57 protein-coding genes and 3 tRNA genes (2 of these 60 cut by a window edge) are annotated in these 55,427 nt (G+C 55.5%); 30 read left to right on the top strand and 30 right to left on the bottom strand.

Annotation, left to right across the window (positions count from 1 at the left end; translation table 11 throughout):
• The 7 genes from AC2TCY_RS04275 to AC2TCY_RS04245 all read right to left on the bottom strand — a co-directional run.
• Nucleotides 1–279, bottom strand: the beginning of a protein-coding gene (locus AC2TCY_RS04275; protein WP_480845709.1) for an aromatic ring-hydroxylating oxygenase subunit alpha. Its footprint begins 831 nt before the window's first position; only the first 279 of its 1,110 coding nucleotides appear in the window; its start codon is at nt 277–279; the stop codon falls past the left edge of the window.
• A gap of 237 nt (nt 280–516) precedes the next feature.
• Nucleotides 517–978 carry a translation initiation factor IF-3 gene (infC, locus tag AC2TCY_RS04270; RefSeq protein WP_480846361.1) on the bottom strand — a complete coding sequence of 154 codons (462 nt, stop codon included), beginning with the start codon at nt 976–978 and terminating at the stop codon, nt 517–519.
• A 244-nt stretch (nt 979–1,222) separates the two neighbouring features.
• Nucleotides 1,223–2,056 carry a ferredoxin--NADP reductase gene (locus tag AC2TCY_RS04265; protein ID WP_480846360.1) on the bottom strand — a complete coding sequence of 278 codons (834 nt, stop codon included), beginning with the start codon at nt 2,054–2,056 and terminating at the stop codon, nt 1,223–1,225.
• Nucleotides 2,057–2,165: 109 nt separating this feature from the next.
• Nucleotides 2,166–2,573, bottom strand: a complete 408-nt coding sequence (locus tag AC2TCY_RS04260; protein ID WP_480845708.1) for a DUF934 domain-containing protein — start codon at nt 2,571–2,573, stop codon at nt 2,166–2,168.
• The gene (locus AC2TCY_RS04255; RefSeq protein WP_480845707.1) at nt 2,570–3,331 is read right to left on the bottom strand and encodes a phosphoadenylyl-sulfate reductase; all 762 of its coding nucleotides are present in this window, start codon (nt 3,329–3,331) and stop codon (nt 2,570–2,572) included. Before AC2TCY_RS04255 ends, AC2TCY_RS04260 begins: the two co-directional genes overlap by 4 nt.
• On the bottom strand, nt 3,321–4,985 hold the full coding sequence (locus AC2TCY_RS04250; protein WP_480845705.1) for a nitrite/sulfite reductase: 1,665 nt from the start codon (nt 4,983–4,985) through the stop codon (nt 3,321–3,323). The genes AC2TCY_RS04255 and AC2TCY_RS04250 overlap by 11 nt, the downstream gene beginning before the upstream one ends.
• Before the next feature lie 65 nt (nt 4,986–5,050).
• Nucleotides 5,051–5,365, bottom strand: coding sequence for a DUF2849 domain-containing protein (locus AC2TCY_RS04245; RefSeq protein ID WP_480845704.1), 315 nt, complete (start codon nt 5,363–5,365; stop codon nt 5,051–5,053).
• Between the two features lie 275 nt (nt 5,366–5,640).
• On the opposite strand from AC2TCY_RS04245, the gene AC2TCY_RS04240 reads away from it, so the two are divergent.
• Entirely contained in the window at nt 5,641–6,120 is a 480-nt protein-coding gene (locus AC2TCY_RS04240) for an Lrp/AsnC family transcriptional regulator (RefSeq protein ID WP_480845702.1), read from the top strand.
• 88 nt (nt 6,121–6,208) lie between these two features.
• Here the strand turns inward: AC2TCY_RS04240 and AC2TCY_RS04235 are convergent, their stop codons facing one another.
• The gene (locus tag AC2TCY_RS04235; protein ID WP_480845701.1) at nt 6,209–7,390 is read right to left on the bottom strand and encodes a cytochrome P450; all 1,182 of its coding nucleotides are present in this window, start codon (nt 7,388–7,390) and stop codon (nt 6,209–6,211) included.
• A gap of 47 nt (nt 7,391–7,437) precedes the next feature.
• On the opposite strand from AC2TCY_RS04235, the gene AC2TCY_RS04230 reads away from it, so the two are divergent.
• The 7 genes from AC2TCY_RS04230 to AC2TCY_RS04200 all read left to right on the top strand — a co-directional run bounded on the left by AC2TCY_RS04230 (nt 7,438) and on the right by AC2TCY_RS04200 (nt 14,914).
• Complete coding sequence (locus AC2TCY_RS04230; RefSeq protein WP_480845700.1) at nt 7,438–9,168, top strand: sensor histidine kinase; 1,731 nt, start codon at nt 7,438–7,440, stop codon at nt 9,166–9,168.
• Nucleotides 9,165–10,394, top strand: a complete 1,230-nt coding sequence (locus tag AC2TCY_RS04225; protein ID WP_480845699.1) for a sigma-54-dependent transcriptional regulator — start codon at nt 9,165–9,167, stop codon at nt 10,392–10,394. Before AC2TCY_RS04230 ends, AC2TCY_RS04225 begins: the two co-directional genes overlap by 4 nt.
• A gap of 340 nt (nt 10,395–10,734) precedes the next feature.
• Nucleotides 10,735–11,736, top strand: a complete 1,002-nt coding sequence (locus AC2TCY_RS04220) for a DctP family TRAP transporter solute-binding subunit (RefSeq protein WP_480845697.1) — start codon at nt 10,735–10,737, stop codon at nt 11,734–11,736.
• Nucleotides 11,737–11,849: 113 nt separating this feature from the next.
• A complete protein-coding gene (locus AC2TCY_RS04215; protein WP_480845696.1) occupies nt 11,850–12,527 on the top strand; it encodes a TRAP transporter small permease in 678 nt (225 codons plus the stop codon).
• Entirely contained in the window at nt 12,527–13,903 is a 1,377-nt protein-coding gene (locus AC2TCY_RS04210) for a TRAP transporter large permease (RefSeq protein ID WP_480845695.1), read from the top strand. The genes AC2TCY_RS04215 and AC2TCY_RS04210 overlap by 1 nt, the downstream gene beginning before the upstream one ends.
• Before the next feature lie 161 nt (nt 13,904–14,064).
• Nucleotides 14,065–14,376 (top strand): DMT family transporter, encoded by a 312-nt coding sequence (locus AC2TCY_RS04205; RefSeq protein WP_480845693.1) that lies wholly within the window; start codon nt 14,065–14,067, stop codon nt 14,374–14,376.
• A 91-nt stretch (nt 14,377–14,467) separates the two neighbouring features.
• The gene (locus AC2TCY_RS04200; RefSeq protein ID WP_480845692.1) at nt 14,468–14,914 is read left to right on the top strand and encodes a nucleoside deaminase; all 447 of its coding nucleotides are present in this window, start codon (nt 14,468–14,470) and stop codon (nt 14,912–14,914) included.
• A gap of 20 nt (nt 14,915–14,934) precedes the next feature.
• On the opposite strand, the gene tpiA is transcribed toward AC2TCY_RS04200, so the two are convergent.
• Together tpiA and AC2TCY_RS04190 are read right to left on the bottom strand one after the other, a co-directional pair.
• A complete protein-coding gene (gene tpiA / locus AC2TCY_RS04195) occupies nt 14,935–15,684 on the bottom strand; it encodes a triose-phosphate isomerase (protein ID WP_480845691.1) in 750 nt (249 codons plus the stop codon).
• Nucleotides 15,685–15,840: 156 nt separating this feature from the next.
• A complete protein-coding gene (locus tag AC2TCY_RS04190) occupies nt 15,841–16,206 on the bottom strand; it encodes a HesB/IscA family protein (protein ID WP_480845690.1) in 366 nt (121 codons plus the stop codon).
• A gap of 206 nt (nt 16,207–16,412) precedes the next feature.
• On the opposite strand from AC2TCY_RS04190, the gene AC2TCY_RS04185 reads away from it, so the two are divergent.
• A complete protein-coding gene (locus tag AC2TCY_RS04185; RefSeq protein ID WP_480845689.1) occupies nt 16,413–16,748 on the top strand; it encodes a hypothetical protein in 336 nt (111 codons plus the stop codon).
• A gap of 243 nt (nt 16,749–16,991) precedes the next feature.
• Here the strand turns inward: AC2TCY_RS04185 and AC2TCY_RS04180 are convergent, their stop codons facing one another.
• The 3 genes from AC2TCY_RS04180 to AC2TCY_RS04170 form a co-directional block, all read right to left on the bottom strand.
• A complete protein-coding gene (locus AC2TCY_RS04180) occupies nt 16,992–17,354 on the bottom strand; it encodes an SUF system Fe-S cluster assembly protein (protein WP_480845688.1) in 363 nt (120 codons plus the stop codon).
• A 94-nt stretch (nt 17,355–17,448) separates the two neighbouring features.
• The gene (locus tag AC2TCY_RS04175) at nt 17,449–17,727 is read right to left on the bottom strand and encodes an NfeD family protein (protein ID WP_480845687.1); all 279 of its coding nucleotides are present in this window, start codon (nt 17,725–17,727) and stop codon (nt 17,449–17,451) included.
• 2 nt (nt 17,728–17,729) lie between these two features.
• The gene (locus AC2TCY_RS04170) at nt 17,730–18,617 is read right to left on the bottom strand and encodes an SPFH domain-containing protein (RefSeq protein ID WP_480845686.1); all 888 of its coding nucleotides are present in this window, start codon (nt 18,615–18,617) and stop codon (nt 17,730–17,732) included.
• Between the two features lie 175 nt (nt 18,618–18,792).
• Between AC2TCY_RS04170 and AC2TCY_RS04165 the strand changes: the two genes are divergently transcribed.
• The 4 genes from AC2TCY_RS04165 (at nt 18,793) to lon (ending at nt 24,048) form a co-directional block, all read left to right on the top strand.
• Entirely contained in the window at nt 18,793–19,704 is a 912-nt protein-coding gene (locus tag AC2TCY_RS04165; RefSeq protein WP_480845685.1) for a nucleoside hydrolase, read from the top strand.
• 65 nt (nt 19,705–19,769) lie between these two features.
• Complete coding sequence (gene tgt, locus AC2TCY_RS04160) at nt 19,770–20,900, top strand: tRNA guanosine(34) transglycosylase Tgt (protein WP_480845683.1); 1,131 nt, start codon at nt 19,770–19,772, stop codon at nt 20,898–20,900.
• Nucleotides 20,901–20,992: 92 nt separating this feature from the next.
• Complete coding sequence (locus AC2TCY_RS04155) at nt 20,993–21,406, top strand: DUF6636 domain-containing protein (RefSeq protein WP_480845682.1); 414 nt, start codon at nt 20,993–20,995, stop codon at nt 21,404–21,406.
• Between the two features lie 233 nt (nt 21,407–21,639).
• Nucleotides 21,640–24,048: an endopeptidase La gene (gene lon, locus AC2TCY_RS04150; protein WP_480845680.1), complete on the top strand. Its 2,409-nt coding sequence runs from the start codon at nt 21,640–21,642 to the stop codon at nt 24,046–24,048.
• Nucleotides 24,049–24,104: 56 nt separating this feature from the next.
• On the opposite strand, the gene AC2TCY_RS04145 is transcribed toward lon, so the two are convergent.
• Nucleotides 24,105–25,691 carry an APC family permease gene (locus tag AC2TCY_RS04145; protein ID WP_480845679.1) on the bottom strand — a complete coding sequence of 529 codons (1,587 nt, stop codon included), beginning with the start codon at nt 25,689–25,691 and terminating at the stop codon, nt 24,105–24,107.
• Between the two features lie 631 nt (nt 25,692–26,322).
• Between AC2TCY_RS04145 and AC2TCY_RS04140 the strand changes: the two genes are divergently transcribed.
• Genes AC2TCY_RS04140 through AC2TCY_RS04130 form a run of 3 tightly spaced genes read left to right on the top strand, consistent with a single transcriptional unit; the run spans nt 26,323 to nt 28,734 of the window.
• Nucleotides 26,323–26,727, top strand: coding sequence for an SxtJ family membrane protein (locus AC2TCY_RS04140; RefSeq protein ID WP_480845678.1), 405 nt, complete (start codon nt 26,323–26,325; stop codon nt 26,725–26,727).
• Between the two features lie 17 nt (nt 26,728–26,744).
• The gene (locus AC2TCY_RS04135; protein ID WP_480845677.1) at nt 26,745–26,894 is read left to right on the top strand and encodes a DUF5989 family protein; all 150 of its coding nucleotides are present in this window, start codon (nt 26,745–26,747) and stop codon (nt 26,892–26,894) included.
• 4 nt (nt 26,895–26,898) lie between these two features.
• On the top strand, nt 26,899–28,734 hold the full coding sequence (locus tag AC2TCY_RS04130) for a carbamoyltransferase family protein (RefSeq protein ID WP_480845676.1): 1,836 nt from the start codon (nt 26,899–26,901) through the stop codon (nt 28,732–28,734).
• A gap of 15 nt (nt 28,735–28,749) precedes the next feature.
• Here the strand turns inward: AC2TCY_RS04130 and AC2TCY_RS04125 are convergent, their stop codons facing one another.
• Complete coding sequence (locus AC2TCY_RS04125) at nt 28,750–29,739, bottom strand: SGNH/GDSL hydrolase family protein (protein ID WP_480845675.1); 990 nt, start codon at nt 29,737–29,739, stop codon at nt 28,750–28,752.
• Between the two features lie 545 nt (nt 29,740–30,284).
• Between AC2TCY_RS04125 and AC2TCY_RS04120 the strand changes: the two genes are divergently transcribed.
• Entirely contained in the window at nt 30,285–31,850 is a 1,566-nt protein-coding gene (locus tag AC2TCY_RS04120) for a carbamoyltransferase C-terminal domain-containing protein (RefSeq protein ID WP_480845673.1), read from the top strand.
• Nucleotides 31,851–32,030: 180 nt separating this feature from the next.
• Here AC2TCY_RS04120 and AC2TCY_RS04115 read toward each other — a convergent pair.
• Nucleotides 32,031–32,105, bottom strand: a tRNA-Val gene (locus tag AC2TCY_RS04115).
• Nucleotides 32,106–32,696: 591 nt separating this feature from the next.
• On the opposite strand from AC2TCY_RS04115, the gene AC2TCY_RS04110 reads away from it, so the two are divergent.
• From AC2TCY_RS04110 to uvrA, 3 genes are all read left to right on the top strand, one after another.
• Nucleotides 32,697–32,773: transfer RNA gene (locus AC2TCY_RS04110), tRNA-Asp, on the top strand.
• A 51-nt stretch (nt 32,774–32,824) separates the two neighbouring features.
• Nucleotides 32,825–32,901, top strand: a tRNA-Asp gene (locus AC2TCY_RS04105).
• A gap of 174 nt (nt 32,902–33,075) precedes the next feature.
• Nucleotides 33,076–35,934, top strand: a complete 2,859-nt coding sequence (gene uvrA / locus AC2TCY_RS04100) for an excinuclease ABC subunit UvrA (RefSeq protein WP_480845672.1) — start codon at nt 33,076–33,078, stop codon at nt 35,932–35,934.
• A gap of 6 nt (nt 35,935–35,940) precedes the next feature.
• Here the strand turns inward: uvrA and AC2TCY_RS04095 are convergent, their stop codons facing one another.
• The 5 genes from AC2TCY_RS04095 to AC2TCY_RS04075 all read right to left on the bottom strand — a co-directional run bounded on the left by AC2TCY_RS04095 (nt 35,941) and on the right by AC2TCY_RS04075 (nt 40,821).
• Nucleotides 35,941–36,324, bottom strand: coding sequence for a hypothetical protein (locus tag AC2TCY_RS04095; protein WP_480845671.1), 384 nt, complete (start codon nt 36,322–36,324; stop codon nt 35,941–35,943).
• A gap of 118 nt (nt 36,325–36,442) precedes the next feature.
• A complete protein-coding gene (gene mmsB, locus AC2TCY_RS04090; protein ID WP_480845669.1) occupies nt 36,443–37,315 on the bottom strand; it encodes a 3-hydroxyisobutyrate dehydrogenase in 873 nt (290 codons plus the stop codon).
• Nucleotides 37,316–37,318: 3 nt separating this feature from the next.
• A complete protein-coding gene (locus tag AC2TCY_RS04085; protein WP_480845668.1) occupies nt 37,319–38,359 on the bottom strand; it encodes an enoyl-CoA hydratase/isomerase family protein in 1,041 nt (346 codons plus the stop codon).
• 7 nt (nt 38,360–38,366) lie between these two features.
• Nucleotides 38,367–39,509, bottom strand: coding sequence for an acyl-CoA dehydrogenase family protein (locus AC2TCY_RS04080; protein WP_480845667.1), 1,143 nt, complete (start codon nt 39,507–39,509; stop codon nt 38,367–38,369).
• 196 nt (nt 39,510–39,705) lie between these two features.
• Nucleotides 39,706–40,821 carry a carboxylate-amine ligase gene (locus AC2TCY_RS04075; protein ID WP_480845666.1) on the bottom strand — a complete coding sequence of 372 codons (1,116 nt, stop codon included), beginning with the start codon at nt 40,819–40,821 and terminating at the stop codon, nt 39,706–39,708.
• A gap of 135 nt (nt 40,822–40,956) precedes the next feature.
• Between AC2TCY_RS04075 and AC2TCY_RS04070 the strand changes: the two genes are divergently transcribed.
• A complete protein-coding gene (locus AC2TCY_RS04070; RefSeq protein ID WP_480845664.1) occupies nt 40,957–41,808 on the top strand; it encodes a class I SAM-dependent methyltransferase in 852 nt (283 codons plus the stop codon).
• Nucleotides 41,809–41,879: 71 nt separating this feature from the next.
• Complete coding sequence (locus AC2TCY_RS04065; RefSeq protein WP_480845663.1) at nt 41,880–42,356, top strand: fasciclin domain-containing protein; 477 nt, start codon at nt 41,880–41,882, stop codon at nt 42,354–42,356.
• Between the two features lie 67 nt (nt 42,357–42,423).
• On the opposite strand, the gene AC2TCY_RS04060 is transcribed toward AC2TCY_RS04065, so the two are convergent.
• Both AC2TCY_RS04060 and AC2TCY_RS04055 read right to left on the bottom strand, forming a co-directional pair.
• Entirely contained in the window at nt 42,424–43,008 is a 585-nt protein-coding gene (locus AC2TCY_RS04060) for a L,D-transpeptidase (RefSeq protein WP_480846359.1), read from the bottom strand.
• 189 nt (nt 43,009–43,197) lie between these two features.
• Nucleotides 43,198–44,697 carry a CoA-acylating methylmalonate-semialdehyde dehydrogenase gene (locus AC2TCY_RS04055; protein WP_480845662.1) on the bottom strand — a complete coding sequence of 500 codons (1,500 nt, stop codon included), beginning with the start codon at nt 44,695–44,697 and terminating at the stop codon, nt 43,198–43,200.
• Between the two features lie 103 nt (nt 44,698–44,800).
• Here AC2TCY_RS04055 and AC2TCY_RS04050 point away from each other — a divergent pair, with 103 nt between their 5' ends.
• The 3 genes from AC2TCY_RS04050 to coaD all read left to right on the top strand — a co-directional run bounded on the left by AC2TCY_RS04050 (nt 44,801) and on the right by coaD (nt 46,778).
• Nucleotides 44,801–45,703, top strand: a complete 903-nt coding sequence (locus tag AC2TCY_RS04050; protein ID WP_480845661.1) for a LysR family transcriptional regulator — start codon at nt 44,801–44,803, stop codon at nt 45,701–45,703.
• A gap of 60 nt (nt 45,704–45,763) precedes the next feature.
• Nucleotides 45,764–46,201, top strand: coding sequence for a CBS domain-containing protein (locus tag AC2TCY_RS04045; protein ID WP_480845659.1), 438 nt, complete (start codon nt 45,764–45,766; stop codon nt 46,199–46,201).
• An 85-nt stretch (nt 46,202–46,286) separates the two neighbouring features.
• On the top strand, nt 46,287–46,778 hold the full coding sequence (coaD, locus tag AC2TCY_RS04040) for a pantetheine-phosphate adenylyltransferase (protein ID WP_480845658.1): 492 nt from the start codon (nt 46,287–46,289) through the stop codon (nt 46,776–46,778).
• Here the strand turns inward: coaD and gap (AC2TCY_RS04035) are convergent.
• The 3 genes from gap (AC2TCY_RS04035) to gap (AC2TCY_RS04025) form a co-directional block, all read right to left on the bottom strand.
• Nucleotides 46,770–47,774 carry a type I glyceraldehyde-3-phosphate dehydrogenase gene (gene gap / locus AC2TCY_RS04035; protein ID WP_480845656.1) on the bottom strand — a complete coding sequence of 335 codons (1,005 nt, stop codon included), beginning with the start codon at nt 47,772–47,774 and terminating at the stop codon, nt 46,770–46,772. The two genes, coaD and gap (AC2TCY_RS04035), sit on opposite strands and share 9 nt — an antisense overlap.
• An 81-nt stretch (nt 47,775–47,855) precedes the next feature.
• On the bottom strand, nt 47,856–47,999 hold the full coding sequence (locus AC2TCY_RS04030) for a hypothetical protein (protein WP_480845655.1): 144 nt from the start codon (nt 47,997–47,999) through the stop codon (nt 47,856–47,858).
• Nucleotides 48,000–48,071: 72 nt separating this feature from the next.
• Nucleotides 48,072–49,073 (bottom strand): type I glyceraldehyde-3-phosphate dehydrogenase, encoded by a 1,002-nt coding sequence (gene gap / locus AC2TCY_RS04025; RefSeq protein WP_480845653.1) that lies wholly within the window; start codon nt 49,071–49,073, stop codon nt 48,072–48,074.
• A gap of 179 nt (nt 49,074–49,252) precedes the next feature.
• Between gap (AC2TCY_RS04025) and AC2TCY_RS04020 the strand changes: the two genes are divergently transcribed.
• Nucleotides 49,253–50,224 carry a DUF808 domain-containing protein gene (locus AC2TCY_RS04020; RefSeq protein ID WP_480845651.1) on the top strand — a complete coding sequence of 324 codons (972 nt, stop codon included), beginning with the start codon at nt 49,253–49,255 and terminating at the stop codon, nt 50,222–50,224.
• Nucleotides 50,225–50,386: 162 nt separating this feature from the next.
• Nucleotides 50,387–50,668 carry a hypothetical protein gene (locus AC2TCY_RS04015; protein ID WP_480845650.1) on the top strand — a complete coding sequence of 94 codons (282 nt, stop codon included), beginning with the start codon at nt 50,387–50,389 and terminating at the stop codon, nt 50,666–50,668.
• Nucleotides 50,669–50,722: 54 nt separating this feature from the next.
• Here the strand turns inward: AC2TCY_RS04015 and tkt are convergent, their stop codons facing one another.
• On the bottom strand, nt 50,723–52,747 hold the full coding sequence (gene tkt, locus AC2TCY_RS04010) for a transketolase (RefSeq protein WP_480845649.1): 2,025 nt from the start codon (nt 52,745–52,747) through the stop codon (nt 50,723–50,725).
• Nucleotides 52,748–52,982: 235 nt separating this feature from the next.
• Between tkt and AC2TCY_RS04005 the strand changes: the two genes are divergently transcribed.
• From AC2TCY_RS04005 to AC2TCY_RS03995, 3 genes are read left to right on the top strand one after another with little or no spacing between them, the layout of a single operon-like run.
• The gene (locus tag AC2TCY_RS04005) at nt 52,983–53,729 is read left to right on the top strand and encodes a hypothetical protein (RefSeq protein ID WP_480845648.1); all 747 of its coding nucleotides are present in this window, start codon (nt 52,983–52,985) and stop codon (nt 53,727–53,729) included.
• Entirely contained in the window at nt 53,729–54,124 is a 396-nt protein-coding gene (locus AC2TCY_RS04000; protein ID WP_480845647.1) for a cell division protein ZapA, read from the top strand. The genes AC2TCY_RS04005 and AC2TCY_RS04000 overlap by 1 nt, the downstream gene beginning before the upstream one ends.
• Complete coding sequence (locus AC2TCY_RS03995; protein WP_480845646.1) at nt 54,121–54,471, top strand: MliC family protein; 351 nt, start codon at nt 54,121–54,123, stop codon at nt 54,469–54,471. The genes AC2TCY_RS04000 and AC2TCY_RS03995 overlap by 4 nt, the downstream gene beginning before the upstream one ends.
• 8 nt (nt 54,472–54,479) lie before the next feature.
• Here AC2TCY_RS03995 and grxD read toward each other — a convergent pair whose 3' ends face one another.
• The 3 genes from grxD to AC2TCY_RS03980 form a co-directional block, all read right to left on the bottom strand.
• Entirely contained in the window at nt 54,480–54,842 is a 363-nt protein-coding gene (gene grxD, locus AC2TCY_RS03990; protein ID WP_480845645.1) for a Grx4 family monothiol glutaredoxin, read from the bottom strand.
• Nucleotides 54,829–55,119 carry a hypothetical protein gene (locus AC2TCY_RS03985; RefSeq protein WP_480845644.1) on the bottom strand — a complete coding sequence of 97 codons (291 nt, stop codon included), beginning with the start codon at nt 55,117–55,119 and terminating at the stop codon, nt 54,829–54,831. Before AC2TCY_RS03985 ends, grxD begins: the two co-directional genes overlap by 14 nt.
• Before the next feature lie 183 nt (nt 55,120–55,302).
• Nucleotides 55,303–55,427, bottom strand: partial view of a BolA/IbaG family iron-sulfur metabolism protein gene (locus tag AC2TCY_RS03980; RefSeq protein ID WP_480845643.1) — the 3' portion only. Its footprint extends 112 nt past the window's final position; the window shows 125 of its 237 coding nt (coding positions 113–237); its start codon lies off the right edge, out of view; its stop codon occupies nt 55,303–55,305.

Below are 55,427 nucleotides of genomic sequence, written 5' to 3'. Positions count from 1 at the left end.
GGTGCACCCTTTGCCTTTCAGCAATTCGTGACCGCGATGAACGCAGACATTGTAAAATGCGCGAATGACACCATCCTGCCCACGGATCACGATGATCGAAACTCCGTTGATATTCTCGACAACGAAGTCACCGAAATTCGGTAGATCGGTTTCATGGCCGACCAACTGCCATGAACGCCCAAAGATGCTGGTGCGCTCGTGGGCGAAAATGGTCTTGTCGCAATATGCACGCGCCGGAAGCGATTGATACACGCCGCCAGAAAATGACATCTCACCCATTGTGGCCTCCTGTACCCGGTTGCACGAGCTTGGAGCAGAAGCAGATCCAGTGCTTTCCACTTTGCGCCAGCGTTGTCGAAATCAGAGCGCCTGAAATCGACATGCTGCCGGAATCAGACACTCTGGATCTGGTGGCCGGGACAGGCGGAATCAAATCGCGTGTTTTGAAGTTCCTGTGAACAAAAAAACCCTGCCAGATTACCTCTGACAGGGTTCGAATTCGCGTGATTGGCGATTTTACTTTTGGGGAAGTGGGCCAATCATCATGATCATTTGACGGCCTTCCATTTTCGGCATGTTTTCGACTTTGCCGACTTCCTTGATGTCTTCGGCCACCCGTTCCAGCAGTTCACGGCCCAGATTCTGGTGGGCCATCTCGCGGCCACGGAAACGCAGGGTGATTTTGACCTTGTCGCCGTTCTCCAAAAACTTGAACACGTTACGCATCTTGACGTCATAGTCATGCGTATCGGTGTTGGGCCGGAATTTGACCTCTTTCACCTCAATGATCTTTTGCTTTTTACGCGCTTCGGCTTCGCGTTTCTGCGTCTCGTATTTGAATTTACCGAAGTCCATGATCTTGCAGACCGGAGGGTTCGCATTGGGCGAGATTTCGACCAGATCGAGGCCGGCATCAGCGGCAAGTTGCATGGCTTTGGCGGGATGAACCACCCCGACATTTTCACCTTCGGCGCCGATCAGGCGAATTTCGGGGGCACGGATTTTGTCATTGACGCGCGGTCCGGTGTCTCTCTGCGGCGGCGCGTTGTGAGGTCTGCGAGCTATGGGTTCATTCCTTTGATGATTGCAGAATTTCGAGCCCGGAATTTAGACTGGTGCGTAAAGTGTTTCAAGCGGCATAAATCGAAGGCCGCATGAAAATTCCATGAAATCCCGGTGTTTTTGCCGGTCCCAGGCCAAAAGGCCGGACCGGCAATCAGGATCAGCCGACAAAAGCCTTTTCGATCACGAACTCTTTGGGCTCGGAATTTGCGCCCTCGCGCAGGCCAAACTCTTCTAGGATCGCCTTGATGTCGTGGTTAAAGGCAAGGCTGCCGCAGACCATGGCGCGGTCTGTTTCCGGTTTGATGCCGCCTTCGATGCCCAGATCGGCAAAGACGGTCCCGTCCTTCAGCAGACTGGTGATCCGGCCCATCTTGGGGCTCTCTTCACGTGTTGTCGTCGGGTAGTAACGAATCTTGTCCGCGAATCCTTCGCCCATCAGTTCGGCCAGCATTTCGTCCTGCTTGATGCTGTCGATCAGCTCGCGACCATAATCCAGCTCGGCCACATCGCGGCAGGTGTGGGTAATGATGACCTCGTCATAGTCTTCATAGGTCTGAGGCTCGCGCAGCAGCGAGGCAAAGGGCGCAAAGCCGGTGCCGGTGGCGAAGAACCAGATGCGCTTGCCGGGCAGCAGAGCGTCATGCACCAACGTACCGACGGGCTTGGGGCGCAGGATGATCTGGTCGCCCGGTTGGATATGCTGCAACTTCGAGGTCAGCGGGCCGTCTTGCACCTTGATCGAGTAGAACTCCAACTCTTCGTCCCAGGACGGTGAGGCGATGGAATAGGCACGCAGCAGCGGCTTGCCGTTGTCGCCCAGAAGGCCGATCATCACGAACTCGCCCGAACGAAACCGAAGGGATGCCGGGCGCGACACCTTGAACGAGAACAGGCGGTCGGTCCAGTGTTTGACCTCGGTCACAGTCTGGGCGTCGGGCAGAACGGGGGCCTTAACGGCGGTTGCTTCGGTCACGGATTTCATCTCTGTCATCGTTTCACTATCGGTCTGCTTAACCGACATCTCCGTTTAATCTTTGATCCAAGTCAGGAAAAGGGGACAGATTGCCCCCCATGGTGTCACAAGCTGGCGATTGGCGGCCCTAGCCGCGCAGGCGGGACTGATAGTTGTTGTCCTGCCAATTTGCGCGGGCAAGCCATTGATCTTCTGGTTGGCGGTCGGCAAGGCTGTGATCGATTTCGACCTCATCAAAGCCGCTGCGGCGCGCCATGGCATATTGATCGGCCAGAACGTGACCTTTGGCGCGCAGACGTCCGGTATAACCCTTCAGCCGCAACGTCCGCGCAATGGTAAAGCCGCGACCGTCCGCGAAAGACGGGAAATCGACCCTGACCATTTGTGCGTTACCCAGACGATCATACAGTTCGTCCGGGTCGGTGTCTGAGGTTACGTCCAGAGCAACCACGTCATTCGCCGCATCTTCCAGCGTGACAAAACCGTCGGTCCAGTCATCGGGGGCGAACCCCCCATCCGTTACGATTACGTTCATGTTTTCTCTCCGGCGCGCACCATCTTGCCATCGACAAAATGGATGCCGCACTCTTCCTTGTTCTGATCGCGCCAGCGTCCGGCGCGGGGGTCTTCGCCTTCTTTGACCGGCGAGGTGCAGGGCGCACAACCGATCGAAGGGTATCCTTTGGCCACCAGCGGATGCCGGGGCAGGTTGTTTTCTTCCATATAGGCGCGCACGTCTTCGGGTGCCCAATGGGCCAGAGGGTTGACCTTGATCCGGCCCGTGCCGTCTTCGACTTCAAAGAAATCGAGCGCGGCCCGTGTTCCGGATTGGAACCGTTTGCGTCCGGTGATCCAGCCGTCAAAACCAGCCAGTGCCCTTTGCAGCGGGAAGGTTTTGCGCAGGTTGCAGCATGCATCCATGTCGCTCAGGCGCAAGGCGCCATAAGGGTCTTCGCGTTCAATGTCCTCATCCGCGGCCCGGATGATGCGAACATTGGTCAGACCCAGACGCTCGCTGACCTCCTGCTGGTATTCCAGCGTTTCGGTGAACAGCATCTGCGTGTCAACAAATAGCACCGGTGTCGCTTTGTTCACCACCGCCGCCATATGCAGCAAAACAACCGATTCCGCACCAAAGCTGGAGACCAGAGCAAGCTCGTCAATCTCCTCAATCGCGCCGTGCATCACATCATGCGCGCTGTGGTGGCGGAACCGGGCGTTCAACGCCTCGACCTGTTCGGTTAGTTCGCGTCTGTCCCGGCCCAGTTCCGTCTGGATCAGGTCAAGCGGCATTGGCACGCGCCTCGGGGTAGAGGGCAGCCTTGAATGGTGCCATGCCGACCCGGCGGTATGTTTCGAGGAAGGTCTCCTCGGCGCTTTCCCTTTGGTTCAGATAGGTTTCCACGATGCGCTCGACTGCGGGAACGATGTCGTCATATGCAAAGCCCGGACCCGTGCGGTCGCCGATCGCTGCGGTTTCGGTGCCGTCGCCGCCCAGGGTGATCTGGTAGTTCTCGACGCCAGCGCGATCCAGACCCAGGATGCCGATATGACCCACGTGGTGGTGACCACATGCGTTGATGCAGCCCGAGATCTTGATCTTCAGGTGACCGATATCATGCTCGAGCTTCAGGTCTTCGAAGCGGGTCGCAATTTCCTGCGCGACCGGGATCGAGCGTGCGGTGGCCAGCGCGCAGTAGTCCATGCCCGGGCAAGCGATGATGTCGCTGATCAGGCCGATATTGGCGGTCGCCAACTCATGCTCTTTCAGCTTGGCGTGGATCGCGGGCAGGTCCGACTTGTGGACATGCGGCAGGATCACGTTCTGCTCATGGCTGATACGCAGCTCGTCATAGGCGAACTCTTCGGCCAGATCGGCCATCACGCGCATCTGCTCGGCAGTCGCATCGCCCGGCGTCTGACCGTGCTTCTTGATCGAGATCGTGGCGATCGCATGATCCGCGTTCTTATGCGGCGCGATGTTGGTGTCGACCCACGAGCGGAAGACCGGATCGTTGGTATAGGCACTTTCAAACGACGCAACCGAACCCTCGCGGAAGGCAGGCGGCGCGAAATGCCCCTTGATCTCTTCCAGCAGGTTCATGTCGGCACCCTTGAACTGCGGGCGCACCTTGAGGAAGCGCTCGTTCACCTTGGCGCGGATGGCGTCGATGCCGTGCTCATGCACAGTGATCTTGATGCGCGCCTTGTACTTGTTGTCGCGGCGGCCGATCTGGTTCCAGACCGAAACGGTGGCTTCCAAATAGGCCAGCAGGTCGTCAAAGGCGACGAATTCGGACAGCTCTTTACCGATCATCGGGGTACGGCCCAGACCGCCACCCACGATAACGCGGGCACCCAGAACGCCGTCACGTTCGACCAGTTGTAGGCCGATATCATGCGCCTTGATCACGGCGCGGTCGTTGTCCGAGCCGGTGATGGCGATCTTGAACTTACGCGGCATGAACTGGAATTCCGGGTGGTCGGTCGACCACTGACGCAGCAGTTCGGCATAGGGGCGGGGGTCGGCGATTTCATCAGCGGCGGCACCGGCGAAATGGTCGGCGGTCACGTTGCGGATGGTGTTGCCCGAGGTCTGGATGGCGTGCATGCCGACCTCGGCCAGCGCGTCCAGCATATCCGGCACGTCGTTCAGTTTCGGCCAGTTGTACTGGATGTTCTGACGGGTGGTGAAATGGCCATAGCCCTTGTCCCACTTTTCAGCCAGCAGGGCCAGTTGACGCATCTGTGCGCTGTTCAGCGTGCCATAGGGGATGGCGACCCGCAGCATGTAGGCGTGCAGCTGCAGATACAGGCCGTTCATCAGGCGCAGGGGCTTGAATTCGTCTTCGGTCAGCGAGCCGTCAATGCGGCGCTCGACCTGCGCGCGGAACTGCGCGTTACGTTCTGCCAAAAATGCCGTGTCGAACTCGGAGTAGCGATACATGATTAGCTGTCCTTAGTTGCAGCCCCGAACCTTGGGGCCTTGAAGGGGAGAGAGAGGGCCAGAGGTCAGGCCCGGGGCTGCGGGGAAGTTTCCTGTTTGCCGTGGGCATAGTTGGACGGACCAGTGCGGCGGAAGTCTTCCCGGAAATGGGTGGGCTCGGGGCCGTTGTCGCTGGCTACGGCATCAGCAAGATAGGCACCAACAATCTTACTGACCTGGCGCTCAGCATCCAGAAGACGAAGCTGGGCATGCGCCTCATCGGTGATAAGCTCGGCGTCCGACAGATTGCGCGACCAGCGGTCATCTTCTGTCAGGTAAATCACGTCGCCTTCCAACAGGTCGTTGGCAGTAACCACTTTTGGGGTAAATGCGCGAGCCATCAGGCGTGCTCCTTATTGAATGAAATGTCAGTTGGGATCGGTGTGCTGTTGCCGTTCACGACATCGCAACCCAGACCTGTGGCGTCGGAATGGACGGCGTCGTTTTGCGTATGTCTTCGAAAGGGCAGCATCTGATCGCACCGGGTGTTGTTTGACTTGAGTGCTAATATAGGAAATATTCCCGGTTAAGCGCTATATTGCGGATCAAATAAGAACAAATGTTCCGGTATCGAGCGAAACTGGAACATATGTGTTAATTCGAAGGAAAAAATGGGATGTCAGTTCGAATAGACGAAACAGATCGGAAAATTCTGGCCGAGCTGCAACGTGACGCCAGTCAGTCCCTGGATGAAATAGCGGCACGGGTGGGTAGTTCCAAGACACCTGTTTGGAATCGTATTCGCAAACTCAAGGGCGCAGGAGTCATAGGTCAGCAGACGGTTCTTTTGGATGCCGAAGCTCTGGGGTTCGAGGCAACTTTTTTTGTGCTTATCCGGACGTCCGAGCACGAAGCCGAATGGCAGAGAAAGTTTCTGAAAGCGCTGCGGGATCAACCCGAGGTGCAGGAAGCGCATCGCCTGGCCGGAGATATCGACTATATCCTGAAAGTCCGCGTGAAAAATGCACGCGCGTACGATTCATTCTACCAGACCCTGATCTCGGAAGTGCGTGTGCATAACGTTACCGCTCTGCTGTCGATGGAGGAGATAAAGTCGACGACAATGCTGCCGCTGAACGCGCTGAAAGAAGGGTGACGGAGGTTCTTCATTGCGCATCCTTCGTTAAGCGGCTTCCTAGGGATGCTTTGCCCGTGGCGTTTCGCAACGATATTTTTTGCCGCCCTCAGGTTCTTACCATCAAGTTTGTCAGTCCGTGGAAATGATAGCTATCCGCATAGACCGGTTCGCTTGCCAGTCTCAAATTTGGGCACCGGTCGAAGAGAATTGGTAACCCAATACGCATTTCCAACCGGGCGAGGGGAGCTCCAACGCAGAAATGTACGCCTCCGCCAAAGCTTGAGTTTGTAACGATTTCACGCCTTGGATTGAACGTGTTTGCATGGGGCCAGATAGAGGGATCACGATTCGCGGCACCAAGCAGCAGCGCAACCTGATCACCCCGGGCAAACTTATGGCCGAACAGGTCCATGTCTTCGTAAGCGTAGCGGGTAAACAGGTGAAGTGGCGGATCGAAGCGTATGATCTCTTCGACAGTACGGTCGATTGAGGCTGGTTTCAGAACGTCCAGTGGCGTTCTGGTTTCCAAGAGTGTCTTCACCCCGTTTCCCAACGAATGCACCGTGGCCTCGTGTCCGGCATTCAGGAGCAGAATGCAGGTCGAAATGAGCTCATCCCGCGAGAGTTTTTCACCGTCTTCTTCCGCCGCAATCAGTCGTGTTATCAGGTCATCGCGCGGGTCAGTGCGGCGTTGTTCTATGTACTCGGAAAGAAACACAGTAAAGGCTGCTGAAGCTTGCGCGGCCTCCTCCTCGATCTGACGAGTGCGTCCAGCCTGATACATCGCGACCATTGCATGAGACCATCTTAGCAAATCCGCGGCTTTGGTTTCAGGCACGCCCAACAGACGGCAAATGGTAATGACCGGAATCTGCGTGCAATACGCATCCAGAAGATCGAAAGGCTCGTTCGGAAAAGAGTCGATTAACTCGTGGCACAAGTGTTCAATTGCGGGCGCCAGTGCCGAAATCGCTCGGGACGTGAACGCACGCAGCACCAGCGCACGCAAGCGGGTATGCCGAGGCGGCTCTGCTTCAAGCAGCGAATGGGCCTCGATCGCGAGCCAGGGCGCAAGATGGGCGGGCTCCTCGATCGCCGATTCGGGTGGGCGCTCTGTTCCAAATCGGCGGTCTCGGAAAATGTCCTGCACCGCTTTATTGGAAACCGCAGCGGGCATTCCATAGTCCTTCCAGAACACGAGATCCCCATGTTCGCGGGCAGAGTCATAGAACGGGTAGGGATTCTGCACGAATTCAGGTTCGGTGGGGGATTGGATCATCGTCTTCATACGCGGCAGACTTGCCATGAGGCGCGGTGAATGCAAGACCCTATGTCATGCAGAGATTTTGGGTCATTGCTGGTTTTCTGTGCGCGGTTGGATTGTTGTCAGCCGCGGTTTGGACGTCTGGCTATCGTCAGGCGTTGTCACAGCTGAGCGAAAAGGCGCAGGCGGACCTTGAACTGGCCTCGGATCGATTGAGCTCTCAGTTGCAGGTTTATCAGGAACTTGCAGTGTTGATGGCCGGGCATCCGACATTGACCGATTTGAACAATCCCGAACGAAAGAGAGCTGCGCGTATCCTATTGCTGGAAACTGCGGACAAAACCGCGGCCGTCGATGTGTTATTCGCTGCCCCCGGTGGAGAGGTTCTGGCCGCAGCGCATGACGTGGTGGATGGAACTGTGCGCGGGCAACCGGCATTCGAACGCGCAATGCAAGGGGCGCTGGGAAGTTCCCATGGGGTCCTGTCGGGCACCAGTGATCGAATTTATTCTTACGCGGCCCCGGTTTTTGCACCAGACGGTCGCGTGGATGGCGCGTTGATGGTTATCGCGGATGTCGAAGACATCGAACAAACATGGCGGGGAAGCACCGAAGCGGTGTTCTTCGTGGATCACGCGGGACTTGTCTTTATATCCAACCGGTCTGATCTTTTGTTCTGGCAACGCGATCCGGGGCAAGTCGGGCTTTCTCCACCCGGCGTTGACCTTGACTTCTCGTCCATGCGGGTGGGCCAGCATGAATTGTGGCGTTTGGGATGGGGCGCGTATCTGCCACGCAATGCATTACATCTGGCCCGCGATTTGCCGGTCATTGGTATGACTGGCGAAGTTCTGATGGATGTAGCTCCTGCGCGCCGTTTGGCCGCTTTGCAGGCCGCTGCCGTTGCCGCGATCTGTCTTGCGTTTGGGGCGTTTTTGTTTCTTGCGACCGAACGACGGAGGACGTTGGCAGACGCCAATGCCGTGCTGGAAAGTCGAGTTTTGCAGCGCACGCGCGCGCTGACTGCCGCAAACACCGCCCTGCGGCGTGAGGTGGCCGAACGGGAAGAGGCGGAAGCCGCGTTGAAACAGGCCCAAGCCGACCTTGTTCAAGCCGGCAAGTTGAGTGCGCTGGGTCAAATGTCTGCTGGGATCAGCCATGAACTGAACCAACCGCTTATGGCGATTCAACAATTTGCCGACAATGGCGCGGCGTTTCTGGCGCATGGCAAGGGTAAAAAGGCCGGTGAAAACCTCGGACGAATTTCGGATATGGCCGCGCGAATGGCACGGATCATCAAGAACCTTCGGGCTTTTGCCCGCAATGAAAGCGAACCCATGGGCAAGGTCGATCTGGTGCAGGTCATCAACACTGCGGTGGAGTTAACTGAGGCGCGCTTGCGTGCTGATAGGGTGACTCTGGATTGGCAACCAATCGACAAACCTATTTTCGCCTGGGGTGGAGAGGTGCGGCTGGTGCAAGTTTTCGTCAACTTGATCAACAATGCGGCTGACGCCATGAGCAATCAGGAAGACCGCCACATTGGCATCGAGATCGACGCAGGTGAGCGGCTGGCGGTTACAGTACAGGATATCGGACCGGGGATTGAAGAGCCCGAGAAGCTGTTTGAACCCTTCTATACGACGAAGGCCGTGGGCTCATCAGAGGGAATGGGGCTGGGTCTTTCGATTTCCTATGGGCTTGTTCAAAGCTTTGGTGGAAATATCAGGGGTATCAACGCGGGCAAGGGCGCAATGTTCACCGTCGAACTTGAATATTACCGGGAGGACAAGGTTGCATGATCCGCAAGGTGCTTTTGGTCGATGATGACGCGGCGGTGCGCGAGGCGTTGGCTCAAACATTGGAATTGGCCGAATATGAGCCCGTCACGGCAGGCTCATTTGTCGCCGCAAAGGATCATATCCGCAGGGATTTTTCCGGAGTCATCGTCTCGGATATTCGAATGCCAGGGCGTGATGGCTTTCACTTGTTGGCCTATGCTCGAGACACTGATCCCGAACTGCCGGTAGTTTTACTCACGGGTGAGGGCGACATACCGATGGCCGTTCAGGCCATGGGGCAAGGCGCCTTCGATTTTCTGGAAAAACCGTGTGCTGCAACCGATTTGTTGGATGTACTCAAACGCGCGTTCGAGGCCCGCTCACAAGTGCTGGAGCACCGCGCACTGAAGCATGAGATAGAGAGGGGGGATCCGGCGGCACGGATGTTGTTCGGCCGTTCACAGCAAGCAGAGGCCCTCAGGGACCGTGTTCGGGCGGTGGCCCCGACCCGAGCCGAGGTGCTGGTCACTGGACCTGCAGGAAGTGGCATCTCGAAAATTGCTGAGGTGGTCCACTTGATGTCGCCGGACCGGCAGGGGCCGTTTGTCAAAAGGGCAGCATCCGGTCTGACGCCGGGCGAATTGTTGCAGGGGTGCGAGGATGCAGCGGGCGGGTCCCTGTTTCTGGACGAAGTTTCGGCACTGCCCGACGCCACCCAATACGCAGCACTGGAATTGATGGAAAAAACGGTGGGGACGCGCATAATTGCCGGCACCACTGCCGATCTGGCCGAGCTATCAGAACGCGGAGATTTCAATGCGGATCTCTATTATCGTCTGGATGTCATGCCCGTGCGCATCCCGGCCTTGTCAGAGCGGCCCGAAGATATACCGGTGATCTTTCGCCATTATGTCGCGCAGGCAGCCGAGCAGGCAGGTATCGTCGAGCCGGAGATCACTTCAGACCATCTTGCTTCGCTGATGGCGCAAGACTGGCCGGGAAACGCACGGTCTCTGATGTCTGCCGCCATGCGGTTTGTCCTGGGTATGCCAGAGGAGGTGGCGAAGGCGGCCGATCTGGGACTGAGCGAACAAATGGCACGAGTGGAACGGTCGCTGCTTATCGCGGCGCTCGGCCGGCATAATGGCAAGGCGTCCGAGGCCGCAAAAGCGTTGAAATTGCCACGTAAGACATTCTACGACAAACTGGCGCGATATCAGATACGCCCAGAAGACTATCGCAGATAGTTTTCCTGGTTGGCTTTGACTTCATTTCATGCGGGGCACGTCGGTGGATTGCACTCGACGCAAGTGGTCAAGCCCGTGATTCGGTTGATTGATTCGAAACTGTGCGGATTTCCGCACAACCGGCGATTGGGATGTGCGGTTTTTCGCACTCATCAAGTTGGCTACAGACGGTCACTCGAAAAGTATCTTGGTAACATACCGAAAACTAAAGATTAAATACGATCTGCTTCAAAAATCAACAAATCGTTGAGAGCTTATCTGCGATTCGTTTGACTGCGCGCAGTGATCGCCGATGAGGCGTTCAGCAGAGATTTCACAGAAGTCTGGGAGGAAAAGACACATGAAGTTCCTGACAACCGCCGCTACCGCGCTTGCCCTTTCTGTCACCGCAACCGCAGGCTTTGCAGCCTGCGACGACGGCGAGATTGTGGTGAAGTTCGCGCATGTGACAAACACCGACAAGCACCCTAAAGGTATCGCCGCTTCGCTGCTCGAGCAGCGCGTCAATGACGAGATGAATGGCGTGATGTGCATAGAGGTCTATCCGAACTCTACGCTCTATAACGATGACAAAGTGCTTGAAGCAATGCTGCAAGGCGACGTGCAACTGGCTGCGCCGTCTCTGTCAAAGTTCGAGAAATTCACCAAGCAATTCCGTCTGTTTGACCTGCCGTTCATGTTCAAGAACATCGACGCTGTGGATGCATTCCAAGCCTCGGCAGATGGTCAGGCGATGAAAGACAGCATGCAGCGCCGTGGTCTGCAGGGGCTGGCATTCTGGCACAACGGAATGAAGCAGATGTCAGCTAATAAGCCGCTGGAAGAGCCGTCGGATGCGGAAGGCCTGAAGTTCCGCGTTCAGTCCTCGGACGTGCTGGTTGCGCAGATGGAAGCCATTGGCGGCAGCCCGCAGAAGATGGCGTTCTCGGAGGTCTATGGCGCGTTGCAGCAGGGCGTTGTGGACGGGCAGGAAAACACCTGGTCGAACATCTACGGCAAAAAGTTCTTTGAGGTTCAAGACGGTATCACCGAAACCAACCATGGCATCATCGACTATCTGGTTGTGACATCCGTGGACTGGCTGGACAGCCTTGACCCTGAAGTGCGTGATCAGTTTCTGACCATTCTGGCCGAAGTGACTGAGACGCGGAACAAAGAAGCCTTCACCGTGAACGAAGCGGCCAAAGCCTCGATCACAGACGCGGGTGGCATCATCCGCGAACTGAACCCGGAACAGCGTCAAGCATGGGTTGATGCGATGAAGCCTGTTTGGGACAAGTTCGCCGGTGACGTGGGTCAGGACAAGATCGACGCCGCTCAGGCCATCAACGCTGGGTTCTAAGCCCGGTACAGGTCGCGCGTCCGGGACTGGGGAGTGATGGACGCGCAGACCAGGCGGGCCGTTTGAGGCCCGCCACCCTTTACTCTCATCATAAAAAATGCGGGGACAGAGATATGTCTGGTGCGAAATCCGGCCAAGGCGGGCTGGTCGACCATATCGAAGAAACCCTGATCGCGTGTCTGCTGGGTCTGATGACAGTCGTCACCTTTGCTAACGTGATCGCGCGGTTTGTGTTTAATTCCAACATCCTGTGGGCGCTTGAGCTGACGGTTTTCACCTTTGGTTGGCTGGTTCTTCTTGGGGCTTCCTACGCCGTCAAGAAACATGCGCATCTGGGCGTTGATGCAATTCTGAACATGCTGGCCCCGGCGCCGCGCCGGATACTGGCGCTGATTGCTGTCGGGTGTTGTCTGGTGTTCTCGCTGTTGTTGCTGAAGGGGTCGTACGACTATTGGGCGGTCTTTGCTGACCTGCCGCCGACTTCCGGCCGCTGGTTCCCAACCGGGTTCGATACCAGCGCGCGCAGTCAGAGCTTCTATGAAGTCGATGACATCCCCATGGTGGCGCCGCTGCGCTTTCTTGAAGGCCTGATCAACTATGGCGAAGGCTACGAAAAGCTACCCAAAGTGGTGCCCTATCTGGTGTTGCCAGTGTCGATGCTGTTGCTGGTGATCCGCTTTGCACAGGTCGCAGTTCAAATCTGGCGCGGCGATACCGACCGTCTTGTCGCCAGCCACGAAGTCGAGGACGAGATCGAAGAAGTCCGGGCTCAGCAAGGAGAGCATGACTGATGGACGTAGTACTTCTCTTCTCGATGGTCATCGGCCTGCTGCTGATTGGTGTACCGATCGCGGTGGCTCTGGGCCTCAGTTCGACCCTGTTCCTGCTGATCTATTCCGATAGCTCGCTGGCCTCGGTTGCAGGCACCCTGTTTGAAGCCTTTGAAGGTCATTTTACACTGCTGGCCATTCCGTTCTTCATCCTCGCGTCGTCTTTTATGACGACAGGTGGTGTGGCGCGGCGGATTATCCGGTTCTCGATTGCCTGCGTGGGGCATCTGCCCGGCGGATTGGCAATTGCAGGTGTCTTCGCCTGTATGCTGTTCGCAGCACTGTCAGGTTCGTCCCCGGCAACTGTCGTGGCAATCGGGTCCATTGTTATCGCGGGGATGCGCCAAGTTGGCTACTCCAAAGAGTTTGCCGCCGGTGTGATCTGTAACGCGGGTACATTGGGTATCCTGATCCCGCCGTCCATCGTGATGGTGGTCTACGCCGCGGCGGTCGAGGTTTCTGTCGGTCGCATGTTCCTGGCAGGCGTCATTCCGGGCTTGATGGCAGGCTTGATGCTGATGGTCACGATCTACGTGATGGCCAAGGTCAAGAACCTGCCCAAGGGCGACTGGAAAGGGTGGGGCGAAGTCTTCACTTCGGCGCGCGAGGCCGGATGGGGCCTGTTCCTGATTGTGATCATTCTTGGCGGTATCTACGGAGGCATCTTCACGCCAACTGAAGCCGCCGCCGTAGCCGCTGTTTATGCCTTCCTCATCGCCAGCTTCGTCTACAAGGATATGGGGCCGCTCAGCACAGAAGGGGATTCGCAGAACATCTCTCTGCTGAAGAAACCCTATGCGCTGGTCACGGCATTCATCCACCCTGACACCAAACACACTTTGTTCGAGGCCGGCAAACTGACGGTGACACTGCTGTTCGTGATCGCCAACGCTTTGATCCTCAAGCACGTGTTGACAGATGAGCAAGTTCCGCAACACATCGCCACCGCCATGCTCTCGGCGGGTCTGGGGCCGGTGACCTTCCTGATTGTGGTCAACGTCATCCTGCTGATCGGTGGTCAGTTTATGGAACCTTCGGGATTGCTGGTCATCGTGGCGCCCCTGGTGTTCCCGATTGCCATCGAGTTGGGAATCGACCCGATCCACCTCGGCATCATCATGGTTGTGAACATGGAGATCGGGATGATTACGCCTCCGGTCGGTCTGAACCTCTTCGTCACCTCCGGTGTTGCGGGCATGCCGATGATGAGCGTGGTGCGCGCAGCACTGCCCTTCCTCGCGGTGTTGTTTGTCTTCCTGATCATGGTGACCTACATCCCGTGGATTTCGACCTTCCTGCCGAACACCTTCATGGGGCCGGAGATTATCACCAACTAGGGTTTGTTAACCCGTCAATAGGCCGGGCGGCGCGATCCGCCCGGTTTTTCTGTTTGTCCCTCTTGAAATGGAAGTTTGAGTTCCCAGCTGACGGGGTGAGGACGACCTCTCCATAATGGATAACCATTCGGGACGACCCGAACAGGACAAGAGGTCACCCAATGGCATGGATCATGCTATTTATTGCCGGAATTTTGGAAGTTGTTTGGGCGGGCGCGATGAAGCAGTCCGTCGGCTTTACCCGTTTCTGGCCCACCGCGATCATGGGAGTATCTATGATCGGTTCGTTTGGGTTGCTCGCATTGGCAATGCGGGAACTGCCGTTGAGTACTGCCTACACCATCTGGGTCGGGATCGGTGCAGTCGGAGCTTTTGTCGTCGGCGTCACAATGATGGGTGAGACACTGACTGCGACACGAGTCTTGGCGGCGGTTCTGATCACAGCCGGAATTGTTACAATGAAACTGGCATAAAGGGTGTCGCTGTGCGCCAACCTGCCGTTGACGCCCGTTCCGGCATTCGTCAGGTTGTCTTCAAAACACTGATCCGAGGAGGCTTGTCAGCATGTTTAGTGATACCGACGCGCGCTTGCTGCGCGTCGCTTATGTTGAGGCCAAAGAGGGTTTTGACGAAGGTGGGTGCCCGATCGGATCGGTTCTGGCTCGCGGGGGTGAAATTGTCGCGCAGGGTAGAAATCAGCGTGTGCAGCGGGGCGACCCGATCGCACATGGGGAAATGGACGCGCTGCGCAAGGCGGGACGGCAGAAAACCTACCGAGATACCGTGCTTTATACGTCGCTATCGCCCTGCATGATGTGCGCTGGAACGATTGTTCAGTTTGGTATCCCGCGTGTTGTTATCGGCGACACGCAAAACTTTGGCGGTAATGAAGAGTTTCTGCGCCAGCGTGGGGTCGAGGTCATTCTGGCAGAAGACCCCGATTGCATCGCACTGATGAAGCGGTTCATCACGGAAAAGCCCGAACTTTGGGCGGAAGACATTGCCGAGTGATTTACGCGTCACCTAAGTGTTCACGCATTCTCCAACGCGCTGATGATGCCTGCAAAGTCCTGCGCTTTCAGGCTGGCGCCTCCGACCAACGCGCCATCCACGTTCGACACGGCAAATATCTCGGAGGCATTGCTCGGCTTAACTGATCCGCCATAAAGAATCCGGACGGAACGGCCCACGCCTTCGCCAAAGCGGCGCTCCAACCGCGCGCGAATGAAATCGTGCACTTCCCCGATCTGTTCCAGCGTAGGAACCTTACCGGTTCCGATTGCCCAGATCGGCTCGTAGGCAACGACGAGGTTTTCGCCCGTAGACTGATCCGGGATCGAGCCGGACAATTGCCCGCCAATGATATCGAGCGTGTTTGCTGCTTCGCGCTGTTCCAGGCTTTCGCCGACGCAGATGATCGCCATAAGGCCTGCGTCCATTGCTGTGCGGGCCTTGGCCCGGATGTCATCGTTGTCCTCTCCGTGGTCTTCGCGCCGCTCGGAGTGGCCGAGAATCACCGCATTGGCACCCGCGTCCAGCAACATATCGGCGCTCAGATCACCAGTATGGGCGCCGGAAGCGTCCGGATGGCAATCCTGACCTCCGACAGCGACGCCTGAGCCGTCTGCAGCTTGGGATGCGCGATGCAGCAAGGTTGCCGGCGGGCAAATCAGAATATCGACGGAAGGATCTGGGTACATCCCGGCAAGTGCCGTGATCTCTGTCAGCGAAGCCCCTAATCCATTCATTTTCCAGTTCCCAGCCGCCAGTTTGCGCCGCATCTGGTATTCCTCTCTGCCTGATGTGTTTGGAACGCGATAACATCGTCCGCGACGCCTGACAATTCCAGCCTCAGAGTAGGTCGATATAACGTGGCCAATCGTGTCACCTTGTGACTCGCTAGCACAATAAGACTTGAATGTGTCTGAAACGGCGCCTTAACGCTGAACAGTGAGGGTATCGTCGAATTTGATGGATTCGCCGCAGCCACAGGCATCGACTACATTTGGATTGCGGAACTTAAAGCCGGATTCCAGCAACGACACCTCGTAGTCGATCTCGGTCCCGAACAGGAACATCTGCGCCATGGGTGCGATCATTACACGCGCACCGTCCTGTTCGACCACCTCGTCATTAGAGTCGGCTTCATCGACATAGTCCATCGTGTATTCCATGCCGGCGCATCCACCCTTCTTGACACCAATGCGCAGCCCGGCGTGGCCGCCTGAGGTCATCAGGCGCAAGATCTGCTCTGCAGCCTTCGGCGTCATGGTTACGGCTTGTTTGCCGGGGATACCAAACATGGTGTGCTCCGTTCTCGCGTGTTGCTTCTAATCTAAGGGTCAGAAGCCCCAGGCTCAAGGGATTGCGGTCATTGCTTTTTCGACAATCGCCTTGGGTGACCGAACTCAGCAAGAGGTTCTGGCTTGTCTTAGGTCCGGAGATGCCCTTAGCGTGTGGGGTATGTCCGTTAGGCGACGGTTAGGTATTTCAAGAAAGGCGGTTTTATATGGCTATGCAATCCCTCAGCGGAACCACCCGGCGTATGGTGTTGGGTCTGACCTGTTTTTGCCTCGGGGCGCTTGCCCATTCCGCATCGGCGGAGACCAAGCGGCATCCGGTCAATTGCTCGACGGCCGAAGGCGATCTGCGCGCAATTGCCGCCGAAAAGAAACATGCCGAGACGCAACAGGCCGAAAGCGTCATCGCAATCCTGCCTGCGGGCGCGCTGCTGGGTCTTGCAACAGGGACGGAAAACAAGCGTTTGGAGATGCTGTCCGGGGATTACATCAAACAGCTTGATGACCGCGCCGCCGAAATTAAATCGACGTGTGGTGTAAAGTAGGTAGCTGATTTTAAAGAAAAAGGACCGCTCTCGGGCAAGAGCGGTCCGAAATTCGGGCCAGAGTTTGGGGGCGGCAAACAGGTCTTCAGCCCAGTTGCCCAACACTGAGCTTGAGGTGCTCTAAGGATGCTCGGCGTTGGTAACCAATTTGTCCCGCATCAATGTGACGAATACCTAAAGAAATGATGACAGGTTCACTACTGTTTGATGACAGTCGCTTGGAATCTGTAAGTGAATCCCTGGTCACATAAACCCGAGTTCCAGTCGGGCTTCATCTGACATCATTTCCATGCCCCAGGGGGGCTCCCATGTCAGTTCGACGTCCACTTCCTTGACGCCTGCGACCGGTTCGATCGCTTCGACGATCCAACCTGGCATGTCACCCGCCACCGGGCAGCCCGGGGCGGTCAGGGTCATGATGATCTTGACGGCGTTTTCGCTGTCGATGTCGACTGTGTAGATCAGACCGAGATCATAGATATTTACCGGAATCTCAGGGTCAAAAACTGTCCGGCAGGCTTCCACCACGGGTTCGTAGAGGGGGTGCTCGATGGTTGAAGGCGCAATCAGAGGGCTGCCTTCAAACTGTTCGCTGGGGTGGGTCATTGATGCCTCGGTCTGTTACCTGAGAATTTATATAGGGAAAGTGCAGGGCAGCGTCCAGAGGTGCGGTGGCGCCCAGTCGGGGCGCCAGAGCAGATTATTCGTTAATGTCGTGATTAAAGGTTTTTACCTGACCATGGGGAAGAGCAAAAATCCGTCGCAGTACCAGCCAGGCTATCAAGGACAGGACTGCAAAGATCAGTAACAGGACCGGAAGGCTTGGGCTGAGGCCGGGGATTAACAGCAGGATCCCGGTAATTGCGCTCCCGATTGCAAAGCCAAGAAAGATAAAGCCGGGCAGGGCGACCTCGGCTATGGCCAGGATCAAGGCCGCGGCCAGCCAGATCCACCAAGTTAACCAGAACGGATCAGCCATTATTACCTTCCTTTCAGCATGTTGAAGGCGTTTCCAAAGGCCTCAAGCGCGTTTGCGGGAACAACGATGGTTTGCGAACCCGAGCCGGTGCCAAGCGAGTTCAGTGCTTCGACCTGTTTCAAAGCGACCTGATACTGCGCTGCCTCAATGCCGTTGTCTTGAATGGCCTTGGCAACAACACCGGTCGCGTAGGCTTCGGCTTCGGCCTGAATACGGCGGGCTTTTGCAGTCTGTTCGGCCGCGTAAAGCTCGGCATCGGCTTGTAGTTCGACCGCCCGCTTCTGACCCTCAGCCTCGGTCACCTGCGCCCGGCGTGCACGCTCAGCGTTCAGCTGCTGCAACATTGCATCACGAGTGGCCTGATCCAGGTTTACATCCAGTATCTCGGCGCGGGTCACTTCGATCCCCCAGTCATCCACGGCGGTTTCGACGCTTTCCTGAATGCGATCAATCAGTTGCGCACGGTTGGACTGGACTTCATCCAGGTCCATCTTGCCGATTTCCGCACGCACGATACCTGCAACTGTTGTTGCAATCGCACCGTCCACGTCGCGGATACGATACACTGTCTTTTCCGGTTCCAGAATGCGGTAAAATACCGAGGTGTCGATTTGAACCAGCACGTTATCCTTGGTGATTGCGTCTTGTGTCGCATTTGGCAGCTGGCGTTCGAGAATGGATATCTTGTGACGTGCAACATCCAGAAAAGGAACAATAAAGTTGATGCCCGGTCCAAGCACTGAGTGCAGGCGACCGAACCGTTCGACAACATATTTTTCGGATTGCGGAACGATCTTGATGCCCTTCAGTATGACGAGCACGATAAAGGCGGCTGCCAGAAGATAAATGATGTTCGACGTGAGCAGCCCGATAATCTGGTCTTCGGTCATTTCTGTCCTCTTTTATTGTGTACTATGGTATACATGTGGGAATTGAGTCGCCCGTTTTCAACTCTGGTATGGATTGAGCGGGGCGGGATGCAAATCATTGAAAACGAGGTTGGGGTGTGGAATATTTGCCCTGTGGCTGCTTTGCATCCCGGAGTGATTGCGCTATCGGGGGCAAATGAAGCTGATAATAGACACTGACCCCGGCATCGACGACGCGATGGCGATTGCCTATGCCGCGGCCGCACCAGATATTGACCTTATCGGTCTGACGACCGTTTTTGGAAACACCCATGTCCAACAATCCAGTCGAAATGCCCGCTATTTACTGCACAAACTAGGACTTTCTATTCCTGTAGCCGAAGGCGCACCGTTTCCGCGCGGTACCAATCGCCACACACCGTCCGAGCACGTGCACGGGCCTGAAGGGTTTGGCGACCTGACCGAAATCCCACAGATCGGTGAAAACCATTCCTTGTCAGCTGCAGAGTTCCTTGTCGAAATGGCAAAGGTGCATCGCGGCGAACTGGTAGTCTGTGCGGTCGGACCCTTGACCAATATTGCGGATGCTATGCGTCTAGACCCGGACTTTGCCGGAAACCTGAATAAGCTGGTGATCATGGGCGGGGCCGTTTTCTGCCCTGGCAATATCACCGAACATGCCGAGGCGAACATCTATCACGATGTCCGCGCGGCGGATGAGGTCTTTGCAACGCCGCCTCAGACCGTTCTGGTTGGCTTGGATGTCACTTTGAAAACCCTGTACGAGCCTGCGGATTTCGAGGCTCTGGCCGAACGCTCGGCGGACATGGGCGCGTTTCTGCGAGATATTTCAGCTTTCTACCTGAAGTTCTACAAGGATGTTGGTGGGTTGGAAGGGTGCGGGCTTCATGACTCCACTGCCGTTATCGCCTGTACCCATGCACCGATGTTCGACATTGTGGAAACCGGTCTGCGTGTAACGGCAGATGGCCCCGAGCTGGGGGCGACCCGCGCTGATCCGACCCGCGCGCCGATTTTTGTCTGTCGGGATGTCGACGGTGCAGAGGTTGTTCGGCTGTTTACTGAACGGGTTTCTACCTTGCCCTGACGGGTTGCAATGCGGTGGCAGATCGGGCAAATCCTGCCCGGTTCCGCGACCCCCGAGGCATCAAGATGACCGACCGTTTCTCCTTTAACCTCAAAGCCACCGACGGCAAGGCCCGCACCGGCGTGATCAACACCCCGCGAGGCGAGGTGCGTACCCCGGCCTTCATGCCTGTCGGCACGGCGGCCACGGTCAAAGCGATGATGCCCGAGAGCGTGCGCGCGACCGGCGCGGACATCCTGTTGGGCAATACCTACCACCTGATGCTGCGCCCTACGGCCGAGCGGATCGACAAGTTGGGTGGGTTGCACAAGTTTATGAATTGGGAACGTCCAATTCTGACCGACTCGGGTGGGTTTCAGGTCATGTCGCTCGCCGGCTTGCGCAAACTGACCGAAAAGGGCGTGACGTTCAAATCTCATATTGACGGGTCGAAGCACGAGCTGACGCCAGAGCGGTCGATGGAGATTCAACGTTTGTTGGGCTCGGATATCGTCATGTGTTTTGACGAATGCCCGGCGTTGCCGGCGGATCGCAACCGCATTGCCGATTCCATGCGCCTATCGATGCGTTGGGCTGATAGATCGCGCGAGGCGTTTGGTGACCGGCCGGGTCATGCACTGTTTGGCATCATGCAAGGAGGATTGGAGCAGGACTTGCGCGAAGAAAGCGCAGAAGCCCTGAAAAACGTAGGCTTCGAGGGCTATGCTGTCGGTGGGCTGGCGGTAGGCGAAGGGCAGGAGGCGATGTTCTCCTGTCTCGACTATGCCCCGGACTTTCTGCCTGTGGACAAGCCGCGCTATCTGATGGGCGTCGGTAAACCCGACGACATCGTCGGTGCTGTCGCGCGTGGGATCGACATGATGGATTGCGTGCTGCCGTCGCGCTCGGGACGGACAGGTCAAGTTTTCACTCGGTTCGGCGTGGTGAACATCAAGAACGCCCGTCATGCCGATGACCCGCGCCCGCTGGACGAGGCCTGCTCGTGCCCGGCCTGTTCAAATTACTCTCGCGCCTATTTGCATCACGTGTTTCGCGCCAATGAGATGATCTCAGGCATGTTGTTGACCTGGCACAATTTGCACTATTTTCAGGAAATTATGCAGGGCATGCGCGATGCGATCACTGCGGGTACATTTGACGCATGGCAGGCACAGTTCCACGCTCTGCGGGAACAAGGCGATATCGAACCACTGTAGATTGTGGCGGTAGCGGTGACAAACCGTGCAAAATTTGCTATTCTGCAAACAGTCTATTTCAGCAAATTTCTTTGTTTGTTCAGGAGGATTCTATGCCTCGTTTTTCTGCTTTCTTCGTTATTTTCGCCTTTATCGCTTCGGTTGCGCATGCAGATGTGTGGACGTTTGAGACGCCGTCCGAGAATATTCAGTGTGTCGTTGGGGAAGAATCCGGTGTCTCTGACCTTTCCTGCACAATAATCGAACGCTCAGGCTCACCAGCTTTGCCGCGTCCCTCAGATTGCCTTTCGAATTGGGGCCATGACTTTTTCATGACGAATACCGGTGCGGTTAGAATGTTATGCCAACCCCTCAGCTATAATCGCGATGGCTTTGACCGGGCTGAATATGGCGTAACTGGTCGGTTTGGCGGGTTCGTATGCCATTCGTCAGAAAAAGGTCTGGAGTGCGAAAACGAAGTCGGTCACGGTTTCTTTCTTTCCCGGGCCGTTCAGAAGGTATTTTGACCGTATTCGGCGTTATCTGGTCAGTCTTAGTGATGTGAGACCGCAAAATCGGTGGATATGTCTGTTCGATGTCTTGCAGTCGCCAAATCATCGGGCCATGCTGCATCACGACACACGGCGATAAGGTTGAAATGGGGTAACAGGTGCCCCACCTTAATCGTCCAAGACAGGAGACGGCCAAGGGTTGCCTGAATCAGGGACCGATGTCGTCTTGCCAATGATAAGGATAGAGCATGCAAGAGCCTCTGAATTCCTCATACCCCGTCCTGCCGCTGCGCGATATCGTGGTATTCCCACATATGATCGTGCCGCTGTTTGTGGGCCGAGACAAATCGGTCCGCGCGCTGGAAGAGGTGATGCAGGACGACAAGCAAATTCTGTTGTCCAGCCAGATCGACCCCAGTGTCGATGACCCGGAAATCGACGGTATCTACCGGACGGGTGTTCTCGCCAATGTGTTGCAGCTGCTTAAGCTACCTGATGGCACCGTCAAAGTGTTGGTTGAAGGGCAGGCGCGCGTTGAGATCACGGAATTCCTTGAAAACGAAGATTTTTTCGAAGCCCGCGCGGAATACCTGACTGAAATCCCCGGCGACGTCACCACCACAGAGGCGCTTTTGCGCACTGTTGCGGACGAATTCGAACGTTATGCCAAGGTGCGTAAGAACATCCCCGAAGAGGCGCTGGCCGCCGTCGGCGAAACCGCCGAGCCTGCAAAGCTGGCCGATCTGGTCTCGGGTCATCTGGGGATCGAAGTTGAGCAAAAGCAAGAACTGCTTGAAACCCTGAGCGTCAGCGAGCGGCTTGAGAAGGTTTATGGCCTGATGCAGGGCGAAATGTCCGTGCTGCAGGTAGAGAAAAAGATCAAGACCCGCGTCAAAACCCAGATGGAGAAGACCCAGCGCGAATACTATCTGAATGAGCAGATGAAGGCCATTCAGAAGGAGCTGGGCGACGGCGAGGACGGCTCGAACGAAGTTGCTGAGCTGGAAGCCAAGATCGCTGAGACCAAGCTGTCGAAAGAAGCGCGTGAAAAGGCCGAGGGTGAGCTGAAAAAGCTCAAGAACATGTCGCCCATGTCTGCCGAAGCAACCGTTGTACGCAACTATCTGGACTGGATTCTTGCACTACCGTGGGGCACCAAGTCTCGCGTCAAAAAGGATCTTAGCCGCGCGCAAGCCATTCTGGATGATGACCACTATGGGCTTGAGAAGGTCAAGGAACGGATTGTCGAATATTTGGCGGTTCAACAGCGTTCGAAGAAGCTGAAGGGCCCGATCATGTGCCTCGTTGGCCCGCCGGGTGTCGGTAAGACCTCGCTGGGTAAATCTGTTGCCAGAGCAACGGGGCGAGAGTTCATTCGCATCAGCTTGGGTGGCGTGCGTGACGAATCCGAGATTCGCGGTCACCGTCGGACCTATATCGGTTCGATGCCCGGCAAGATCATCCAGGCGCTGAAAAAGGCGAAAACCACAAACCCGCTCATCCTGCTCGACGAGATCGACAAGATGGGGCAGGACTTCCGTGGCGACCCGGCTTCGGCCATGCTCGAGGTGTTGGATCCCGAACAGAACAATACGTTCATGGACCACTATCTTGAGGTGGAATATGACTTGTCGAACGTGATGTTCCTGACCACATCCAACAGCTACAACATGCCCGGGCCTTTGCTGGATCGGATGGAGATCATTCCGCTGGCAGGTTACACCGAGGACGAAAAAAGCGAGATTGCCAAGCAGCACCTGATCGACAAGCAGATCAAGAACCATGGCCTGAAGGGCAAGGAGTTTGAGCTGACCGATGAGGCGCTGCAAGCGATCATCCGCACCTATACGCGGGAGGCGGGTGTCCGGAACCTTGAGCGCGAAATCGCCAAGGTGGCGCGGAAATCGCTGACAAAGATCATCAAGAAAGAAGCCGAGGCCGTTAAGGTGACGCCGGAAAATCTTGATGAATTTCTTGGTGTGCCCAAGTTCCGTTATGGCCTTGCCGAACAGGACGATCAGGTTGGTGTTGTCACTGGCTTGGCGTGGACCTCGGTCGGTGGTGACCTGTTGCATATCGAAGCCCTAAAACTACCGGGCAAAGGTCGGATGAAGACCACCGGTAAACTGGGCGATGTGATGAAAGAATCCATCGACGCGGCATCGTCGTATGTGCGGTCCATTTCTCCCCAGATCGGTGTGAAGCCACCGCAGTTCGACAAATTGGATATCCACGTGCACGTCCCAGATGGGGCTACACCCAAGGACGGTCCCTCGGCCGGACTGGCCATGGTTACATCGATTGTGTCTGTGTTGACCGGTATCCCGGTACGCAAGGACATTGCCATGACTGGCGAGGTGTCACTGCGCGGGAACGCGATGCCGATTGGCGGGCTTAAAGAGAAACTGCTGGCTGCATTGCGCGGCGGGATCAAGACCGTTCTTATTCCCGAAGAGAACGAAAAGGATCTGGCGGATATTCCGGACAACGTCAAAGAGGGGCTGACGATCATCCCCGTCAAGCACGTGTCGGAAGTTCTCAAGCAGGCTCTGGTGCGCAAGCCAGAATCGATTGAGTGGGATGAAGCCGCTGAAGAGGCGGCCGCAGCGGCAGCCAAGTCCAGTGATGGTGCGAGTCAGTCTGCCACAGCGCACTGAAACTGACTGAAGATGACAAGAAAAGGCGAGGTTTACACCTCGCCTTTTTTCTTTGATTACAGACCGATAACGGGCTTTTTCGGGTCCAAAACCTCCTCTTCAGCGATGTATTCGCGAAACTTTTTTGCGGGTAAGGCTGACCGAATAGCCAGCGCAAAGATGACTGCGGAAAACAGGACGCATAGAACTATGTCCCATCCAAACGGGATTTGCTTCAACGCACCCTCGCCAAATTGGCCCAGATACGAGATCAGGCCGATGCCGCTGAAGTAGGGGACGAGCCACAATGCTTCGGTCACATCCATTGCGTCGAGGCGATTGTGGAACCGGATCAGCAGCAACACCATCCCAACAACGATGGCGATGCCAAGCCGCCAGACGGTGTCCCATCCGCTCCAGTAAACGATCAGAGTTGCGATGGCGAAAGCGGATAGTCCGACAAGTTTGACCGCAGGAATGCGGATCGAGCGGGGGCGATCTGGCAAGAGGTCGCGCAGGCAGACCACGGCGACTGGCCCTACGGCAAAGGACAGCACAATTGCCGCGCCGTTCAGCGCGATGACGGTCGTAAATGGGACGGTGAGCAGGAACAGGATGCCGATCAAAAAGTTCAGTGCCAGCGCCCAAAGCGGAACACCGAACGAGGATAACATCTGCAACCTCCGCGGCAGAAATCCGTTTTGTGACAGAGCCAGCGCGATACGTGCGTTCGATCCCGTCGCGACCAGCCCATTACCGAAGGGCCCGATAACCGAACCGATGTTCAGCAAGCTGAGAAACCACAGAATTCCAACAGACATGATGACACCGTCCAGCGGACCCTGGCCGCCAAAGTTCAGGCTGGCCCAGCCGTTGCTGATCATCTTTGGATCAAGGGAGCCGATAAAGGCCACCTGAAGACCTAGATAGATGGCGGCGCACAGGATGATGGACAATACCAGAGCGGCTGGGATGGCAAATTTCGGGTTCCGAACTTCTCCGGCCATGTCGACCACGTGGCGAAACCCGATGAAGGAAAAGATGATGCCTCCGGTCGAAACTGCGGCCATGATGCCTTGCAGCCCATAGGGGGCAAACCCGTTGGGCTGAGTGAAATTCTGTACCTCAAAGCGGCTTGCAATCAACACGGCGGACAGGAAGACGGGTATGGCAATCTTGGCCCAGGTCAGCACCGCGTTCACCTGAGCGAAGAACTTGACGCCCAGTGCGTTGACCGCAACGAACACCAGCATAAAGAACAGCGCAACTGCAATTCCCGCTCCGGTTAGGTCGCCTGTATCTGCCGTATGTAGCCAGGGTGCGTAAGGGGCGAGGTATTTCAGCATGGCTTCGACCTCGATCGGCGCGGTGGTGTTGTATCCAATCCAAGCTGTCCAGCCCATCGCCATGGAAACAATGTTGCCGTGCGAGAACTGGGGCACGCGGGCAATCCCGCCCGGGATCGGCAGCATGGCCGAGATTTCTGCAAAGGTGATCGCCAGAGTGAACATCGCGAAGGCGCCAATGATCCACGACAGAACCGCTGCGGGTCCGGCATGTTGCACCGCCAGCAATGGCCCAAACAGCCATCCTGACCCGATGATGCCACCGACCGAGATGAACGTCAGGCCGATCAGGCCGATATCCCGTTTCAGCTTTGCCATGCCCCGATCCTGCTGCTTTGCGCCGTGGGGGACACGGCCAATCGCCTCAGGATAGTCAGCGCGTCAGATGCGTGACAAGCCCACCAAATTACTGAGAAGGATCGGCGACAGGGATTTTTTAAGGATGAGTGGGCTTAATATCCATGCCTAGATCAATCTCGAAATTGCTCAAGGTAAACTGAGGCTCAACAAAGTGGTGCAGGGGTATCTATTTGTGCGAATATGTAAACAAATGCAGAATTTTGTGGCCATATGTTCGAACCGGGTATCAACTTGAGTAATGAGGTTTGCCATGCTGCTGTAATGTAGGCGGTGCGTGTTGTGAGTGTGAGTGAAGATTTGGGGTTAAAGGTTATGGGTGGCGCAAAGTGATTTCTCGATTTCGAACTGATTTTCAAAGCCCAGATACTTTCACCTGAATGTCCATTGTAAGGAAACGTTTAGCTTTCATGTCATGTACATAAACCCATTTTTCATATTACGTTTCAACGAACATACTGTCAGTCGAGGTTTCTTTACGACTGTGAAGATCAGATGGAGGCCTGTCCCGCGTGGTAGGTGCTGGCGATACTGTGGTGCAGCAAAATGAATAGTTATGAGGTTTCAATCTTAGACTACGGGAGGTCGTGACATGTCCGACCACACATCAAATGTGTCTGTTGAAATGGGATCCGAACGCAATTTTGGCGTCGTTTTTGGAGTTGTGTTTGCCATTGTCGCTTTGTGGCCATTGACCGGTGGCGAAGGAATTCGGATCTGGGCCCTGGTTATTGCCGCTGTCTTTCTGGCTTTGTCATTTGTTGCGCCAAGGGTTTTGAAGTGGCCCAACAGAATGTGGTTCAAATTTGGCTTGTTGCTTGGGGCCATCGTGGCACCGATTGTAATGGCGCTCGTTTTTCTGACGACTTTCGTAACCATTGGCGGCTTAATGAGGCTTTTTGGCAAAGATCTTCTTGGCCAGAAGCTGGATAGGGATGCACAATCCTACTGGATCAAGCGCACGGACCCTCCGAACAGTATGAAAAACCAATTCTAAATTGGGAGAAATCTAACATGTCTTTTGTATCTGAACTTTGGGCTTTTTTGAGAGTTCGCAAAAAGTTTTGGCTTTTTCCGGTGATACTGGTGCTGGCCCTGTTTGGTGCATTGATTGTCCTGAGCCAGGGATCTGCAGTCGCGCCCTTCATTTACACGCTGTTTTAATCACATGACTTATATACTTGGCGTTTCCGCGCTGTACCACGACAGCGCGGCTGCTCTGATCAACGATGGTGAAATCATCGCTGCAGCGCAGGAAGAGCGTTTCAGCAGGAAAAAACACGACGCGCGGTTCCCTCAGAACGCTGTGCGCTATGTGTTGTCCGAGGCGGGCATCACTCTGGCCGATGTCGAAACCGTTGTTTTTTATGACAAACCGTTTCTCAAATTTGAACGTCTGCTTGAAACCTATCTTGCGACGGCGCCAAAGGGATTCAACTCATTTCGCAAGGCGATGCCTGTCTGGCTGCGCGAAAAACTGTTTCTAAAGGATCTTTTGGTTCGCGAGCTTCGCCAGTTCGAAAAGGGATTTACCGGTGAGCGGCTAATGTTCTCTGAACACCACTTCAGCCACGCGGCCAGTGCGTTTTATCCTTCGCCATTCGATCAGGCCGTGGTCCTGACCTTAGACGGCGTTGGAGAGTGGGCGACGACCACAGTTGCAATGGGGAATGGCAATGACCTGAAGATCGACAAAGAGATTCACTTTCCGCACTCGCTGGGTCTGCTTTACTCTGCCTTCACATACTATACTGGCTTCAAGGTGAATTCCGGCGAGTACAAGGTAATGGGTCTCGCGCCATATGGTGAGCCCAAGTACAAAGATACCATCCTTGATAACCTGATTGATGTGAAAGAGGATGGTTCTTACAAGCTCAATCAATCCTACTTCAATTACACGCACGGCCTGACCATGACAAATCAGGCGTTTTCTGACCTTTTCGGCCAGCCTGTCCGTGAGCCCGAAACCGACGACCTGACGCAGTTTCACATGGATATTGCTGCGTCAGTGCAGGCCGCGACGGAGGAGGTTGTCCTGCGTATGACCCGAGCGTTGGCCAAGGAATATGATTGCCCGAACTTGTGTATGGCCGGTGGTGTTGCGCTCAATTGCGTGGCCAATGGCAAAATTCTGCGTGATGGTGCCTTTAAGGACATCTGGATTCAGCCCGCCGCCGGAGACGCGGGCGGTGCATTGGGTGCGGCACTGGGTGCTTGGCACGACGAGATGAAAATGCCCCGCACCTTGCCTAGTGGTGATGCGATGCAAGGAGCTTATTTGGGGCCGTCTTTCGACGATCAAGAAATCGCTGAACAGCTTGAGCAAGCCGGCGCCCGATTTGAGATTCTTCCCGAAAAGGAAATTATCGCCAGAACTTCTGAAGCCTTGTCACAGGAAAAGGCGGTCGGATGGTTTCAGGGACGTATGGAATTTGGTCCCCGAGCATTGGGTGGACGTTCGATTCTTGGTGATCCTCGCTCGCCTACAATGCAGAAGGTTTTGAATCTAAAAGTGAAATACAGGGAGAGCTTCCGACCTTTCGCACCTTCCGTATTGCGGGAGCACGTGAACGACTGGTTCGAACTTGATTATGATAGCCCCTATATGTTGCTTGTCGCTGATGTGAAAGAAGACATTCGCCAGCAAATGTCAGACGAGGAAAGTCGCCTTTTCGGTATCGAGAAGCTGAATGTGAAACGCTCTGATATTCCGGCGATTACGCACGTGGATTATTCAGCTCGCGTTCAAACTGTGCATAAGGAAACTAACCCCAGATACCATGCGTTGATTGGTGCATTCGCGGAACGAACGGGCTGCCCGGTGGTCGTGAATACGTCATTCAATGTACGGGGCGAGCCGATCGTTTGTACCCCCGAGGACGCGTTCCGTTGTTTCATGGGGACGGGGATCGAGGTTCTGGTCGTTGGCAACGCCTTTCTCCGCAAGGAAGACCAGGACCCCAGCCTTGCCGAAAACTACGAGGAAAAATACGAACTGGATTGATCGTGGATGCACCGATCAATCCAATGCAACGTCGCCTTGTTCAAAAAAGCTGTTAATTGCATCTGCAACCAAGGCGTAACCGGTCTTGGATAAGTGAATTCCGGCATTTGCATAGGCCTCGCGGCCAAGGCTGTTTAACTCGTTCGTAAAATCTAGGTAGGGGATGCCATTTTCCCCGGCTATCTGGGCAACCAAACTTGCAAACTCGGGTGATCTTAAATCTGGATCCCAGAACTGGCTGTTCGGAATGTAAATTATGAGTGGTGTACAACCCGTGTCCAGGCAATGACCTTTGAGAGTTTTGACCGCTAGGTTTACGGACTCGGTCGAACCCTTTTGAGCGTCAAAATACGAAGTCATCAGGGCCCGCACGGCCGGGAAGTTGTAGTGCGATAGCAGTTTTTCCGCACGCCGAAGGTTGCGAGCCAGAAACCCGGTTTCTCTTGGTTTAGCTGCTTTCGAATCGGCAAGAACGCCAGCGCGGGCTAACGTGTAGAATTCATGATGTGCGGACGCTGGCGCAATGGCTTCAGAGCCGTCAAAAAAACCGGACGTATCGGCCTGAGGGCCGAAAAAGATATCGTGGTAAACTTGCGAGGTCTTAATGGGCTTGTTGTCGTTCGCGTAGAAGATCATGACAACGTTGTCCGCATCTATTTTCGGACCGAAAGTCTTAAGCATTGCCGCATAGTGAACAGCTGTCGCGCCTGGAAATGACAGGTTCCGAATGGTGTATCGATCGGCAAGTAGCCCGGCAATTGTGTGTCGCTCCTGCTGGCAAACACCGAAGGCGAATGAATCCCCAATCAGAACAAGCTCACTGTTTTGGGTCTCCCAGATAGAATCCTGGTTGCGAAAGCCGAAACGATCAGTTGTGAGCATTAGCGGCTCGTGCCCTTCGTTACAGACAAAGAGCTTCGCGTTCGCCTCCAGGCCGAGCGGTGCATATCCTAGGTCGCGGCCCAGGTCGCTCAGGTCGCGGGTTTTCTCGATCAGAAGCGGCAATAGAATTCGGTACTTGTACCCGGCCTTTTCGGCGTTAGCGATCAGCTCCCGATCCTGCGTCTGGTATCGTTCGTTCATGATCCGTCGGCCTTCGCCCCCGACAGCATCAACCTGCGCATTGATCGCCCGCATCAAAAGGAAGTCTCCAACCATCGCAACGAGGTAGAGGGCAAAGACTACCACCAACGCGAAAACGATGTTCTTTTTTGCAGCGCATGAAACTTCCATCTCAGTTTGTATAACGGTCGGCTGTGGGCCCGACCAGCGGCGATGTATCATCGGGTATAAGAGGCACTTTTCCGGCCTAACGAAAGGTGAATAATCGCAAGTCTTATCGGCAATTGTTGACGTTTTGCGCACATTGAAACGTCAATCTTTGCTGTTTGTCGCTCTATCTGCTCAAGTGTTCGGGCGAAATTAGCGTGTTCTTCGAGATTACAATTTTGACCTTTCCGCCTAGTATCACTGTCGGCTACGTTTAACCGCATATGTCTGACTTGCTTCATTTGAACGATAACTGACAAGGAAGCGACCCGTTTGAATCCATGAAGATCTTTTCCATCAATCCTGGGCATGACGGCTCGATTGCGGGTGTAAATGCACGCGAGCAGAGCCTTTTGTTTTCCTACGAAGCAGAAAAAGACAGCTTTCCGCGCAATGCACCAGTTAACCCGGATACGCTGATCAATGCGGCCTTGTGGTTCGACCAGCTGCCCGACGTTTTGGCGCTCAGCGGCTGGTCTGCAACAGGGGTAGACCATTCTTCACGTTCTGGTGCCGGGTATTTCGGAGTTGGAGACTCCTCGGAGATCGTCGGAAAGAAGAGGTTTTTTGGTAAGTCTCTGGATTTCTACTCGTCCACACATGAGCGGTCACATATCTGGTCGGCTTATGCAATGTCTCCCTTCGAGCAAGGCGAGCCCTGCTATGCGCTGGTTTGGGAAGGCGCGTTGGGAGATTTTTACGAAATCGACGGTGATTTGAAAATTCACCATCTGGGTCGGGTAATGACCAGCCCCGGTCAGAAGTTTTCGTTTCTCTATGCGCTTGCTGATCCTGAATTTCCGCACTTGAACGGCGCACGCAGAAAAAGCAGCGCAGGCAAATTGATGGCGGCCAGTGCGCTTGGAAAAATCAACGAAACCGACGCTGAGGCGCAGGAACTGATAAGTGCTTTGTTGGGCAGTAACGCTGGGGAAAATCCTTTGGCCAAGGATGATTTCCGATCTTCACCTTTTCACAACATTGGCGTCGGCACACAAAGGTTTCAGGATTTAGCGGCAAAATTTTCGGAGGCCGTGTTTTCGGCATTCTATGAATTCGCCCGAACGAAACTGACCAAGGGATTTCCGTTGCTTATTTCTGGCGGATGCGGGCTGAATTGCGATTGGAACACCCGATGGCGCGACTGTGGGCTTTTCCGCGAAGTGTTTGTTCCACCCTGCACAAACGATTCTGGAAGCGCCATTGGAACAGCCGTGGATGCGATGCGCCATTTCACAGGGCGTGCCAAATTAGATTGGACTGTCTATGCGGGGCCACCATTCTGCGACGATCAGTCCGACATGGAAGATGTCATCGTTAGCGAACTGAATTTGCAGGAGGTCGCATCCGCGCTGAACGATGGAATGATAATTGGTTGGGCCCTTGGGAATTGTGAACTGGGTCCGCGTGCGCTTGGAAACCGATCGATACTTGCCGCTCCGTTCAACACAAAAACGCGCGACAGGCTGAATAGAATGAAAGGCCGCGCCTTTGATGCTCCAATTGCGCCGGTCTGCCTTGAAGAAGACGTGTCGAAGCATTTTGAGTGGTCTGGGCCATCGCCCTACATGCTCCATTTTTCGAAAGTAATAGACCCCAAGCTAAAAGCTGTCACGCATATGGACGGATCGGCGCGTTTGCAGACGGTCCGGCAAGACCAGAACTCGATGTTATACAATTTGCTCAAGGAGTTCAGGGCGGTCTCCGGGGTAGGTGTTCTGTGCAACACATCTTTGAACTTTCAGGGGGCTGGGTTCATTAACAATACCAGTGATCTCTATCACTACGCGCGTTCCGCTGGCCTTGATGGAGTTGTCGCCGGCCTGTCCCTTTACCGGTTTCACTAAACCGAATTCCCTAAGTGAGCTTGCTGCACTGGCAGGGAGGCTGGGGGCGGGCAGCCTTGTGTTGTCAGCAAAGAAAACACACATCAAACATAACTGAGATGACCTGAATAAGATACAGAGCGGGTATGTTCCCACAAGTTCTGAGAACACTTCGTAAGGGTCTGCTGTCTATTGAGGAAATGGTGGGTGATAAGAGATTTGAACTCCTGACATCTTCGATGTGAACGAAGCGCTCTACCACTGAGCTAATCACCCGTATGATCGCCTGATACCCCGACTCTGGTTTTGTCGCAAGGGGGCGTGAGAGGCGAGAATGCCTCGGCGCAAATCACCGTAGCAAAAGATCAAACGCCGGGATGGTCGGGTAGTCACTGCCGGTGAATGTAGAGTTGCCGAGGTTGAGAAAACCGCCGGTTACTTCTACGGCATAGGATGAGAACGCAAAGAGAACGGCTGCTAACTTGCTGCAAAAAACAATTTTCCACTTAACTGATCCACTTTTTGTTTTTGTCGTTAAGGATCAAAATGAAGCCTGGTGACGAGCCAAGCCTTTGATCGGCAGAAGTGGGAAAGTGTATATAGCCACATGCGAACGCAATGGATGCTGCGGCGAGATACAAGTTTCAATGGCGCAGATTAAGTCAAATGCACAAACCCGATAAGGAGCCAAGTGTTTCTTGTTCTCCGGCCTGTCTTTACGCGGTTTCTTTTGGTCACAAGCGATGGCAAAGGCAGCCTAAGAGACTACAAAAAATTGCGCTCTGCAAAAAAACTTCAAAACGCCGCTTGACGATGTCGGGGCAGGACCATAATACACCCAAACGTTCAGTAACGAACGGGCAGCGGGCGGTTGTAGCTCAGATGGTTAGAGTACCGGCCTGTCACGCCGGGGGTCGCGGGTTCGAGCCCCGTCAACCGCGCCACGTTGCCAGCCTTTGATCCGGGCAAATGGATCGGACATAGACCCTAAATGCGCGGTTGTAGCTCAGTTGGTTAGAGTACCGGCCTGTCACGCCGGGGGTCGCGGGTTCGAGCCCCGTCAACCGCGCCATTTCCCAAAACGCCTGATTGTGACATAGCCCTTCGATCTGAAGGGCGTTGGTATGGTATCCGGTGTCAGTAGGTGTCGGCAATAATCCATCAGTTCACACTTTGTTCTAATTTTTCGGTTGGAGACTCAGTGTGGCTCGCTTATTTCTAGATCACTGGTGAATTGGGGGCCACGATGGCTGAGCTAAAGAATATCGAGGTGCGCGGCGCACGCGAACATAACCTCAAAAACATTGATGTAGATATTCCGCGCGATCAGTTGGTCGTGATCACCGGGTTGTCTGGTTCGGGTAAATCGTCATTAGCCTTTGATACCGTCTACGCCGAAGGGCAGCGGCGATATGTAGAAAGCTTATCTGCCTATGCGCGGCAGTTCCTGGACATGATGGAAAAGCCGGATGTCGATCACATTAGCGGCCTTTCTCCCGCGATATCCATCGAGCAAAAGACGACGTCGAAAAATCCGCGTTCCACCGTGGGAACTGTCACCGAGATTTACGATTACCTGCGTCTGCTTTTTGCCCGTGCGGGTACGCCGTACAGCCCGGCAACCGGACTGCCGATCGAGGCACAACAAGTGCAGGATATGGTCGATCGGATTATGACGATGGAGGAGGGTACACGCGGTTACCTTCTTGCCCCCATCGTGCGGGACCGAAAAGGCGAATACAAAAAAGAGTTTCTGGAGCTGCGAAAACAGGGGTTTCAGCGTGTAAAGGTGGATGGGGAGTTCTATGAGTTGGACGAACCACCGACACTGGATAAGAAGTTCCGTCATGATATTGACGTGGTTGTTGACCGGCTCGTGATACGCGAAGGGATGGAAACTCGTCTGGCTGACAGTTTGCGAACCGCGCTTGATCTAGCCGATGGAATTGCGATCCTCGAAACGGCACCACGAGAAGGGGATCCTGAACGTATCACCTTTAGCGAAAATTTTGCCTGTCCTGTCAGCGGGTTCACTATCCCGGAAATTGAACCACGCCTGTTTTCTTTTAACGCGCCTTTCGGAGCCTGCCCGGACTGTGACGGTCTGGGTGTCGAGTTGTTTTTTGATGAACGGTTGGTGGTTCCGGATCAGACGCTGAAACTCTATGACGGAGCTTTGGCGCCGTGGCGCAAGGGCAAGTCACCTTATTTTCTGCAAACTATCGAGGCAATTGCCCGGCATTATGAGTTCGATAAGAACACGCCGTGGAAAGATCTTCCGGCCCATGTTCAGCAGGTGTTCCTGCGCGGGTCTGGAGAAGAAGAAATCCAATTCCGCTATGACGAAGGTGGGCGGGTCTATCAGGTTACGCGCAGCTTTGAGGGCGTGATCCCGAACATGGAGCGCCGCTATCGCGAAACCGACAGCGCCTGGATTCGAGAAGAATTCGAGCGGTACCAAAACAACCGCCCATGTGGCACGTGTAATGGCTATCGGCTGCGGGCCGAAGCGCTGGCCGTCAAGATAGCGGGTCTGCATGTTGGGCAGGTGGTCCAAATGTCGATCCGCGAGGCGCTGGCCTGGATTGAGGACGCGCCGAACCATCTAAGTAAGCAAAAGAATGAAATTGCACGTGCCATTCTCAAGGAAATCCGCGAGCGGCTTGGATTTCTAAATAACGTTGGTTTAGAATATCTTACGCTGTCACGCTCAAGTGGCACCCTGTCGGGTGGCGAAAGCCAGCGTATTCGTCTGGCCAGCCAGATTGGATCGGGTCTGACCGGTGTTCTGTACGTTTTGGACGAACCTTCGATTGGTTTGCACCAACGAGACAATGACCGATTGCTGGATACGCTCAAGAACCTTCGGGATCAGGGCAACACAGTCATCGTCGTTGAGCATGATGAAGAAGCCATCCGCGAAGCGGATTACGTTTTTGACATCGGGCCGGGCGCCGGGGTTCATGGTGGACAGGTGGTCAGCCACGGCACACCCGAACACATTGCGGGGGATGCCGCCTCGATCACGGGGCAGTACTTGGCCGGCACACGGGAAATCGCCGTGCCGGCGGAACGGCGTGACGGTAAAAAGCACAAGGTGACGGTGGTCAAAGCGACCGGAAACAATCTTAAGAACGTGACTGCCGAATTTCCTTTAGGCAAGTTTGTCTGTGTCACTGGTGTGTCGGGTGGCGGGAAATCGACGCTGACGATTGAAACCCTTTTCAAGACAGCGTCGATGCGTTTGAACGGAGCGCGTCAAACACCGGCCCCATGCGAAACCATTAAAGGGCTGGAACATCTGGATAAGGTGATTGATATCGACCAGCGCCCAATTGGACGGACTCCGCGTTCGAATCCAGCGACTTACACGGGGGCTTTCACCCCGATCCGGGACTGGTTCGCGGGCCTGCCCGAAGCCAAAGCGCGAGGATACAAACCTGGGCGGTTCAGCTTCAACGTCAAAGGTGGCCGGTGCGAAGCCTGTCAAGGCGATGGTGTCATCAAAATTGAGATGCACTTTCTTCCCGACGTCTACGTGACCTGTGAGACCTGTAAGGGCGCGAGGTACAACCGCGAAACGCTGGAGATCAAGTTCAAAGGTAAATCTATCGCCGATGTCCTTGATATGACGGTGGAAGACGCGCAAGAGTTCTTTAAGGCCGTGCCATCGATCCGCGACAAGATGGACGCGCTGGCACGTGTTGGGCTTGGATATATCAAGGTCGGACAGCAGGCGACAACCTTGTCGGGTGGCGAGGCGCAACGAGTGAAGCTGTCAAAGGAATTGAGCAAACGCTCAACGGGCCGGACACTCTATATCCTGGATGAACCGACGACTGGCCTGCATTTCGAAGATGTCCGCAAGTTGTTGGAAGTGCTGCATGAATTGGTTGATCAGGGCAATACGGTTGTGGTGATTGAGCATAACCTTGATGTGGTCAAAACAGCGGATTGGATCATTGATATCGGCCCCGAAGGCGGAGATGGCGGCGGCCAGATTGTTTCCGAAGGAACACCTGAGGATGTCGCAAAGTGCAGCCACAGCTATACCGGGCAATACCTCAAACCCATGCTAAAGTCAGAACGTGTAGCCGCCGAATAGGTTGGATCAGTACAGGATGTCGGCCACAGCACCGATGAGGTTGAGAACTTTTCGGGTATCCGGATTCACCCGATAAACATAGTCACCAGCACGAACATAATTACCCCCGCGGTTCAGGCCATAGCGGTAAGGATCGGTGATCCAAGCGTAATCACCGTCGATCCGGTCTCCGACCCGATAGCGTTTTTTGACCTGCCCCGGTGGAACGCAGGGCACTGCCTTCTTCGCCAGCCCCGGGGGGCAATGACCGTTTTTTCCAGAATTCGGTGCGACGCGATAGACTTCGAATGTGTCTTTAGACTTGCCTTTTCCTTTGCCATTCCCAGCCAACGCAGGAACAGATCCGACGGCCAAAGCGGCTATTACGGTAAGGCTCAACATTGATTTCATCGTCACACTCCAACTTCGCTGCTTATAACCAGCGCTACTCTCTGCCACTATTAAGTGGCAGAAAGATGGTTTTACCAGCCTGTGCGCTTGGGTTGTGCGAAATCCCGCCACTGGCGGCCTAGGATCGACCGCGTTTTTCAAACCGGGGCAGCATGGCGCTGAAGTCGCGACCCAATCCGCCTTCCTGTTCGACAAACTGTTCATAGAGCGTCGTAGCGATTTGTCCCATCGGCGTATCAGCATCCGCGCTGTCAGCAGCTTGCTGGCTAAGACGCAGGTCCTTCAGCATCAGTTCCGCAGCGAAACCCGGGGTGTAGTCGTTGTCTGCTGGACTCTCAGGCCCAACGCCAGGCGCAGGGCAATAGGCGTTCATTGTCCAGCTATAGCCGGATGACGTGCTGACAACGTCAAACATCTTCTGCCGGTCCAGACCTAATTTGTCGGCCAGAGCAAAGGCTTCGCAGGTGGCAATCATGGTGACGCCCAAGATCATGTTGTTGCATATCTTCGCAGCCTGGCCAGCGCCGGCTTCGCCGCAATGAACCGCTTTCTGCCCCATAATCTCGAACAGGGGCGCCGCTTTGGCGAATGCCGGGTCCGAGCCGCCAGCCATGAAAGTCAGCGTTCCTGCTGCTGCACCGCCGATCCCGCCAGAAACTGGCGCGTCAACTGCAAGCAAACCGGCGGCACCTGCCTGTTCGGCGACAGCGCGCGCACTATCGACATCTACAGTGGAACAATCGACCAAAGCAGAGCCTGCCTTCATGGCGGGGATGATCTCGTTTGCTACGGCACGTAGAATCTGGCCGTTGGGCAACATGGTGATGACGACGTCAGCTCCGGCGGCGACTTCGGTACTTGAGGAGGCCAATGAAACGCCTTCGACAGCTACGTCGGCCATGTCAAAACCTGTGACCTCGTGCCCGGCACGTGCCAGATTGGCCGCCATCGGTGCACCCATGTTGCCCAGCCCAATGAATCCGATTTTCATCCCTTACTCCTCTGCAAATCTGAGCGCATCCGATCCAAGCGGTTGCAGCATTTTCGAAACGGCTATGGCAGGTACGTTCATGTCAGAAAACTGCCACTGCGGGTTTCGATCCTTGTCGATGATCTGTGCGCGGATGCCTTCCAGAAAATCCCCTTGGTCCATCGCACGATAGGTAAAGCGGTACTCCATTTCCAACGCTTTGCGCAGTGTCAAACTTTGGCCTCGTAGCCTGTGCAGCATTTCAACCGCGCAAGCCATTGATAAAGGTGAATTCCGTTGCATAACAGTCAGATTTTTCAGCGCAAAATCTGTATCGTTATTGCGCAGGTTGTTCAGGATGTCTCTCAACGTTTCGCCGTCAAAGCAAACGTCGATCAGTGTTTGTTGGTCGGCCAGAGGGCTTCCCGGTGGGGTCTGCGCATGCTCTTGTACCAACTCAGCGCGTCCCGATGCCTCAAGCAATTCGATCAGTTCGGGCCATATCTCTTGCGGTACGTAGTGATCGGCGAAACCGGCATAGATTGCGTCGCCCGGTCCCATGCGGTGGCCAGTTGTCCCCAAGTATTCGCCCAGCCGACCGGGTGCCAGTGCCAGCATGAGCGTACCGCCGACGTCCGGAACCAGACCGATCGAGCATTCGGGCATCGAGATTTTCGAGCTTTCTCCGACAATTCGATGGCTGCCATGGCACCCAATGCCGACGCCGCCGCCCATCGTGAACCCTTGCAAGAAGCTGATTACCGGCTTTGGGTATTCGAAGATCAGGGCGTTCACGCGATATTCGTCGCGCCAGAACGTTCGGCCATAGGAGAAATCTCCTTTGGTGCCCGTGTCATAAAGCTCGGCAATATCGCCGCCTGCACAAAATGCTTTGTCACCTTCGGCGTCAAGGATGACCAGATCGATCGCATCGTCCTCGCGCCAGTTACGCAATGCGGTGTCGATGGCCATGCACATGTCGTAGCTGAGCGCATTCAGCGCCTGCGGCCGGGTCAAAGTGATACGTCCCGCGCGACCAGTAGTGCGGATGTAGATGTCTGGCATTGAAACCTCAGTGGTTGGACAGCATCTGGCGCGCGACGATCACGCGCATGATCTCGTTCGTGCCTTCCAGTATCTGATGCACACGCAGATCGCGCACAAGCTTTTCGATACCGTAGTCCGCCAGATACCCGTATCCACCGTGCAATTGAAGGCATTGATCAACCACTTTCGATCCGGTCTCGGTTACAAATTTCTTGGCCATGGCGCAGAACTTGGTCGCATCAGGCGCACCCTGATCCAGTTTCCACGCAGCTTGCCGCAGGAAGGTGCGAGCGGCCTGCATCTCGATCTCCATATCCGCCAGACGAAATTGTAGCGCCTGAAACTGGTCGATGGACTGGCCAAATGCTTTGCGCTCGGACATATATTGCAGTGTCATATCCAAACCGGCCTGTGCAGCACCAAGTGAGCACGAGGCGATGTTCAACCGCCCGCCGTCCAGGCCCTTCATCGCGTATTTGAAACCGTCTCCTTCGGTTCCAACCAGATTCCCGGACGGAATTTTGCAATCGTCGAATTGGACCTGTGCAGTCGGCTGGCTTTTCCAGCCCATTTTTTGTTCCAGCGCGCCAAAACTCAGACCCGGCGTACCGTCTTCTACATAAACGGTTGAAATGCCTTTGGGTCCGTCCTCACCTGTGCGCACCATGCAAACATAGGCGTCTGAATAACCACCGCCCGAGATGAATGCTTTTGTGCCATTCAGGGTAAAACCCTCGTTTGTGCGTTCTGCGCGGGTCTTGAGCGCGGCCGCATCCGATCCGGAACCGGGCTCGGTCAGGCAATAGCTGAGGACGGTGTTCAGGCTCAGGACGTCAGGCATGATGCGGGACTTCAGATCGTCGCTGGCAAAGCTGTCCAACATCTTTGCGCACATGTTGTGGATTGACAGGAAGGCCGCAACCGAGGGGCAGGCCATGGACAGCGCCTCGAACACCAAAGTCGCGTCGAGCCGCGTCAGGTCCGATCCGCCGGCTTCTTCTGACACATAGAGACCGCCGAACCCAAGCTCTCCTATCTGGGGCCAGAGAGTTTTGGGGATGGTTCCGTCGGTTTCCCATTGGCGTGCGTGCGGGGCAATGTTGTCCTGCCCAAACGCGTAAGCCATGTCGAAAATAGCTGTCTGTTCCTCGGTCAGCGCAAAATCCATGGCGGGCCTTCTTTTGTTATCTGCAGAATTGAACAAGCGTTTTATTATTCAATCCTTACAGAAATTTTGCAGCGTGAGCAAACGTTGTGGGCAGGGCTCAGCTTATGAAAACCCGGTGGTCGGACAGGTGCTGGCTTCAATTTTTTTCTGGGAAACAGTGTCTTTGCCGTATTGGGGCCGCCGAAGGAACGCTTGCCTATAAGTCTGCGTGGAATTCCTCAATCAGATGGCGGACCACCGCCTTACCTGGATCTTGGCCTTGCGCCGTCGCTTCGGCGTAGACGCGGCGCTGACGCGTTGCCGAAGTACCGTTTTCAGCGATCTGGCGCAGGCGTGCCAGTTCGGTCATGGTGCCAAGTGCCTCGGTATCTTCGGCAAGCATTCCCATCAGTTCGCCGATCAGTTCGGCCATCGGTTTGATCGACCGATCTCCGAAATCGATCAAGCCTTCGCCCACGCCGTATCGCTGTGCGCGCCAGCGATTTTCTCCTATCAGGAACCTGTCATATTGGCGCCAGCGCAGGTTGCGATCCTTCAGGCGGCACAGCATCCGCGTCAGTGCTTGGACCAGCGCAGCGAGGGATAATGTGTGTTCCAACCGAGGTTGCACATCCATGATACGGGTTTCCAGCGTCGGGAAGCTGTGGGAAGGGCGCAGGTCCCACCAGATTTTTGAGGTATCCTCAATCACACCCAGTTCCACCAACACCCCGGTGGTGCGCTCGTACTCACTCCAGCTACTGAATACCGGGGGCAGGCCTGTACGGGGCAGGTTGTCGAAAACGGTCAGGCGGTAGGACGACAATCCCGTATCTTCGCCTTTCCAAAAGGGCGATGACGTCGATAACGCCAGAAGATGCGGCAGAAAATAGGAAAGCTGCGGCATCAGATCGGCGCGCAAGGCTTGATCCTCAACTCCGACATGCACGTGCATGCCGCAGATCAGCATTCGACGTGCCACACCGCCAAGGGCATGTTGCAGCGCGTCATAGCGTTCCTTGCGCGTGTGATGCTGATCCTTCCAGTTGGCAGAAGGATGGCAAGACACGGCGATCGGGGCGAGGTTGTAATCGGCCGCGCGTTTGGACACGCAAGAGCGCAGACGCTTGAGATCTTCTCGGGCAGACTTAACAGTTGTATGCGGACGAGTTCCAACTTCGATTTGGCATTGCAGGAATTCGGGGCTGACCTGACCCTGAAAATCGTTTTGGCAGGCCTCCATCAACGCTTCGGGTGCTTCGGATAACTGCAGGCTGTCACGATCAACCAGCAGATATTCCTCTTCAATTCCCAGCGTGAATTCCTGCTGCATGGCGCACCCCTCGGTTCAAGTTCAATCAGTGAATACGGAAATTTACAGTTTGCCAAGGGTTTGGCGCGCTGCGGCTTGCAGAGGCCCTGCAAGCAACGGTAAGGAACAGGCGCAACGGAAAGTGGAGCCGCCGCCGTGAAACCCAGAAAATTCCCTCAGATCAATGCTGCCCTTGATGAGCTTGGGGTGAAGCTGGTTGACAAAGTCATCGAGCAGGAAGAACGCGCGCGCCTTGAAGCGTTTGAACGGGCAGGGGGGCTGAACCGCCCGGCGTATGCCATGTCACCGGGAATGGAAGATTTCGATATCGCGCAACTGACCGAGGAATACGCTCAGCACACGGCGGCGCTGGACGCGCTGAAAAACCCGTCCCGAAATCAGACCGGCTATCGGATCGGCAACGGCTATTACGACAGCCCGGATGCCGATGCTCTATACCTAATGATCCGCAGGTTTCAGCCAAAGCGTGTGATCGAGGTCGGGTGTGGGAACTCTACCCGTGTCACCCGTCAGGCGATCATCGATGGCGGGATGGATACAACCATCACTGCAATTGACCCTTATCCACGTGCAGATATCGCCCATGTTGTTGATCAGTTCGAGCAGAAACGGCTGGAAGAAGTCGACCCGGTGTTATTCGAACAACTAGAGGCCGGAGACGTCTTGTTCATTGATTCCAGCCATGTGGTCCGTATGAGCAATGATGTCGCACATCTGTTCTGCCGCATCATTCCTGCGCTGAAACCGGGTGTGGTCATCCATGTGCACGATGTTTTTCTGCCCTATGAGTACCCCAAGCGCTTTTTTTATGACTGCCCGGGTTGGGGTGAGCAGTATATGTTGCACGCGTTGTTGCAATCTGGCGCATATTCAATGCTTTGGCCGGGATATTACCTACAGCAGGCCCGCCCGGATGCAGTTGAGGCCTTGCCCTTTCTGAAGGACGGTCGCGCGCAGAGTATCTGGATCCAGCTGAAAGAAAATTGATCTCATAGTGATCCGGCCCGGTGAAAGGCCCGTAACCCTCTCCATAACAAGCTGGAGAGGAGAAGACAGCCATGTTCCGTCGTACATTCCTGGGTGCAGCCGCCGCAATGGCACTGGCCCTGCCGGTCAAAGCGCAAGCCGCCGACATTGTAGACACTGCAGTTTCCGCCGGGTCATTCAACACACTGGTTGCCGCCGTTCAGGCCGCAGGTTTGGTGGATACACTGAAAGGGGACGGCCCTTTTACCGTTTTTGCGCCTACGGACGAAGCGTTTGCGGCGCTTCCAGATGGAACGGTTGAAACTCTGCTCCTGCCGGAGAACAAGGATCAACTGGTGTCGATACTGACCTACCACGTGGTTCCGGCCAAGGTCATGTCTGGTGACATTGCAGGTAAGCGCGCCAAAGTTCTGACTGTCCAGGGCGACCGGCTGAGCGTCAACGCCAAAAATGGCGTCAAAGTGAATGAAGCCGAGGTTATCCAGGCCGATATTGTTGCGAGCAACGGTGTTATCCACGTGGTCGACGCTGTAATCCTGCCAGAATAAACTGACCCTTCCGCAAAGAAAAAGCCCCGGTTTTGTGACCGGGGCTTTTTGCGTTCTGTGGAAGAGATTATACCAGCCGGACTTGAGTTCCGATCTGCACCAAAGGATACAGTTCCTCGACATGCTGGTTGTAAAGACCGATGCATCCGGACGAGCTCTGCCGACCGATTTTGCGAGTATCATGTGTTCCGTGCACCAGATAGGCTGGCCAAGATAAGTACATTGCCCGTGTGCCCAGCGGATTGCCTGGCTCGCCGCCTTCCATCCGAACTGGAAGCGATGGGTCCCGTTCGCGCATCGAAGAGGTTGGCGTCCAGCTTGGATTCTCGCTTTTACGGACCACTTCAGTATAACCGCGCTTGGTGAGTTCCTCGCTTTGGGGAACGGAACTGGGGTACAGTTTGTAAGTTCCATCTGCGCCCCAATAATGCACAGCGCGGCTGGTGATATCGGCCAGCAGGCAACCAACGCCCAGCTCGTCGAAATGGTCCTGCCAGTTCTGCTGTGAGAATGAGGAGACGTTACGGCGCACCGGCAATTGTGTGCTTATTGCATCCTCGTCCTGCGGAAACGCGTCCAGACTTTGCGCCCGCACAAGTGCAGGGGTCGCCAAAAGGGACGCAGCCCCTATCAGGGCAGAACGGCGGGTCATGCGGAATTGGGACAAGGTTGCCTCCGGTTAAATGATCTGCTCGGGTCGTTATTTGCGGGTAAAATATTGGTGTCGGCGCGTGATTTCCAGTGGCTCGGCTCTGAATTTGTTGTGAATGTGTGCGCAAAAAAGAAAAACGGCCCGAAACCGGGCCGTAGTTCCTGATTTTATTGGAATTCGCCCGCGGGCTTAGTCCATGGCTTTGAAGTTGAACTCGCCACCTTCCTTGATGCCCGACGGCCAGCGCGACGTCACAGTCTTGGTGCGGGTGTAGAACTTGAAGCTGTCAGGGCCGTGCTGATTCAGGTCGCCGAACATGGATTTCTTCCAGCCGCCAAAGGTGTGATAAGCTAGCGGAACCGGGATCGGAACGTTGATGCCGACCATGCCGATGTTCACACGGCTGGCAAAGTCACGCGCGGTGTCACCGTCGCGGGTGAAGATCGCGGTACCGTTGCCGTATTCATGATCCATCGCCAGCTTCAACGCTTCTTCATACGAACCCGCACGAACCGTGGACAGAACCGGACCAAAGATTTCTTGCTTGTAGATGTCCATTTCCGGGGTCACGTTGTCGAACAGGTGTGGGCCGACAAAGAAACCATCTTCATAGCCTTGCAGGCTGAAGTCGCGGTTATCAACAACCAGCTTTGCGCCCTGTTCCACGCCCGAGTTAATCAGGCCGAGGATGCGTTCCTTGGCGGCGCCAGTGACAACGGGACCCATATCCACGTCATCGCCTGCGGTATAGGGACCAACCTTCAACTTTTCGACACGCGGGATCAGCTTTTCGATCAGCGCATCGGCAGTTTCCTCGCCGACGGGCACCGCAACCGAAATGGCCATGCAGCGTTCGCCGGCTGCGCCAAATCCAGCACCAACCAGCGCGTCAGCGGCCTGATCCAAGTCCGCATCGGGCATAACGATCATGTGGTTCTTGGCACCACCGAAGCACTGCGCACGTTTGCCGTTCGCGGTGGCACGGGAATAGATGTACTGGGCAATCGGTGTTGAGCCTACAAAGCTGACGCCCTGAATGATCTCGCTGTCCAGCAGAGTGTCTACTGCCTCCTTGTCGCCATTGACGACCTGGAAAACGCCTTTGGGCAGACCGGCTTCGACAAACAGCTCGGCCAGCATCAAAGGAACCGACGGGTCACGCTCGGACGGCTTCAGCACAACTGCGTTGCCGCAGGCCAGGGCCGGGCCAACGTGCCACAACGGCATCATGGCGGGGAAGTTGAAGGGCATGATCGACGCCACAACACCCAACGGCTGACGCATGGAGTACATGTCGATGCCGGGGCCAGCACTGTCGGTGAACTCACCTTTCAGCATTTGTGGCGCTCCGATGCAGTATTCAATCACTTCCAGTCCACGCTGCAGGTCGCCCTTGGCGTCGGGGATGGTCTTGCCATGTTCGCGGCTGAGCGCTTCGGCCAGTTTATCCATGTCGCGGTTCATCAGCCCGACCATGGCCATCATGACGCGCGCGCGTTTCTGCGGGTTGGTTGCACCCCATGCTACCTGCGCGGCAGCCGCGTCTTCGATGGCGGCTGTTGTTTCAGCCACGCTTGCCATCGGGCATTTGTACTGAACCTCGCCGGTGGCGGGGTTGAAGACGTCGTCGAAACGGCCGGACGTACCAGCCACGTTCTCGCCGTTAATGAAATGGGTCAGATCTTGCATTGCAAACTCCTCCGGTGAATTTGCGCGCAGAATAGGCTTGCAGAAATCCCGCGAACAGAGGCAATATTTCAAAAGAGCTTTGCAAAAATGCAAAAGGGGTGAAATGAATCCGAATTGGGATGATATGCGGGTCTTTCTGGCTGTCGCGCGCGAAGAAAGCTTGTCTGCGGCGGGACGGTTTCTTAAAATTGACCCTGCCACAGTCGGGCGCCGGATTGCGCGGTTAGAGGCGGCGGTGAATGCGATCTTGTTCACGAAATCGCAGCAGGGATATTTGCTGACCGAAGCAGGTGAGCGCCTTATGGATCATGGGTTGCAAGCCGAAGAGGCCATGCGTGCCGCGGCTGGGGTTGTATCGGTTCGGACGAAGTCTCTTGGCGGTCAAATCAGAATTGGCGCGCCCGACGGGTCTGCAAACTACCTGTTGCCTCAGGTTTGTGCACGGATCAGCGATGCCAATCCGGACCTGGACATCCAGATCCTGGCACTTCCACGCATCATCAACTTGTCCCGGCGCGAGGCCGATATGGCCGTCACCGTCAGCGCTCCCACGGCCGGCAAATTGCTGGTGCAAAAGATAACCGATTATCGTCTGCACTTGGTCGCAAGTCAGGACTATCTGAACCGACACAATGAGATTCACTCGGTGACTGATCTACAAGGTCACCGGATGATTGGTTACATTCCGGATATGATCTTTGACCGTGAGCTGGATTACCTCAATGACATTGGGGTTGACCGTGTCGCGCTTGCATCAAACTCGGTTTCTGTCCAACTGCGGCAGGTTTCGCTGGGCACCGGGGTCTGTGTAGCGCACGACTTTACGCTGCCGTTTCATCCCGGTTTGCAGAAAATCGTGACGGATCAGGTAAGTCTGACCCGCAGTTTTTATCTGGTTCGTCATCAGGGTGATCAACGTAACGAACGGCTGAACCGTTTTGCTGATGCATTGAAGCATGGTATCCGTGACGAAGTTGCGCGGCTGGAAGGTCAAGCAGGTGCTTGACAGGGTCTGACATTCCGGCAACGCTTTGGAAAACGTGAAATTATTTCGGAGGTGTTGCAAATGCTGGTCCAGGGCATTCTCAAGTCGAAGGCCACTGATAATGTGGTGACTGTGGAGCCTACTGCAACGGTGTCTGAAGCGGCAAAAATTCTGGCCGAAAATCGGATTGGTACGGTTGTCGTATCCGAGGACAACGGTAAGACAGCCGCCGGTATTTTGTCTGAGCGAGACATCGTTCGCGAGCTCGCCGCCAGCGGCAGCGGGTGTCTCGACAAGCCGGTCAGCACCTATATGACGCGAGAGCTGGTAACGGCCACCCGTCAGGATACGGTACAGGGTATCATGTCACAAATGACCGAGGGCCGTTTTCGCCACATGCCTGTTATTGAAGACGGAAACCTGGTGGGCATTGTGACATTGGGCGACGTGGTCAAGGCGCAACTGGCGGAACTGGAGATGGAAAAAGATGCCCTTGAAGGCATGATTATGGGCCACTGACGGCTCGCGGGCCTATTTCGGCCTCTTGCACCTGCGGTAAAGTTGTGTTTGCTTGCGCAGAAATAATGTTGCGCAGGAGAGCCTGATGCGGGTTGGATTGTATCCCGGAACCTTTGATCCAATCACCATGGGTCATATAGATATCATCCGTCGTGCATCGGCGCTGGTTGATAAGCTTGTGATTGGTGTCGCGATCAATCGAGACAAGGGGCCTCTGTTCTCTTTGGAGGAACGCGTAGCCATGATCGAGGCTGAATGCGCGTTTCTGACCGAACAGACAGGAACCGAGATTGTCGCGCATCCCTTCGAGAATCTGCTGATCGATTGTGCCCGCGATGTTGGGGCTCAGATCATCGTGCGCGGTTTGCGCGCCGTTGCGGATTTTGAGTATGAATTCCAGATGGTTGGAATGAATCGGGCGCTGGATGACTCGATCGAGACAGTCTTTCTGATGGCCGAGGCACGGCATCAGGCTATTGCGTCCAAACTGGTCAAGGAGATCGCGCGGCTGAACGGGGACGTATCGAAGTTCGTCACGCCGCGGGTCAACGACGCCCTAAAAGAGCGTCTAGGCTAAGCCACCCATCGCGGCAGCCGTGTCCAGCATGCGGTTCGAGAATCCCCATTCGTTGTCATACCACGCCAACACCCTGACCAGAGTGCCGTCTGTCACCTTGGTTTCTGTCAGCGACACGGTCGAGCTGTGCGAGTCGTGATTGAAGTCGACAGAGATCAGAGGTCGTGTTTCTGTAGCTAGAACACCGGGAGTTTTGACCGCGGCCTCGACGAACAATGCGTTGACTTCTTCTTCGGTTGTGGACCGGGAAACTTCCGCAACCAGATCAACAGCAGACACATTGGGTGTCGGCACGCGAATGGCTTGCCCAGTCAGTTTTCCCGCCAGTTGCGGCAGAACCAAACCCACCGCAGAAGCTGCCCCTGTCGTTGTTGGGATCATCGACAGCGCTGCAGCACGGGACAAGTAGGGGTCTTTACCCGCTGCATCATGTACCGGCTGGCTGGCTGTATAGGCATGAATCGTCGTCATGTTGCCATGCTTTATCCCCAACCCAGCATCCAGAGCAGCTGCGACAGGCGCCAGGCAATTTGTCGTGCAAGACGCGTTTGAAACTACCTTGTCCTCGACCGTCAAATCGTGATCGTTGACGCCGAAAACAACGGTTTTGACAGCTCCGTCGCCCCGGGCAGGGGCAGAGATCAGGACTTTGTTTGATCCATTCTTGAAATGCCGCGAGGCCGAGTCGCGCGTGCGGAATACGCCGGTGCATTCCAGAACCACGTCCACATCCGACCAGTCCAGAGACTCGGGATTACGTTCGCTGCTCAGTCGGATGGGGCCGCTGCCAATATCCAAACCGGCTTCTGACAGGGTAACAGGGTATGGAAAACGGCCATGCACGCTATCGAATTCGAACAGGTGTGCGTTCATTTCAGGCTTGGCCAGATCATTGATTGCAACAATCTCGATATCAGTGCGCCCGGTTTCCTTCACCGCCCGCAAAACTCCGCGCCCGATCCGTCCAAATCCGTTAATAGCCAGTTTGAGTGTCATTATGCGCTCCGTCAAAATGCGGTTCAAAATTGGTTAGCGCTAACAAAGCGAGGCAAGTCAAAAAGTCAAGGAAAACCTATGTTACCGCCAGAAGGCGAGCCAATCCAAAAAGCTGTAAAGTTTCTTGCTGAGGAACAGCAGATGATCGGTTCCGAAGAAGGCGATGTCCAGCATTATCCCGCCGAGAATTAGGATTCCAAGCCAGATGGCGATTTGATTGGTCATGGCTGTCCCGAACGAAAAAGGCCCGCCCAGATAACCTGAGCGGGCACAATGGTACAAGCGAAGTCCGAAGGCTCAGTTAAGGCGGCCCATGGCTACGGCAACATCTGCCATACGGACCGAGAAGCCCCATTCGTTGTCATACCAGGCCAGAACGCGCACCATGCGGTTGTCGACCACACGGGTCTGATCCGGCGCGAAGATCGAGCTTTCCTCGGTATGGTTGAAATCGGTTGAAACCAGCGGTGCGGGTTCAAAACCCAAGACCCGCTGCATTGGGCCTTTCGCGGCTTCTTCGACAATAGCGTTGACTTCGGCAACGGTAACGTCACGCGAAGCGCGGAAGCTCAGGTCCACGGCCGAGACATTCGGGGTCGGGACGCGAATTGCGGATCCATCCAGGCGACCCTTCAGGTTCGGCAGAACCTCTCCCAGAGCTTTGGCCGCTCCGGTGCTGGTTGGAATCATCGACATTGCAGCAGCGCGGGCACGGTAGAGGTCGCTGTGGCGGCGGTCCAGCGTTGGCTGGTCGCCGGTGTAGGCATGGATCGTGGTCATGATGCCGTGTTCGATACCGATGCCTTCGTCCAGTACTTTGGCCAGCGGTGCCAGGCAGTTTGTGGTACAAGAGCCATTGGAGACCATCTTGTCTTCTGTCGTCAGGCTGTTGTGGTTCACACCAAACACAATGGTTTTGTCGACATTCTTGCCAGGAGCCGACAGCAGGACCTTCTGCGCCCCACGCTCAAGATGCGTTTGAGCCTTCAAACCGTCATTGAACTTACCAGTACATTCCAGAACAACGTCGCAGCCATCCCAGTCCAGTTCATTCATGTCATAGGTCGAGAACATCTCCATCGGGCCACGGCCCAGATCCATGGTGTTGCCGTTGATGGATACATCCCGCGGGAATCGTCCGTGAATGCTGTCATATTTCAGAAGATGCGCTGAGGTTTCCAGCGGGCCGGTTGCGTTAACCTTTATCACTTCGATGTCGTTGCGTGCCGATGCGGCGATGTGCGACAGCGTACAGCGGCCGATACGACCAAAACCATTGATACCGACCTTGATGGTCATATGATGTCTCCAAATGCGCTTGCTTCGCAGGCCATATAGCCGTGAAAGGGGAATCTCAAAAGGGCAAAAATGGTATATTTTGAAGGTGGTAGCGCAAACTTCACCCGATTGCGCTAACGCTTGCGCTAAGGGTTGGATCAGGTAGTGTCGGCATCGGCGGCGAAACGAGAGGATGCGCGATGAGTGGTCTTTTGGCCCTGTTGGACGATGTGGCGGGCATTGCCAAGGTTGCGGCAGCGTCAGTAGACGACGTTGTCACGGCGGCTGGCAAGGCCGGTGCCAAAACAGCAGGTGTGATCATTGACGATGCCGCGGTAACGCCGAAATACGTGCAAGGCTTTGCGCCTGCACGAGAGTTACCGATCATCTGGCGCATCGCGCGCGGGTCCGTTTTCAACAAGATCGTCTTGTTGTTACCTGTCGCTCTTCTGCTCGCAAATCTCGCGCCATGGCTGATCACCCCGTTGCTGATGATCGGTGGATCATATTTATGCTTCGAAGGTGCCGAGAAAATATTCCACGTCCTGTTTCCGCATGGCAGTCATGTCATCGATGAGGACATGAAAAATCGCGACCCCGGACATCTGGAAGAGCAAAAGGTCAAAGGTGCGATCAAGACCGATTTCATTCTGTCTGCCGAGATCATGACTATCGCATTGGCTGCTATCGAAGCGCCCAACTTGTGGATGCAGGCGGCGACACTGGCTGTTGTGGGGATTGGTGTGACGGTCGCCGTTTATGGCTCGGTCGCGCTGATCGTGAAGATGGATGATGTGGGCCTGTATCTGGCGCAGAACGCGCCGACGCCCGTGGGGCGTGGCTTGGGGCGTGGTCTGGTCAAAGCAATGCCTGGCGTGATGAAGACGCTGTCGATTGTCGGAACCGCGGCAATGCTGTGGGTCGGCGGGTCAATTATCATTCACGGAATGGAAGTTCTGGGTTTTGGCTGGCTGGGCCATCACATCCATGACTGGGCCTATGCCATCGGGCATTCCGTTTCCGCGCAGTGGGTTGGGGCGGTTGAGTGGATCTCGAAAGCCGCGATGGACGGTGTGTTCGGCCTGGCCTGGGGATTTGTACTGATCCCGATTGCAACCAAAGTGATCGGGCCGTTGCTAAATTCAAAGTCGAAAGAGACTAAGACGCACTGAGTGAAATATAGATTGGGAGCATCAGGAAAACCTCGCACGGCAATCCTCAGGAATCTGTCTGAGCCGGGAAAACCGCAAAGGGGTATCACGTCAGCAACTGGGAGCAGCTTGTCCCCAGCTCTGTCATTGTTGGGTAGTGCCTTCAGCGAAGCAGCCGACATAATGCCATTCAAGGCAGATGAACTATTTGGTTTCTTGCATTTTCGCCTTCATACCGCACGTCAGGCAAAGAAACGCAGTGGTTGGTTGCCTGGTCGGCTGTACAATCGCTTCAGCGGGCAGTCCGCTGAGTATATTCCGCTTTCCGGAACACAGATTATTCAGACGTTTTCAGCGGCAGGCATTCAGGCGCCGGATTTCATCGTAGTCAGAGGCAGATACGAATTGCGTCTAGACTACGCTCAAAAAGCCTATGACGCTTTGAAAAGACAGATCGAAGAATAACCAAACGGAAAAGGGCGGCCAAAGCCGCCCTTTGCTTTACTCTTTGTGATTGGCCTACAACCCCAGCAGTTCCTTTACCTTGGCAACCGTTGCCTCGGCGGTGATGCCGAAATGCTTGTAGAGCTCACCAGCCGGTGCCGACGCACCAAAACTGGACATGCCGATAAACCCGGCCTTGGCCTCGCGGCCACGCTCACCCAGCAACCAGCGGTCCCAGCCACCGGCGCGGACCGCGGCCTCGATACCGACGCGGACAGGGCCTGCAGGCAGGACGCGCTTGCGATAGGCTTCGTCCTGCGCGGCGAACAGTTCCATACAGGGCATGGAGACGACACGGGTGCCGATGCCTTCGGCCTCGAGAAGTGCCTTGGCTTCAATCGCCAAAGAGACCTCGGAACCGGTCGCGATCAGGATTGCCTGCCGCTTGCCTTCAGCCTCGGCCAGAACATAAGCTCCTTGCGCAGTCAGGTTCTTGGTCTTGTGATCCTTGCGCACGGTCGGCACGCCCTGACGGGTCAGCGACAGGACAGAGGGGCTGTCTTTGAAAGTCAGCGCCAGTTCCCAGGCCTCGGCGGTCTCAACGGTGTCAGCGGGGCGGAACACATAGGTGTTCGGGGTCGCGCGCGAGATCGCCAGGTGTTCGACCGGTTGGTGGGTCGGACCATCTTCGCCCAGTCCGATCGAGTCATGGGTCATCACGAACACGCTTGGCACCTTCATCAGCGCTGCCAGACGCATGGACGGGCGGGCATAATCCGTAAACGCCATGAACGTTCCGCCATAAGGGCGGATACCGCCATGCAGAGCCATGCCGTTCATCGCAGCGGCCATTCCGTGCTCGCGGATGCCGTAATGGATGTAGCGACCTTTGCGATTTTCCGGCAGGAACACGCCCATATCGGCGGATTTTGTGTTGTTCGAACCGGTCAGGTCTGCCGAACCGCCCACAGTCTCGGTCATGATCGGGTTCACGACGTTCAGAACCTTCTCGGAGGAGGCGCGAGTGGCCAGTTTAGGCTGATCTTCCGACATCTGTTTCTTGAACGCGCGGATCGCACCGGCCAGTTTCTTGGGGGCTTCGAACGCGTAGGCGCGGTTGAATTCGGCCTGCTTACGCTCAGACAGCTGGGCAAAGCGTTCATCCCAAGCGGCACGTTCGGCTGCACCACGAGCACCGATGGCTTCCCAGGCGGATTTCACATTCGCCGGGATCTGGAACGCTTCATGCGGCCAGCCGTAGCCTTCTTTCGCGGCTTTCAACTGATCTTGATCCGTCAGCGCGCCGTGACCCTTCGATGTATCCTGCGCGGCGTGGCCCAGAGCGATGTGGCTCTCACAGGCGATCATCGTGGGTTTGTTGGATTTCTTCGCCTGAGTGATGGCAGCGTCGATAGCTTTGGGGTCGTGGCCGTCAATCTCGATCACGTGCCAGCCCGAGGCTGCGAAACGGCGCACCTGGTCTGTGCGGTCCGCCATATCAACAGTACCGTCGATGGTGATGTTGTTGTTGTCCCAGAAGACAATCAGTTTGCTCAGCTCGTGGCGGCCGGCCAGCGTAATCGCCTCTTGGCTGACGCCTTCCATCAGGCAGCCGTCGCCTGCAATCACATAGGTATAATGATCAACGACTTTTTTGCCGTAATGCGCGCGCTGAATTTCTTCAGCCATGGCAAAACCAACCGCGTTCGAGATACCCTGACCCAGAGGGCCGGTGGTCGTTTCGATACCGTTGATCAGGAAATTTTCCGGGTGGCCCGCTGTCTTGGCACCCAACTGGCGGAAGTTCTTGATTTCTTCCAGCGTCACGTCGTTGTTGCCGGTAAGGTACAGCAGCGAATACACCAGCATCGAGCCATGACCCGCCGAAAGGATGAACCGGTCGCGGTCAGGCCAGTTCGGGGCCGAGGCGTCAAATTTCAGGTGCTTTTCGAACAATACGGTCGCAACATCGGCCATGCCCATCGGCATACCGGAATGGCCGGAATTGGCGGCGGCGACGGCGTCAAGGGTCAGGGTGCGGATGGCCGCAGCTTTGTCCCAGTGTTCGGGGTTGGCTTTGCGCAGCGCAGTCAGGTCCACGGGCGTTATTCCTTTGGGTTACGGGCAGATGGGCGCTGAATACCATCCAACTTCCAAAGTGCAAGCAGAACCGGTCCTTGATCCGGGTACTTGGTTCAAGAGTGCAGCCCAAGTGATTGAAAGCAAAGAGTGGGTATTTTCCACCACATTCCGTTAGACTAAGCCCAGAGAGCTGCCACCGATGATTCGGGCAGGCGTGCAGCAATACGAACCTTGATAAAGAGGTGACAGGGGCATGAGTCAGATCGAGGAATTACAACGACGTATCATCACCGCCATGGAGCGGATTGGATCCGGGGTAGATGCTTTGAAAGATGCAGCCCCCGCAAGCGCATCGGTAGATCAGGAGTTACGTGTTGCGCTGGAAGATGAGCGCGTAGCCAACGCTCAGTTGGAAGAGCGGATCAAGTCCCTGAAAACGCGCCACGATCAAGAAATCGACAACTTACGCACTGAGTTGGAGAAGGCAGAATCTGTGCCCGCGGATGACTCGGAAGCGGAGAAATTGCGCGAACAATTAGCCGAGATGGCGTCAACTCTGGCCTCGGTTGAAGCTGCCCGCGCAGAACTGGCAGACGCGAAGGCGGCGTTGGATAACAGTGAAGAACTGGAAGGGCTGAAGACCGAAAACGCCCAACTGCGTGCGGAACTGGCAGACAGCGAGCGCGTAGCGGAATTGAGCGCCGAGCTTGAAATGCTTCGTGCAGAACGCAGCAGTCATGGTGCGGCAATGTCCCGACTTGATGATGATCTGCAACGGATGCGCAAGGCAAACGAACAATTGCGCGCGTCTGTCGACGAGCTGCGGGCCGCGTCGCAGGACGGCCTGCCCGATGCCGAGTTGCTAAATCGTGCCACGGTTGCTGAACTCGAGGCGACCCGCGCAGCACAGGCAACCGATGCGGCTGAAGCTCACGCGGTTCTGGCTCGTCTGGAACCGCTGCTGTCGCAGGCCAAACTGACAGAAGGAGAGGTGGAATAATGCCCGAGGTCACTATTCATATCGGTGGTCGGGACTTTGACGTCTCGTGTCAGGAAGGGGAAGAAGTTTTCCTGATGGCAGCTGCCCAATTGCTGGATGATGAGGCGCAGGTTCTGTCCGACCAGATTGGTCGTATGCCGGAATCCCGGATGCTTTTGATGGCAGGGCTGATGCTGGCGGACAAGTCGGCGGCGATAGACGACAAAATCAAGACGCTGGAAGCAAATCTGGAGCAAACGAAGGCCGAGTTGCAAACTCTGCGCAACGCACCCAGGCCCGAACCTGAGCGGATTGAGGTCGCGGTTGTACCGCCTTCCGTCACCGATACGCTGGCTGAAATGGCAGCCCGCGCCGAAGCACTTGCCGCGGTTGTCGAAGAACAGGCGAGTAAATGAGAGTATTGCGATCTACGTTCTGCGGCGTGATCCTGTCAGTCTTGGCCACATCGGGGCTGGCCGACATCGATATTTTGTCGGTGACGTTCACCTGCGAAAACGACACGCAAATCCCTGTGTCTTATTTCAACGCCTCTGACGGATCGGGCGCTGCAGCGATGGTAATTGATGGAACACTTGTGGCGATGCGGCAGGCTCCAAGCGGGTCCGGCATTCGCTATGAATCCGAGGGAGCCGTGGGCACTTATTCGCTACGCTCAAAGGGGTGGGAGGCGACGATATCCCACCAAGCGGTCGGTGACACAGCCCCTGAACTGGTATTGTTCAAGGACTGCACCAGTCGCTAGTTGCCGGATTACGCGTTTGCTTCGCGGATCTTGTCGGCTGCGTCTTTGTTGTAACCGACACCGTTTTCGTCAAACAGTGTGTCCAGCTCGCCCGACAGGGTCATCTCGGTGATGATGTCGCACCCACCGACGAATTCTCCTTTGACGTAGAGCTGAGGCACTGTCGGCCAATCGGAATAATCCTTGATGCCCTGACGCACGTCTTCGTCGGCCAGAACGTTCACGTCGGCATAATCGACGCCCATGTAGTTAAGCACACCGGCCACGCGCGACGAGAACCCGCACTGCGGCATTTCCTTGGTGCCTTTCATATACAGCACTACGTCGTTGGCTTTGACGGTTTCGTCGATCTGAGTTTTAACGTCGCTCATCTTGCTTTTCCTCTTCACCCGCCTTCGGGGTGGTCGTTTCGTTCTTAGATGGGTCGGGTACCCATCCTTCTTCTTCCAGCCGCCGATGCTCAGCCTGCGCCAAGGCCAGCGGATCAAGTCCGTATCTTTCAATGCCGCCCACTTTGCTGAGTTTGTCCGGGTCCGGACGCATGTCGGCGAGCTTTCGTTTTTTGTTCCGTTTCAGATAGGCTTCGATCAGGGCGGCGGCAACTATCAATGCTGCGATTACACCTATCCAGAATACCCAGCCATTCATTTTTTAGCACTCAACCTTGGCGACGTTCGTAGTCGCGGCGTCTCATTTTCCTTGTGACGCGCCAATACCTCGGCCCGTACTTTAGCAGTTTCGGAAGATCACAACACAATAGCGCTAAGAAGTTGACAATATCAAAGACCAGATAGATCAGCCTCGGCAGAACCCATCCGATCGGCTCATCCATTATTCCGGAACTTTTGTCGTCAACGCCAGTGCGTGCAGTTCTCCGTCCGGGCCGTCCATTTTGCCTTTCAGCGCCGCATAAACAGCGCGTTGTTGCTGAACCCGGTTTTTCCCGCGAAAGCTCT

This window comes from Ruegeria sp. HKCCD7181 (genome assembly GCF_057221055.1).
This window is presented reverse-complemented; position numbering and strand designations above follow the sequence as displayed.

Coding starts and splice junctions, on each gene's coding strand:
- AC2TCY_RS04265 (WP_480846360.1), bottom strand. CDS start 2,056: ATGACAGAGATGAAATCCGTGACCGAAGCAACCGCCGTTAAGGCCCCC.
- AC2TCY_RS04260 (WP_480845708.1), bottom strand. CDS start 2,573: ATGAACGTAATCGTAACGGATGGGGGGTTCGCCCCCGATGACTGGACC.
- AC2TCY_RS04255 (WP_480845707.1), bottom strand. CDS start 3,331: ATGCCGCTTGACCTGATCCAGACGGAACTGGGCCGGGACAGACGCGAA.
- AC2TCY_RS04250 (WP_480845705.1), bottom strand. CDS start 4,985: ATGTATCGCTACTCCGAGTTCGACACGGCATTTTTGGCAGAACGTAAC.
- AC2TCY_RS04245 (WP_480845704.1), bottom strand. CDS start 5,365: ATGGCTCGCGCATTTACCCCAAAAGTGGTTACTGCCAACGACCTGTTG.
- AC2TCY_RS04240 (WP_480845702.1), top strand. CDS start 5,641: ATGTCAGTTCGAATAGACGAAACAGATCGGAAAATTCTGGCCGAGCTG.
- AC2TCY_RS04235 (WP_480845701.1), bottom strand. CDS start 7,390: ATGAAGACGATGATCCAATCCCCCACCGAACCTGAATTCGTGCAGAAT.
- AC2TCY_RS04230 (WP_480845700.1), top strand. CDS start 7,438: ATGCAGAGATTTTGGGTCATTGCTGGTTTTCTGTGCGCGGTTGGATTG.
- AC2TCY_RS04225 (WP_480845699.1), top strand. CDS start 9,165: ATGATCCGCAAGGTGCTTTTGGTCGATGATGACGCGGCGGTGCGCGAG.
- AC2TCY_RS04220 (WP_480845697.1), top strand. CDS start 10,735: ATGAAGTTCCTGACAACCGCCGCTACCGCGCTTGCCCTTTCTGTCACC.
- AC2TCY_RS04215 (WP_480845696.1), top strand. CDS start 11,850: ATGTCTGGTGCGAAATCCGGCCAAGGCGGGCTGGTCGACCATATCGAA.
- AC2TCY_RS04210 (WP_480845695.1), top strand. CDS start 12,527: ATGGACGTAGTACTTCTCTTCTCGATGGTCATCGGCCTGCTGCTGATT.
- AC2TCY_RS04205 (WP_480845693.1), top strand. CDS start 14,065: ATGGCATGGATCATGCTATTTATTGCCGGAATTTTGGAAGTTGTTTGG.
- AC2TCY_RS04200 (WP_480845692.1), top strand. CDS start 14,468: ATGTTTAGTGATACCGACGCGCGCTTGCTGCGCGTCGCTTATGTTGAG.
- tpiA (WP_480845691.1), bottom strand. CDS start 15,684: ATGCGGCGCAAACTGGCGGCTGGGAACTGGAAAATGAATGGATTAGGG.
- AC2TCY_RS04190 (WP_480845690.1), bottom strand. CDS start 16,206: ATGTTTGGTATCCCCGGCAAACAAGCCGTAACCATGACGCCGAAGGCT.
- AC2TCY_RS04185 (WP_480845689.1), top strand. CDS start 16,413: ATGGCTATGCAATCCCTCAGCGGAACCACCCGGCGTATGGTGTTGGGT.
- AC2TCY_RS04180 (WP_480845688.1), bottom strand. CDS start 17,354: ATGACCCACCCCAGCGAACAGTTTGAAGGCAGCCCTCTGATTGCGCCT.
- AC2TCY_RS04175 (WP_480845687.1), bottom strand. CDS start 17,727: ATGGCTGATCCGTTCTGGTTAACTTGGTGGATCTGGCTGGCCGCGGCC.
- AC2TCY_RS04170 (WP_480845686.1), bottom strand. CDS start 18,617: ATGACCGAAGACCAGATTATCGGGCTGCTCACGTCGAACATCATTTAT.
- AC2TCY_RS04165 (WP_480845685.1), top strand. CDS start 18,793: ATGAAGCTGATAATAGACACTGACCCCGGCATCGACGACGCGATGGCG.
- tgt (WP_480845683.1), top strand. CDS start 19,770: ATGACCGACCGTTTCTCCTTTAACCTCAAAGCCACCGACGGCAAGGCC.
- AC2TCY_RS04155 (WP_480845682.1), top strand. CDS start 20,993: ATGCCTCGTTTTTCTGCTTTCTTCGTTATTTTCGCCTTTATCGCTTCG.
- lon (WP_480845680.1), top strand. CDS start 21,640: ATGCAAGAGCCTCTGAATTCCTCATACCCCGTCCTGCCGCTGCGCGAT.
- AC2TCY_RS04145 (WP_480845679.1), bottom strand. CDS start 25,691: ATGGCAAAGCTGAAACGGGATATCGGCCTGATCGGCCTGACGTTCATC.
- AC2TCY_RS04140 (WP_480845678.1), top strand. CDS start 26,323: ATGTCCGACCACACATCAAATGTGTCTGTTGAAATGGGATCCGAACGC.
- AC2TCY_RS04135 (WP_480845677.1), top strand. CDS start 26,745: ATGTCTTTTGTATCTGAACTTTGGGCTTTTTTGAGAGTTCGCAAAAAG.
- AC2TCY_RS04130 (WP_480845676.1), top strand. CDS start 26,899: ATGACTTATATACTTGGCGTTTCCGCGCTGTACCACGACAGCGCGGCT.
- AC2TCY_RS04120 (WP_480845673.1), top strand. CDS start 30,285: ATGAAGATCTTTTCCATCAATCCTGGGCATGACGGCTCGATTGCGGGT.
- uvrA (WP_480845672.1), top strand. CDS start 33,076: ATGGCTGAGCTAAAGAATATCGAGGTGCGCGGCGCACGCGAACATAAC.
- AC2TCY_RS04095 (WP_480845671.1), bottom strand. CDS start 36,324: ATGAAATCAATGTTGAGCCTTACCGTAATAGCCGCTTTGGCCGTCGGA.
- mmsB (WP_480845669.1), bottom strand. CDS start 37,315: ATGAAAATCGGATTCATTGGGCTGGGCAACATGGGTGCACCGATGGCG.
- AC2TCY_RS04085 (WP_480845668.1), bottom strand. CDS start 38,359: ATGCCAGACATCTACATCCGCACTACTGGTCGCGCGGGACGTATCACT.
- AC2TCY_RS04080 (WP_480845667.1), bottom strand. CDS start 39,509: ATGGATTTTGCGCTGACCGAGGAACAGACAGCTATTTTCGACATGGCT.
- AC2TCY_RS04075 (WP_480845666.1), bottom strand. CDS start 40,821: ATGCAGCAGGAATTCACGCTGGGAATTGAAGAGGAATATCTGCTGGTT.
- AC2TCY_RS04065 (WP_480845663.1), top strand. CDS start 41,880: ATGTTCCGTCGTACATTCCTGGGTGCAGCCGCCGCAATGGCACTGGCC.
- AC2TCY_RS04060 (WP_480846359.1), bottom strand. CDS start 43,008: ATGACCCGCCGTTCTGCCCTGATAGGGGCTGCGTCCCTTTTGGCGACC.
- AC2TCY_RS04055 (WP_480845662.1), bottom strand. CDS start 44,697: ATGCAAGATCTGACCCATTTCATTAACGGCGAGAACGTGGCTGGTACG.
- AC2TCY_RS04050 (WP_480845661.1), top strand. CDS start 44,801: ATGAATCCGAATTGGGATGATATGCGGGTCTTTCTGGCTGTCGCGCGC.
- AC2TCY_RS04045 (WP_480845659.1), top strand. CDS start 45,764: ATGCTGGTCCAGGGCATTCTCAAGTCGAAGGCCACTGATAATGTGGTG.
- coaD (WP_480845658.1), top strand. CDS start 46,287: ATGCGGGTTGGATTGTATCCCGGAACCTTTGATCCAATCACCATGGGT.
- gap (WP_480845656.1), bottom strand. CDS start 47,774: ATGACACTCAAACTGGCTATTAACGGATTTGGACGGATCGGGCGCGGA.
- AC2TCY_RS04030 (WP_480845655.1), bottom strand. CDS start 47,999: ATGACCAATCAAATCGCCATCTGGCTTGGAATCCTAATTCTCGGCGGG.
- gap (WP_480845653.1), bottom strand. CDS start 49,073: ATGACCATCAAGGTCGGTATCAATGGTTTTGGTCGTATCGGCCGCTGT.
- AC2TCY_RS04020 (WP_480845651.1), top strand. CDS start 49,253: ATGAGTGGTCTTTTGGCCCTGTTGGACGATGTGGCGGGCATTGCCAAG.
- AC2TCY_RS04015 (WP_480845650.1), top strand. CDS start 50,387: ATGCCATTCAAGGCAGATGAACTATTTGGTTTCTTGCATTTTCGCCTT.
- AC2TCY_RS04005 (WP_480845648.1), top strand. CDS start 52,983: ATGAGTCAGATCGAGGAATTACAACGACGTATCATCACCGCCATGGAG.
- AC2TCY_RS04000 (WP_480845647.1), top strand. CDS start 53,729: ATGCCCGAGGTCACTATTCATATCGGTGGTCGGGACTTTGACGTCTCG.
- AC2TCY_RS03995 (WP_480845646.1), top strand. CDS start 54,121: ATGAGAGTATTGCGATCTACGTTCTGCGGCGTGATCCTGTCAGTCTTG.
- grxD (WP_480845645.1), bottom strand. CDS start 54,842: ATGAGCGACGTTAAAACTCAGATCGACGAAACCGTCAAAGCCAACGAC.
- AC2TCY_RS03985 (WP_480845644.1), bottom strand. CDS start 55,119: ATGAATGGCTGGGTATTCTGGATAGGTGTAATCGCAGCATTGATAGTT.